General features: G+C 67.3%; 44 protein-coding genes, 1 tRNA gene, 1 other RNA gene and 1 pseudogene (1 of these 47 running past the window's edge). 17 read left to right on the forward strand and 30 right to left on the reverse strand.

What is annotated here, in order from left to right; translation table 11 throughout:
• Positions 1-737 precede the first annotated feature (737 nt).
• Positions 738-5,537, reverse strand: a complete 4,800-nt coding sequence (locus ACTOWK_RS15675; protein WP_441331054.1) for an RHS repeat-associated core domain-containing protein — start codon at positions 5,535-5,537, stop codon at positions 738-740.
• Between the two features lie 892 nt (positions 5,538-6,429).
• Here ACTOWK_RS15675 and ACTOWK_RS15680 point away from each other — a divergent pair.
• Positions 6,430-7,770: a glycosyl hydrolase family 28-related protein gene (locus ACTOWK_RS15680; protein WP_441331055.1), complete on the forward strand. Its 1,341-nt coding sequence runs from the start codon at positions 6,430-6,432 to the stop codon at positions 7,768-7,770.
• Between the two features lie 89 nt (positions 7,771-7,859).
• Here the strand turns inward: ACTOWK_RS15680 and ACTOWK_RS15685 are convergent, their stop codons facing one another.
• Entirely contained in the window at positions 7,860-8,594 is a 735-nt protein-coding gene (locus tag ACTOWK_RS15685) for a metallophosphoesterase family protein (protein WP_441331056.1), read from the reverse strand.
• Positions 8,595-8,823: 229 nt separating this feature from the next.
• Between ACTOWK_RS15685 and ffs the strand changes: the two genes are divergently transcribed.
• Positions 8,824-8,920, forward strand: an RNA gene (gene ffs / locus ACTOWK_RS15690) — signal recognition particle sRNA small type.
• Between the two features lie 143 nt (positions 8,921-9,063).
• Here ffs and ACTOWK_RS15695 read toward each other — a convergent pair.
• The 7 genes from ACTOWK_RS15695 to ACTOWK_RS15725 all read right to left on the reverse strand — a co-directional run bounded on the left by ACTOWK_RS15695 (position 9,064) and on the right by ACTOWK_RS15725 (position 14,145).
• Positions 9,064-10,074, reverse strand: coding sequence for a YncE family protein (locus ACTOWK_RS15695; RefSeq protein WP_441331057.1), 1,011 nt, complete (start codon positions 10,072-10,074; stop codon positions 9,064-9,066).
• 140 nt (positions 10,075-10,214) lie between these two features.
• Positions 10,215-10,640 (reverse strand): molybdenum cofactor biosynthesis protein MoaE, encoded by a 426-nt coding sequence (locus tag ACTOWK_RS15700; protein WP_441331058.1) that lies wholly within the window; start codon positions 10,638-10,640, stop codon positions 10,215-10,217.
• A 1-nt stretch (position 10,641) separates the two neighbouring features.
• Positions 10,642-10,884 (reverse strand): MoaD/ThiS family protein, encoded by a 243-nt coding sequence (locus ACTOWK_RS15705; RefSeq protein ID WP_441331059.1) that lies wholly within the window; start codon positions 10,882-10,884, stop codon positions 10,642-10,644.
• Positions 10,881-11,405 carry a cyclic pyranopterin monophosphate synthase MoaC gene (gene moaC, locus ACTOWK_RS15710; RefSeq protein WP_441331130.1) on the reverse strand — a complete coding sequence of 175 codons (525 nt, stop codon included), beginning with the start codon at positions 11,403-11,405 and terminating at the stop codon, positions 10,881-10,883. Before moaC ends, ACTOWK_RS15705 begins: the two co-directional genes overlap by 4 nt.
• Before the next feature lie 158 nt (positions 11,406-11,563).
• A complete protein-coding gene (gene moaA, locus ACTOWK_RS15715; RefSeq protein ID WP_441331131.1) occupies positions 11,564-12,562 on the reverse strand; it encodes a GTP 3',8-cyclase MoaA in 999 nt (332 codons plus the stop codon).
• A 47-nt stretch (positions 12,563-12,609) separates the two neighbouring features.
• Positions 12,610-13,365, reverse strand: coding sequence for an MBL fold metallo-hydrolase (locus ACTOWK_RS15720; protein ID WP_441331060.1), 756 nt, complete (start codon positions 13,363-13,365; stop codon positions 12,610-12,612).
• A gap of 30 nt (positions 13,366-13,395) precedes the next feature.
• Positions 13,396-14,145, reverse strand: a complete 750-nt coding sequence (locus ACTOWK_RS15725; RefSeq protein ID WP_441331061.1) for a 3-deoxy-D-manno-octulosonic acid kinase — start codon at positions 14,143-14,145, stop codon at positions 13,396-13,398.
• A 22-nt stretch (positions 14,146-14,167) separates the two neighbouring features.
• On the opposite strand from ACTOWK_RS15725, the gene ACTOWK_RS15730 reads away from it, so the two are divergent.
• The gene (locus ACTOWK_RS15730; RefSeq protein WP_441331062.1) at positions 14,168-15,244 is read left to right on the forward strand and encodes a glycosyltransferase family 9 protein; all 1,077 of its coding nucleotides are present in this window, start codon (positions 14,168-14,170) and stop codon (positions 15,242-15,244) included.
• Here the strand turns inward: ACTOWK_RS15730 and ACTOWK_RS15735 are convergent.
• Both ACTOWK_RS15735 and ACTOWK_RS15740 read right to left on the reverse strand, forming a co-directional pair.
• On the reverse strand, positions 15,241-15,894 hold the full coding sequence (locus tag ACTOWK_RS15735; RefSeq protein ID WP_441331063.1) for a hypothetical protein: 654 nt from the start codon (positions 15,892-15,894) through the stop codon (positions 15,241-15,243). The genes ACTOWK_RS15730 and ACTOWK_RS15735 overlap by 4 nt on opposite strands.
• Before the next feature lie 22 nt (positions 15,895-15,916).
• Positions 15,917-16,324 carry a DUF6165 family protein gene (locus tag ACTOWK_RS15740; protein WP_441331064.1) on the reverse strand — a complete coding sequence of 136 codons (408 nt, stop codon included), beginning with the start codon at positions 16,322-16,324 and terminating at the stop codon, positions 15,917-15,919.
• 140 nt (positions 16,325-16,464) lie between these two features.
• On the opposite strand from ACTOWK_RS15740, the gene ACTOWK_RS15745 reads away from it, so the two are divergent.
• Together ACTOWK_RS15745 and ACTOWK_RS15750 are read left to right on the forward strand one after the other, a co-directional pair.
• Positions 16,465-16,555, forward strand: a tRNA-Ser gene (locus ACTOWK_RS15745).
• 471 nt (positions 16,556-17,026) lie between these two features.
• Positions 17,027-17,731 (forward strand): PP2C family protein-serine/threonine phosphatase, encoded by a 705-nt coding sequence (locus tag ACTOWK_RS15750; protein ID WP_031373549.1) that lies wholly within the window; start codon positions 17,027-17,029, stop codon positions 17,729-17,731.
• A gap of 322 nt (positions 17,732-18,053) precedes the next feature.
• Here ACTOWK_RS15750 and dnaQ read toward each other — a convergent pair whose 3' ends face one another.
• The 3 genes from dnaQ to ACTOWK_RS15765 all read right to left on the reverse strand — a co-directional run bounded on the left by dnaQ (position 18,054) and on the right by ACTOWK_RS15765 (position 20,110).
• A complete protein-coding gene (gene dnaQ, locus ACTOWK_RS15755; protein WP_441331065.1) occupies positions 18,054-18,791 on the reverse strand; it encodes a DNA polymerase III subunit epsilon in 738 nt (245 codons plus the stop codon).
• 107 nt (positions 18,792-18,898) lie between these two features.
• Entirely contained in the window at positions 18,899-19,369 is a 471-nt protein-coding gene (rnhA, locus tag ACTOWK_RS15760; RefSeq protein WP_441331066.1) for a ribonuclease HI, read from the reverse strand.
• A 30-nt stretch (positions 19,370-19,399) separates the two neighbouring features.
• Complete coding sequence (locus tag ACTOWK_RS15765; protein ID WP_441331067.1) at positions 19,400-20,110, reverse strand: methyltransferase domain-containing protein; 711 nt, start codon at positions 20,108-20,110, stop codon at positions 19,400-19,402.
• Between the two features lie 197 nt (positions 20,111-20,307).
• Here ACTOWK_RS15765 and gloB point away from each other — a divergent pair, with 197 nt between their 5' ends.
• The 3 genes from gloB (at position 20,308) to ACTOWK_RS15780 (ending at position 23,169) form a co-directional block, all read left to right on the forward strand.
• Positions 20,308-21,093, forward strand: coding sequence for a hydroxyacylglutathione hydrolase (gene gloB, locus ACTOWK_RS15770; protein WP_441331068.1), 786 nt, complete (start codon positions 20,308-20,310; stop codon positions 21,091-21,093).
• Entirely contained in the window at positions 21,090-22,358 is a 1,269-nt protein-coding gene (locus tag ACTOWK_RS15775; RefSeq protein ID WP_441331069.1) for a transglycosylase SLT domain-containing protein, read from the forward strand. Before gloB ends, ACTOWK_RS15775 begins: the two co-directional genes overlap by 4 nt.
• 181 nt (positions 22,359-22,539) lie before the next feature.
• Positions 22,540-23,169 (forward strand): ECF-type sigma factor, encoded by a 630-nt coding sequence (locus ACTOWK_RS15780; RefSeq protein ID WP_441331070.1) that lies wholly within the window; start codon positions 22,540-22,542, stop codon positions 23,167-23,169.
• Positions 23,170-23,235: 66 nt separating this feature from the next.
• Here the strand turns inward: ACTOWK_RS15780 and ACTOWK_RS15785 are convergent, their stop codons facing one another.
• The 6 genes from ACTOWK_RS15785 to grxC form a co-directional block, all read right to left on the reverse strand.
• Positions 23,236-26,127, reverse strand: coding sequence for a protein kinase domain-containing protein (locus ACTOWK_RS15785; protein ID WP_441331071.1), 2,892 nt, complete (start codon positions 26,125-26,127; stop codon positions 23,236-23,238).
• Positions 26,128-26,515: 388 nt separating this feature from the next.
• The gene (locus ACTOWK_RS15790) at positions 26,516-28,237 is read right to left on the reverse strand and encodes a prealbumin-like fold domain-containing protein (protein ID WP_441331072.1); all 1,722 of its coding nucleotides are present in this window, start codon (positions 28,235-28,237) and stop codon (positions 26,516-26,518) included.
• Between the two features lie 500 nt (positions 28,238-28,737).
• The gene (locus tag ACTOWK_RS15795; RefSeq protein ID WP_441331073.1) at positions 28,738-30,087 is read right to left on the reverse strand and encodes a Na+/H+ antiporter NhaC family protein; all 1,350 of its coding nucleotides are present in this window, start codon (positions 30,085-30,087) and stop codon (positions 28,738-28,740) included.
• Between the two features lie 351 nt (positions 30,088-30,438).
• Positions 30,439-31,452, reverse strand: coding sequence for an isocitrate dehydrogenase (locus tag ACTOWK_RS15800; RefSeq protein ID WP_441331074.1), 1,014 nt, complete (start codon positions 31,450-31,452; stop codon positions 30,439-30,441).
• Positions 31,453-31,842: 390 nt separating this feature from the next.
• Positions 31,843-32,178, reverse strand: coding sequence for a carboxymuconolactone decarboxylase family protein (locus tag ACTOWK_RS15805; protein ID WP_441331132.1), 336 nt, complete (start codon positions 32,176-32,178; stop codon positions 31,843-31,845).
• Between the two features lie 199 nt (positions 32,179-32,377).
• Positions 32,378-32,668 carry a glutaredoxin 3 gene (grxC, locus tag ACTOWK_RS15810; protein WP_441331075.1) on the reverse strand — a complete coding sequence of 97 codons (291 nt, stop codon included), beginning with the start codon at positions 32,666-32,668 and terminating at the stop codon, positions 32,378-32,380.
• A 355-nt stretch (positions 32,669-33,023) separates the two neighbouring features.
• Between grxC and ACTOWK_RS15815 the strand changes: the two genes are divergently transcribed.
• The 5 genes from ACTOWK_RS15815 to ppx all read left to right on the forward strand — a co-directional run bounded on the left by ACTOWK_RS15815 (position 33,024) and on the right by ppx (position 40,976).
• Positions 33,024-34,661: a M48 family metalloprotease gene (locus ACTOWK_RS15815; RefSeq protein ID WP_441331076.1), complete on the forward strand. Its 1,638-nt coding sequence runs from the start codon at positions 33,024-33,026 to the stop codon at positions 34,659-34,661.
• A gap of 591 nt (positions 34,662-35,252) precedes the next feature.
• Complete coding sequence (gene phoB, locus ACTOWK_RS15820) at positions 35,253-35,960, forward strand: phosphate regulon transcriptional regulator PhoB (RefSeq protein ID WP_031373561.1); 708 nt, start codon at positions 35,253-35,255, stop codon at positions 35,958-35,960.
• Positions 35,961-35,969: 9 nt separating this feature from the next.
• Positions 35,970-37,328 carry a phosphate regulon sensor histidine kinase PhoR gene (gene phoR, locus ACTOWK_RS15825; RefSeq protein WP_441331077.1) on the forward strand — a complete coding sequence of 453 codons (1,359 nt, stop codon included), beginning with the start codon at positions 35,970-35,972 and terminating at the stop codon, positions 37,326-37,328.
• A gap of 18 nt (positions 37,329-37,346) precedes the next feature.
• Positions 37,347-39,431 (forward strand): polyphosphate kinase 1, encoded by a 2,085-nt coding sequence (gene ppk1, locus ACTOWK_RS15830; RefSeq protein ID WP_441331078.1) that lies wholly within the window; start codon positions 37,347-37,349, stop codon positions 39,429-39,431.
• Between the two features lie 15 nt (positions 39,432-39,446).
• Positions 39,447-40,976 (forward strand): exopolyphosphatase, encoded by a 1,530-nt coding sequence (ppx, locus tag ACTOWK_RS15835; protein ID WP_441331079.1) that lies wholly within the window; start codon positions 39,447-39,449, stop codon positions 40,974-40,976.
• A 1,164-nt stretch (positions 40,977-42,140) separates the two neighbouring features.
• Here ppx and mdoH read toward each other — a convergent pair.
• Positions 42,141-44,060, reverse strand: a complete 1,920-nt coding sequence (gene mdoH / locus ACTOWK_RS15840) for a glucans biosynthesis glucosyltransferase MdoH (protein WP_441331080.1) — start codon at positions 44,058-44,060, stop codon at positions 42,141-42,143.
• Entirely contained in the window at positions 44,057-45,580 is a 1,524-nt protein-coding gene (locus ACTOWK_RS15845; protein ID WP_441331081.1) for a glucan biosynthesis protein, read from the reverse strand. The genes mdoH and ACTOWK_RS15845 overlap by 4 nt, the downstream gene beginning before the upstream one ends.
• Before the next feature lie 234 nt (positions 45,581-45,814).
• Between ACTOWK_RS15845 and ACTOWK_RS15850 the strand changes: the two genes are divergently transcribed.
• Together ACTOWK_RS15850 and ACTOWK_RS15855 are read left to right on the forward strand one after the other, a co-directional pair.
• Positions 45,815-46,999 carry a glycosyltransferase family 4 protein gene (locus ACTOWK_RS15850; protein ID WP_441331082.1) on the forward strand — a complete coding sequence of 395 codons (1,185 nt, stop codon included), beginning with the start codon at positions 45,815-45,817 and terminating at the stop codon, positions 46,997-46,999.
• Positions 46,996-47,547, forward strand: a complete 552-nt coding sequence (locus ACTOWK_RS15855; protein WP_441331083.1) for a phosphatase PAP2 family protein — start codon at positions 46,996-46,998, stop codon at positions 47,545-47,547. The genes ACTOWK_RS15850 and ACTOWK_RS15855 overlap by 4 nt, the downstream gene beginning before the upstream one ends.
• A gap of 932 nt (positions 47,548-48,479) precedes the next feature.
• Here ACTOWK_RS15855 and ACTOWK_RS15860 read toward each other — a convergent pair.
• The 5 genes and pseudogenes from ACTOWK_RS15860 to creB form a co-directional block, all read right to left on the reverse strand.
• A complete protein-coding gene (locus tag ACTOWK_RS15860) occupies positions 48,480-49,367 on the reverse strand; it encodes a carbon-nitrogen hydrolase family protein (protein WP_441331084.1) in 888 nt (295 codons plus the stop codon).
• Positions 49,364-49,972, reverse strand: a complete 609-nt coding sequence (locus ACTOWK_RS15865; protein WP_441331085.1) for a GNAT family N-acetyltransferase — start codon at positions 49,970-49,972, stop codon at positions 49,364-49,366. Before ACTOWK_RS15865 ends, ACTOWK_RS15860 begins: the two co-directional genes overlap by 4 nt.
• Before the next feature lie 393 nt (positions 49,973-50,365).
• Positions 50,366-51,733: pseudogene (gene creD / locus ACTOWK_RS15870) on the reverse strand (cell envelope integrity protein CreD); the annotation flags it as partial.
• Between the two features lie 118 nt (positions 51,734-51,851).
• On the reverse strand, positions 51,852-53,294 hold the full coding sequence (creC, locus tag ACTOWK_RS15875) for a two-component system sensor histidine kinase CreC (protein WP_441331086.1): 1,443 nt from the start codon (positions 53,292-53,294) through the stop codon (positions 51,852-51,854).
• 12 nt (positions 53,295-53,306) lie between these two features.
• Positions 53,307-53,981 (reverse strand): two-component system response regulator CreB, encoded by a 675-nt coding sequence (gene creB / locus ACTOWK_RS15880; RefSeq protein ID WP_441331087.1) that lies wholly within the window; start codon positions 53,979-53,981, stop codon positions 53,307-53,309.
• Positions 53,982-54,203: 222 nt separating this feature from the next.
• Between creB and ACTOWK_RS15885 the strand changes: the two genes are divergently transcribed.
• A complete protein-coding gene (locus ACTOWK_RS15885; RefSeq protein ID WP_441331088.1) occupies positions 54,204-55,064 on the forward strand; it encodes a 23S rRNA (adenine(2030)-N(6))-methyltransferase RlmJ in 861 nt (286 codons plus the stop codon).
• Positions 55,065-55,357: 293 nt separating this feature from the next.
• Positions 55,358-55,564 (forward strand): hypothetical protein, encoded by a 207-nt coding sequence (locus ACTOWK_RS15890; protein ID WP_441331089.1) that lies wholly within the window; start codon positions 55,358-55,360, stop codon positions 55,562-55,564.
• Between the two features lie 55 nt (positions 55,565-55,619).
• On the opposite strand, the gene ACTOWK_RS15895 is transcribed toward ACTOWK_RS15890, so the two are convergent.
• From ACTOWK_RS15895 to ACTOWK_RS15905, 3 genes are all read right to left on the reverse strand, one after another.
• Positions 55,620-56,144 (reverse strand): GNAT family N-acetyltransferase, encoded by a 525-nt coding sequence (locus ACTOWK_RS15895; RefSeq protein ID WP_441331090.1) that lies wholly within the window; start codon positions 56,142-56,144, stop codon positions 55,620-55,622.
• The gene (locus ACTOWK_RS15900; RefSeq protein WP_441331091.1) at positions 56,141-57,148 is read right to left on the reverse strand and encodes a YwqG family protein; all 1,008 of its coding nucleotides are present in this window, start codon (positions 57,146-57,148) and stop codon (positions 56,141-56,143) included. Before ACTOWK_RS15900 ends, ACTOWK_RS15895 begins: the two co-directional genes overlap by 4 nt.
• Positions 57,149-57,295: 147 nt before the next feature.
• Positions 57,296-57,671 carry the final stretch of a cation diffusion facilitator family transporter gene (locus ACTOWK_RS15905; protein WP_031373315.1) on the reverse strand. It continues 539 nt past the right edge of the window, so 376 of the gene's 915 nt are visible here — the last part of the coding sequence; its start codon lies beyond the right edge, outside the window; its stop codon occupies positions 57,296-57,298.

Here is a 57,671-nt window from a genome sequence, read left to right on the forward strand (position 1 = left end):
GGCTTTGTGACTACAACGCCGAGATACCCCACGACAGCCTGGGCGGTTTAACGCCCAACGAGTTTCGGATCCAAAACGACCCGGCGACCTCTAGTTTTGTGTGGCACTGATTTATGGTGGGTCGACAAAGAGTGATGCACTTGTACCTTGAGAGTGCAAACCAAACAAAAGGGGCCAGGTTCATTTTCAGCAATGAACCTGGCCCCTCATTTTAGACTATCAGGCCAAGCCCCACCCTGCCCTGCCCTACCCGCACTCCAAAAGAGCAGATAAAGGTCGAGCTCATTCAACCCCTCCCTCTTCATTCAATCAGAGTCGATCTTCTCCAACCTTACAGGGTAAATACCCAGCTGCTTACATGCGGTCACTGAGATTGCCCCAGGGTCTCGTGCAGCATAAACAATTATTCCTTCGACCCTAACATCCGCCCCATGCATGGCCAACGCCCTTGCGCTCATCTCACTATTATCTCTATCTATAAGGACGGGCAAGCAGTTCATGTGATTGCGTCCCTCACTCAACGTCCCTAACGGATACAGAGATTTGTCTTCATTTTCCCAATACAGACGCCCAATGACAGATGCACGGCGAGCTATTAAGGGGGACGCGTCCCGAATAATTTGATTCGATGACCTTCGCTCGCTCAATTCCAAATCCGCACCACTGGCGCACAGCGGAGCGAAACACATCACCATAAGCACCAATAAATATTTCTTCATAGCGACCACCCAATATAATCAAGGTTTATTTTGAAACTTATTTAATTCGTACCTTATTAACTTATGGTACACAGGCTCCAATTTCCCTTTCAAAAGTCTATATTGATACTGGCCGCTATTAAGCTCCAGAACACCATACACCCCATCTCTAACTATGTAATTGGGACCTTGCACCCTAACGACTCGGTCATCCCCGTGCCCCGGGATCGGCGAATATCCGCTGTCTTTAGGATGCGAATGACATATCGCAGCCACTTTTGATGAATCGACATAAAACTCGCCTTCATACCCTTGCCCTGTCTCTTTACCTTTCCCCGGCACGGCCGTAAATGTGCCATCACTACCGATAATCCCGTAGAATTCATCCTTCATTGATTTATCGAGTGATTTTCCGTTGGCCAGGAAAATGTTATCGGTCGCTTCAGTACCCAAGACATTATCGACCCCGTGCTTATCCCGATCATAGTTACTCGACTCGAAGCACTTGCCGGCTTTCTTTAGATGCTGAGGACAAGCCAACCCATATGTATCTACAGCAGCTAGCGGGTTACCCCCGACGTAGAAATAGGTACTCGTTCCTCCTGCTAAACCAATCGGATCACTCTGCACATACCGACCAGTGACGGCATCGTAATCCCGGAAGTAGTTGTAACTCAGCCCCGTAGCCGCATCAAAGCGCTGCCCCGGAAACCGCATATCGAACACGAACGCGGTGCCGTCCTGATCCGGGTCCTGGTTCGGCGGGTTGTTGCCGAAGGCTTCGCCCTTGGCGTCCCAGGTCCAGACCGCGAGGTTGCGGCTCGGGTCGATCACCGCACGCGGGGTGCCCAGGTGGTCGGGTTGCACGTAACGCAGGGTCTGCGCCACGCCCGCACCGACGACCAGGCCGACCGGTGCATCGCCCAGCCAGATGGCCTGCTGCTTGGTCGCACCGTTGGCGTCGTAGTCGCCGAGCCAATGGCCGGCCTCGTCGTACAGCGTGTAGCCGGTGATCGCGCCGGTCGCGTTGTCGGCTCGGGAAACTCGCTCGCCCTTGCCGTTGTAGCGATAACTGGCCTTGACCACGCTGGCCTGCTTGACTTGGCTCATGCGGTCGTTGGCGTTGTAGACGAACTCCCTGGCCGTCCCGCCGATGCTGGTGGTGTTGCCGACTAGGTCGTAGCCGCGGCTGACTCCACCGACGTTGCTCAGGCGGTGACTCGTGCCCGGGTAGGTGTAGTTGGTGGTGATGCCGCCGTGCAGCAGGCTGTTGCGGTTGCCGGTGGCGTCGTAGCCGTAAGTCTCCAGCGGCGTGCCGGTCGGGCCGTCGCGGGTGATCTTGAGGCGACCGAGGGTGTCGTAGTCGTACTGGGCCAGTGCGGCGCTTTGCAGGCCGTCCTTGAGCTGGGTCAGTTCGCCGACTTCGTTGTAACCGTAAGCCAGCGACAGGCCGCCGCTGGCGCTGTCGAGAATCGTCTTGGCGCGGTAGTCCTGGTCGTAGGTGCGCGCCAGGCTGCGGCCGTTGCCGTAGGTCCAGCCGGTGGCCGGGCCGAACGGTTCATAAGCCGCATTGTTGAGCAGCACCGTGCGCACGCCGCCGGCCGGCTTGATGCCGACTTCGGTGACCTGGTCCAGGGTGTTGCGGACGTAGTCGACGAGGGCGTTGTCCGGGTAGGTGATGGTGCGCACCTGGCCCGAGCTGGTGTAGGCGTAGCGCAGGGTGAAGCTGCGGGTGCCGACCGTCTGCACCTTACGCACGAGTTGGCCCCAGCGGTCGTAGCAGTACTTCAGCTCGGTGCCGTCGGCGCGCATCGCGGTCACGCGTCCCAGGGCGAAGTTCTCGCCGGCGGCGCAGACCGAGTTAACCGTGTCGTAGTCGTACTCGACGTCGGCGGCGCCGCCGCTGTACGAGATCGTCTTCGGCCGGTTCAGGGCGTCGTAGGTGTAGGTGTGCGGGCTGGCGTCGTTGGCGTCCTGCTTGCTCGCGAGCAGGCCGGCGCTGTTGTAACCGTACGTAGTGACGCCGGTGTCCGGGCTCGACAGTTGCACCTGATCGCCGAAGCCGTTGTAGCCGTAGGCCGTGTCCAGACCCTTCGGGTCGGTGACCTGGGTGACCTGATCGAGCGCGTTGTATTCGAGCTTGGTCTCGACCGCGAGGCCGCCGACATCCTGCAGGGTGCGGCTCAGGCGATTGAGCGGGTCGTGGTCCTGATTGGTGACGCGGTTCAAGGCGTCGGTGGTCAGGTCCGGGTTGCCGTCGTTGTCGTAGCTAAAGGTGGTCGCATGCGCCAGCGAGTCCTTGACGGTCTGCAACTGGCCCAGGGTATTGAACACGCGCGACAGGGTGCGCCTCAGGGTGCCGGTCGCGGTCTGGGTGTCTTCCTGCTTGCGGTTGCCGGCCAGGTCGAGGGTGTACTGGATCTTGTTGCCGGCCTTGTCGGCCACGCTGGTCAGGCGCTGGGCGGTGTCGTAGGTATAGGTGATGTAGGCGCCGCCCGGCGGGGTGATGCGCTTGACCAAGCCGGTCGGCCAGTACTCGACCCGGGTGATGCGGTCGTCGGTCTCGACGCTGTTGTCGGCGCCGCGCACCTTGGTCGCGGTGAGCCAGCCGCGCGGGTGGTACTCATAGTCGGTGACGATGCCGTTGGCGTCGATGACCGACAGCGGACGCCCCTGCGGGTCGTAGCCGAAGGTCTCGGTGCTGCGTCCCAGCGCGTCGACGACCTTCCGCAGGTCGCCCTTGCGGTAGGTGCACAGCGCCGGCTGGGTCGCGCAGGTGCTGTCGTCGCTGCCGTAGTACTGGAACGTCGTGACGTCGTTGACGTCGGTACGCGGGCCGTCGACCGACTTGACCAGGCCCAGGATCGGGCAGGTGCTGTTGCTCGCGGCCACATCGGCGGCTTCGCAATAGGCATAGGTCGTCGTGCGGGTCTGGTTGCTGACCGTGTCGCGCACGGTGACCGTGAGCGGCTGCAGGCGCGCGTTGCGGACGATGCGGGTCTCGCGGTTGCCCACTTGGGTCAGCACGGTGCGGTTGCTGGCGAGGTCGCGGCGTTCCGCACTGGTGCGTTCCTGCGCCAACCCGACGGCTTCCTTGACCGTATGCGTGCGCGCCGGCTGCCCCGTCACCGGGTCGTTGGCTTCGGCATACGTGTGCTTGGTCTGGGTACCGTTGCGGTCGGTGACGGTGTCGAGGCGGCGACGGAAGTCGACGGTCTCGTCGTAGTAAGTCCTGCCGATGGTGCCGCGGGTGTCGGTCAGGTCGCTGACCTTACGCGGCGCACCGCTCGCCGGCGACGCCCTCAAGCCATAGGTGGTCTGCTGCCCCAGCACATCGGTGACGGTGGAACCGCCGGCCGTGGGATAGACCAACTCGACGCGTTCGGCGCCGCCCGAGAGCACGGTCGCCGCGATGCGGTTCTTGGCGTCGTAATTGTAAGTGCTGTAGCGCTGGGCGCCTTCGCTGCTGACGCCGGTCAGATTGTGCGGAAATCTCAAATCTTGATAGTGGTAGGTGCGCTGTTCGCTGCCGGGGTAAGTGACCGTCTCGACCTGTCCGTTCGCGCTATAGGCATACGTCGCCAAGGCCACGCCGGCCGAGCGGATCGCGGTGATCGGCGCGTCGTCGCCGAGAGCGGTGTACTCGAACGCCAGACTGCGACCACTGTTGTGAACGATCGCGGCCAGACGGCGCATGCCATCGTAGCTATAACTCAGGATCGAACCGTTCTCGGAACGCTGCTCCAGCAGGCGGCCGGCGGCGTCGAAACGCAGGACCCGGTCGCTGCGATGCATCAGCCACTGCGCGCCGTCGGCGACGATCCGGTCGCCGCTCTGGTTGTTCGCCTCATAGGCGCCACCGGCCTGGGTGAAGGCAACCTGGGTGCCGTCGGCTTCGATGAAGCCGATCCGCACCGTCGGGTCGGAAGGCGTGGTCGGATCGGGGCCGACCAGCAGCCGCAAATTATGCGAATGCGTCCAGCCATGGCCGAAGCCGCCGGCGACGGTCGAGGTCGAGGAATGGTAGTAGCGATCGAAGGCGACCCAACCGAGATCGAAGTCGCGTGCCTGCTCGGACTTGTCGCCGGTGGCGGGGTCGCAACGGGCGCCGACCGGGCACTCGTTGCTCGGCAGCGGCTCGCTGTAATACACCATGTCGAAGCTGGGTGCGGCGGCACAGGCATTCAGATCGGTTTTCCACGTCATGAGCCGGCCGGGGCAACTGGCCGCCCGATCCTTGACGATCCTGACCTGGGTGTTGGTGAGGTAACAGGTGCCGCCGCCACCGGGCGCCACCATGTACTTGACCTCGGTGGGAGTGGATTCGCGGACCGCGATCGGGCTGGTCGACCAGGTGAGATCCGTTGTCCAGACGGTCGGCGTGACCGTGCTGGCCGCCGCGCAGCCCTGAGTGACGCTCTGGGCGTCGTAGTCCTGCTTGATGCGGGCGACGATCGCGTCCAGCGAGGCCTGCGTCGGCGTACCCGACGGGTCGTTGAGCTCCTTGTAGGCCCAATCGGTCAAGGTCGGCGGCTTGGGCTCGATCGCGTACTTGTAGACGGTCTTGCTGTTGAGCGTGGCCTGGCTTTTGACGTACATGCTCATCGGCGGGCCGCCGAATTGAGCGAAGTGATTCCTGATGCCTTGCTGCATCGCGGCTTCGGTGGTCTGCGGCGCCAGCGCGAGGCTGTTGGTGCGCCATAGTTTTACGGTTTCCTGTGCCTGCGCGCCGGAGGCGAGCAGCAAGCCCAGCGAGGCCAGAGTCAGGTTCCAGCCGATACGGGTTCGAGCCGGCCGGCGTTCGGCCTCATTGTCGGCATCCGTTGCGACAACTGTCATCGGTCATTCCTTGTCTAATGAATTCTTATGGATCTTTGGAGAGGCCGTGCGCCCGGTCGGTGAGGGAGGACCGCCGGCGCCGGCATGGGGGATTCGACATCCGGCGGCGCGCCGCCGGGCATCGTGTGCAGCTTGATCGGTGCTTATGTCCGGGCGGCGACGCGCGGCCGCCGGTTCGAACCGGGGCATGGCCGCGCCGTCGCGTTTGCGACGACGAAAACAGGGGAAGTTTCGATCTCGGCGGCTGGCCGTATGACGGACGTAGAGGCTGCTGTGCGTGCGGGCAAATCCATCTGCGTTGCTCCCTTTCCTTAGGTCGGCAGGTCGATACTACGCCTGCGCATCTCAACGGCAGCGACGCAAGATGAGCGTCGACAACGGATGCATGCGAGGGTGCGTTCGGCGCTCACTTTAGGCGCAACGCGTTACCGAATGCCAGTACAAGGCGAGGCCTTTAGGCAAAATTAAAAACAGAGACGCCGCGCACAAAATTTCGCGGCTGCCGCGTGATTACCGCGATATATCCGAGGGGCTTTCGCAAGCCGTTTCGACGCAAGCTAAATACTCGATAACCGGCATCCATTCGCTGCGACTCGAACGCCGCGCCAAGACCTGCCCTCGCCCGACCTCCCTGCGTATCCACGCCACTGCCGCAGCGAGACGCGCGGGTCACGACGACCGCTGTCAGAGCGCGACCGCAGGCTCACTAAGACGGATCGTTACAAATGCCGCGGCCGCTGTGCAGGAGAACTGCGGTGCGCATCGCATCCGCAGCGGGCTGCGGCGCCTAGATTGCGCGCGACGTTCGCGACCGTACGTGCCCGGTGCGGCCCCCACCGCCGGTCGCGGCCGTCACGTCATGCCCGATCCGGGCACTTACCTAGGATGTCTAATGAGCAAGAAGATCACGAGTTCCGATGCAAGCGCCGACGCCAACCCCCATTCGCGCTCGCGCCGCAAACTGATCGGCGCAGCCGGCATGATCGCCGGCGCAGGCGCGGCCGCCGCGGCCACCACCGCCGCCTCGATCGGCGGTTCGATGTACCGCGAAGACGCCATCGGCGGCGCGCCGGCACCGCGCCGCGACGGCGCGCTCGCGTCCACCGCGCTGGTCGGCACCGAGCCGGGCCGCATCAACGTCAAGGACTACGGCGCGGTCGGCAACGGCAGCACCGACGACACCGCCGCGATCGAACGCGCGCGCGATGCGGTGTTCGCATCGAAGAACGGCAACGGCTGGCTGACCCATCACCTGTACTTCCCGGCTGGCATCTACCGCGTGACCAAGGCCGACGTGCTGCTGCCGAAGGGCCCGGACACCGGCAAGACCAAGATCAACGGCTATGTCATCGAAGGCCAGGGCAAGCGCAGCTCGGAGATTCTGTTCGATGCCGCCCCGAGCGGCGGCGACGCGTTCGCCAACAATCTGCTGACCGCCTACGGGCGCCTGCGCCAGTTGCGGGTGCGCGAGATCAGCTTCCGCGCCGCGCGTCCGGGGCTCAACTGGATCTATTGCTGGGCTTCGGTGGCCGGCGGAACCAACCAGGACTTCGCCTTCGACGACGTCGAATGGCGCGGCCCCTGGAACCGGGTCATCGGCCTGGACGGCCCGGCCGACTCCAATCTCAACTCGGAGTGGTCGTTCAACCGCTGCCATCTGGCCAACGATGTCGTGCTCGGCGACGCCTTCCTGCATTCCGGCATGACCCCCACCGTCAGCCAGCAGGACCAGTTCCTGAATTTCTGGTTCCGCGACTGCAAGTTCGAGTACCAGAGCGGCACCTTGCTGCGCTTCGCGCGCGGCGGCTACATCAACGTGTACGGCGGCTCCTGGATTCAGTGCAACGAGACCCAGGACATCCCGTCGGTGTTCTTCGACCTGCCGCCGGGCCCGCACAACAACACGGTCAAGACCTTGATCGTGATGGGCGTGCGCTTCGAGCTGCGCCACGCCAAGAGCAAGCTGATGGATTGCGGCTGGGATGCGGCGAACGCGAACCTGACCTTCATCGCCTGCACCGATGCGGCGCGCTCGTTCCAGAGCCACATCGGCCCGCCGTCGATCCCGGTCACCTATCGCCCGCGCGGTGGCGACATGCCCTATGTGAAGTGGCAGTCGTGCCAGCTCATGGGTCGCCATGAATCCTTCGCCACGGTCAATCGCGAGCGGCTGGTCTTCGAGCAGTGCCACACTTTCAACTATCCGATGGCGCAGTTCCTGGTGCAGAAATAAGCGATGCGGCGCGGGGCGGATGCGCCCCGCGCCGGTCTCGAAGCCGGCGGATGGATCGTTCGCTGCGAGCAGAACCGGACCGCACCCGGCTACACGTAGCCGGTCGCCAACGCGCGCGCCCAATCGGGCCGCTCGTTGCGCAGAGCCCGCTCGGCTTCCGCGTTCCAGTCGTAGTCCACCGCGAGCAGCTGCGCGTCCCATTCGCCATCGATCCGTTCGACGATGGCGTAGCGCGCCTGCGGCGAACCGGTCTCGACCCGGTGCGGATGCGGATGCTCGCCGGCGTAAGCCTGCAGGCCGACACTGCCGGGGTTGACGATCAGACGCCCGTCGTCGAGCCGCAGACTGCGCGGCACGTGGGTATGCCCACACAAGATCAGGCGAGCGTCGGCATCGCCGGCGCGTTGCGCGGCCTCGTCGAGGCTCGCCGGGCGCATGCCGTGCTCGTCGACCGTCTCGATGAAGCACTCCAGATCGCTGCGCGGCGTGCCGTGGACCAGCAACACGTCTTCATTCAAACGCCAGGTCGGCGGCAGGCTGCGCAGCCACTCGCGCTGGTCGGGACGGATCTGGGCGACGGCATGACGGTCGGAGGCGCTCATGCGCTCGGGCGGATCGGTCAGCACCTGGCGTTCGTGGTTGCCGGCGATGGTCGGCCAGCCCAGTGCGATCAGGCGGTCGGCGGTTTCGCGCGGCCGCAGCGGGCCGGACAGCAGGTCGCCGAGATTGACCGCAAGCTCGACGCCGCGCCGCTCGATATCGGCCAGGATCGCCTCAAGCGCCCCCAGGTTGCCGTGGACATCGGAAATGACTGCTATGCGCATGTGAGGATTCTAGCGCCGCGGCCGCCGGGCCTGGCTGGGCCCGCGAGCCAGGCGCCATGCGGCTCCAAGGCCGGTGTCTGCGGGCCGTGGCCGCCGAGATTGCGCCGCGACGGCGGCTTCAGGCAGAATACTGGGCTCTCCGGTCGACAACCGGGCCGTCCCACGGGCGTCCATGCTGTCCATCGGAGCCGCGAAAGCGCTACAGCGCCTTTGTTCTCTATGGTGGCCCCGTTGGCGCCTCCGCGACGATAAGTTGAAAATCCCGCCAGGGCCGGAAGGCAGCAACGGTATCGACCGATTCGGGCGCCGGAGTCACGCTTGCGGGGCCGCCGCCTTTTCGGGTCCCGGCATTTGCCAAAGCAGCCGCCTATTGCGTCCCTGCCCGCGGCCTCAAACGCGTCCTGGCGATCGCGCCGAGCGGTACGGCGCCCAAGCAGTGGCGTCGGGCAGGAACCCGAACGAGGCCGACTCAATTGCCCAGCAGCGACAGGGCCAGCGCATCGGGCTCGCGACCGGTCTTCCAGTAGGCGATCGGCTTCCAGGACTTGCGGTCGATCACTGCGACTTCGTCGCCGCCGCTGATCGCGACATAGACCCGCGGCCGCTTCGGGTCGGCGACCACACCGATCGGCAAGGCCGCGCGACCGAGCAAGGTGTCGCGGTACTCGGCCCCGTCGCGCGCGAGCGCGATCGTCGTCACCGCTTTCTTGCGCCGGGCATCGAACACCGACACGGTCGCCGCTCGTGCGTTGCTGACCAGGGCATGGCGGCCGTCGGCGGTGAACACGACGCGGATCGGAAAGCCCGGGCTCGGCAAGGTCCTGCGCAACGCGAGTGTGCGCGCATCGTGCACGGTCACCGTGCCGGCCTCGCGATTGCCGACCCAGACCTCGTCGCTGCCGGGTCGTACCGCGATGCCTTCGGCGCCCTCGCCCGCCGCGACTTCGGCGGTCTTGGCGTTGAGGTTCAATTCGACGCGGCTGATGGTGCCGCGGTCGATCTTGCTGACATAGGCGGTCTTGCCGTCGGCCGACACCGCGACCATGTGGCCGCGTCCCTCGCCCATCGCGATCTCGGCGACGATCTTGCCGCCGGCCAGGTCGATGCGCAGCAGATGACCCGAGGCCTCGGTGGTCGCCAGGGCTTCGCGGTCGCCGGGCAGGAAGCGCAAACCGTGCGGGCGGCCGTGGCGGCCGAGGTCGATGATGCGCGGCGGCTTGCCGCCACGCAGGTCGAGCACGCTCAAGGTATTGCCCGGGGTTTCCCGGCTGCCGTAGTTCGCCACCAGCGCGGTGTCGCCATCGTGGCTGACCGCGATTTCGTGCGGCGCCTGGCCGGTGGCGAATTCGCCGAGCTTGCGGCCATCCTCGAGCGACACCCGCCAGACGGTGTCGGCGGATTTGTTGCCGATCAACAGCTCGCCCGATAGTGCGGGTGTGGCGATGGCGAGCAGCAGGGACAGGCACAGGACACGGGACATGACGGCTCCGGTGGTTCGCTGCGGGAAATTGAAACTAGCTCAACACCATGCTTGGACTCATGCCGCTGAGCGGTTGCGTCCAGCGGAATGCGAAACCGGCGGATGGATCAGCCGCATCGATGTAGATCGCCGGCCCTGCCTCACGCGGGTCCGGTTGGATGCAACCAATCCGCATCCCCATCCGCATAGCGCTCGTGCTTCCAGATCGGCACCCGCGCCTTGGTCTCGTCGATGATGTAGCGGCAGGCGGCAAATGCGGCCTCGCGATGTGCGGCGCTGACGCCGACCCAGACCGCGAGTTCGCCGATCGCCAAGTCGCCGACGCGGTGCACGCAACGCGCATCGACGATGGCGAAGCGCTCGATGGCTTCTTCCAGCACCCGCTCGCCTTCGGCCAGGGCGAGCGCGGCATAGCTTTCGTAGCGCAGGCCGGCGACGGCGCGACCGCCGTGGTGGTCGCGCACCCACCCCTCGAAGCTGGCGAAAGCGCCGGCGCGATCGCTGAGCAGTTGCGCGCGCAAGGGCGCGATCTCGAAGGAATGCTCGGACAAGGCGAATCGTGCCATTTCAGCCTCCCGAGACCGGTGGAATGAAGGCCACTTCGCTGCCGGCGCGAGGCGCTTCGTCCCAGCGTGCGAATGCGCCGTCGACGGCCACGCGCAAGCGATCGACCGGCAGGACGAAGCCATGGCGCTGGCGCAGCGATTCGTACAGCCCGCGCAGATCGGCCGCATCGGCCTCGACCGATTCGCTGGCGACGCCGGCGGCGTCGCGCAAGCTGGCGAAATACAGCACGGTGAGCCGGCTCATCGTTCGTCTCCGCCGTCGCGCTGCGCCTTGCCGGCGGCGAAATCGCGCTTGCCGCCGCGCTTGCCGGTCAGCTTGGCCGGCCCGATCACGATGCGGTGCGACAAGGCTTTGCACATGTCGTAGACGGTCAGCGCCGCGACGGTCGCGCCGGTCAGCGCTTCCATCTCGACGCCGGTGCGGTGGGTGGTCTTGACCTCGCACTCGATCATCAGGCTGTTGTCGCCGTCCCAATCGATGCTGAAACGGCAGCCGTCGATCGGCAGCGGATGGCAGAACGGGATCAGCTCATGGGTGCGCTTGACCGCCATCGTCCCGGCGATGATGGCCGTGTCGATCACCGCGCCCTTCTTGCTCTTGAGCCCGCTCGCGCGCAATTGCAACGCGACCGCAGCGGGAAAACGCACGCGGCATTGTGCGACCGCCTCGCGGGCGGTCGCCGACTTGTCCGACACGTCGACCATGGCCGGGCGGCCGTCGCGGTCGACATGGGTAAGGGAAGGTTTCGATCTCAAGGATTGGATCTCAAGGTTGGGATCTCACTGCCGAACTCCATCGCAGTCCGGGATCGGACGACCGTACAGATTGGAAAGCGCGCCAGGCATGCTCGCATGATAAGCAGATCGCCCGCCCCGGCCCTGCATCGCGCCGGGACTGCGGCGCGGTTCAGGCCGGCACCAGCTCAACCACCGATCAAAAACATCTCGACGTGGCGCTTGGAGCGCGGCGCATCGAGAGCGCGCAGTTCGCTGTAGCGGTCGCCGCGGCGCGACCACAGCTCGGCCAGGCGCTCGGCGAAGGCGGTCTCGCCCAAAGCCAGCGACGGCCGCAGGTCGGTGCCTTCGGCGGCGAACAAACAGGTATACAGGCGGCCGTCGGCGGACACCCGCGATCGGTGGCAGTCGCCGCAGAACGGCGCGCTGATCGAAGACACGAAGCCGATCTCGCCCTGGCCGTCGGCGAAACCGTAGCGCGAGGCGACTTCGCCGCGGTAATTGGCGTCGAGCGCGCGCAGCGGCCAGCGCGCGTGGACGCGGTCGCGCAGGGTCTGCGAGCTGACCACGCCCTCGGCGCTCCAGTCGTTGCAGTTGCCCACGTCCATGTATTCGATGAAACGCAGCACATGGCCGCTGCCGCGGAAATGTTCCACCAGGGGCAATACCTGATCTTCGTTGATGCCGTGCTGGACTACGCAGTTGATCTTGATGGAATCGAAACCCACCGCGCGCGCCGCCTCGATGCCCGCGAGCACATCGGCGACCTCGCCGCGGCCGCCGGACAGACGCCGGAAGCGCTCGGGGTCGAGTGCGTCCAGGCTCACCGTGAGGCGGCGCAGGCCGGCCTCGCGCAGTGCCCGCGCATGGCGCGCGAGCAGCGAGCCGTTGGTGGTCAGGGCCAGGTCTTCGATGCCTTCGATCCGCGCCAGCCGCGCAATCAGCTCGGGCAGGCGCTTGCGCAGCAGCGGCTCGCCGCCGGTCAGGCGCAGTTTGCTGACGCCGACACGGACGAAACCGCGCACCAGGGTTTCGATTTCGTCGAAGCTCAGGCGCGAGGCCGCATCCAGGCCGTAGTCGTCGGGCACGCGCTCGGCCGGCATGCAATACGGGCAGCGGAAGTTGCAGGCCTCGATCACCGACAGGCGCAGGTCGCGCAGCCGCCGGCCGTGGAGATCCAACGGCATCGGCAGCGGCGGCAGACCGGGGGCGGCACTCACGAAGGCGGCATTCACTAGGACGGCAGTTGCGTAACGGCGGGCTCGGCCAGTTCGATCGCTTCGCCCGGCCTGCCGACACGATACCCCCGCGCCGCCAGCTCGTCGCCCTCTTCGCGGCTGCCGTAGTGGTAAAGCAGGCAGCGGTTCAGCAGTTCGCGCGAGTACTCGCGCTCCAGATCCTCGATGCCGCTGTGCGAGGGGTTGCCGTGCAGGGCGCAGTCGTGGGCGATCAGTTCGCCGGCATCGGCGTACTTGGCCAGCACCTCGGGGATCGGACGGGTGTCGCCGGTCCAGATCGCGCTGCCGCGCAGACGCAGGCCGAAGGCGCTGTCGGGCCAGTGGTGGCGGGTCGCGAACACCTCCAGGCGCAGGCCGCCGTGCCAGAAATGGCCGCTGACCGGCACCAACTGGAAGGCATCCCAGAAATTCACCCCGCCCTCGGCCAGCACGTTCGGGTAGTCGGCCACGCGCTGGTGCAGCAGCGGCACCACCGGCGCCGGCACGTACAGCCGCACTTTGCCGCGCCGCTGGGGGTCGAAATAGTGGGCCACGAACAGACGCTCGAACCCGGCGATGTGGTCCAGGTGGGTATGGGTGACGAACAGGGCCTCCGGCATCCGGCCGTAATGGGCCAGGAACGCGGTCAGGCCCTCGCCGCCGCAATCGATGGTGAGCCAGGGCTCGCCGTCGCGCTCCAGCGTGGCCATCGCCGACCCCAGCTCGACCGCCGACGCATTGCCGACGCCGTGCAAACGCAACCGCCAAGTCATGCCCGCCCCCTCGATTCGCTGACCACGTCTCTAGTAACCACGTTCCCAGGCGCGGTCATAGGCCGTGCGCAACCGGGCGAAATCGCGTTCGACCTCGGCTTCGCCGCGGTCGCCGCGCAATTTCAACAACGACCGCTTCAGCCGGGCCAGATTGCGCTCGCGCCAGGGCGTCGCCGGAATCCGGATCTGGCCGCGGTCCAGGTCGATCACCCAGCCGTGCCCGCCGCTGTCGAACAGCAGGTTGGTGGCGTTGAGGTCGGCATGGTCGAGACCGACCCGGTGGCAGCGTGCGATCAACCGCCCGGCCTCTTCCCAGGGCGCGCCGTCGCCGGCGACCGCGGCGCGGTCGGCCAGCGAGCGCACGTCGCCGAGACGTTCCAGCAGGATGGCGGCGTAGTAATACCAACCGTCGCGGCGGTACCAGGCGGCGACCGGCTTCGGCACCGGCAGGCCCTTGCCGGCCAGTTCGCGCAGCAGGCGGAACTCGGCGAAGCTGCGGGTCTGGTTGGCGCCGCTCCACCAATAGCGGTCGCGATTGAAGCGTGCGATCAGGCCGCCGCGCAGATAACGGCGCAGCACCACCCGGCCGAACGGCGCATCGACGAACCAGGCGCCGCCGCGGCCGCCGCTGTCGACCGGGCGCGCGTTGCCGCCCCAGTGCGCCGGCGAGAACCATTCCGGCGCGGCTTGCTGGACCTGCGCGCGGTCGAACAGAATCGCACCGTAACCGCTATCGTCGCGGTACGGCGTCAGTCCCTCGGCGGCGTCATAACCCGTCATCCGACCGAGTCTAACAAGTCACGTGACCACATCGCCTCTCAGTTCCCATCCTTCGATTTGCCTGCTGCGCCTGTCCGCGCTCGGCGATGTGACCCACGTCGTGCCGCTGGTGCGCACTTTGCGCGCGGCGCGCCCGCAAGCCTCGATCGCCTGGATCATCGGCAAGGGCGAACGGCGCCTGCTGGAAGGCCTGGAAGGCGTCGAATTTCTCGAGTACGACAAGAAAAGCGGCTTCGCCGGCATGCGCGCCCTACGCCGCAGCCTGCGCGAACGGCCCCTGCCCGGCGGCCGCTTCGACGTGCTGCTGCAGATGCAGGTGGCGGCGCGCGCCAACCTGCTGTCGGCCTTCCTGCCGGCGCAGCGCCGGGTCGGCTACGACCGCTCGCGTTCGAAGGATCTGCATGGGCTTTTCATCAACGAACGCATCCCCGACCGCCCGGGCATCCACGTGCTCGACGCGATCGGCAGCTTCTGCGAACCGCTCGGCCTGCGCCAGACCGAAGTGCGCTGGGACTTGCCGGTGCCGGACGAGGCGCGCGAATGGGCGCGGGCGCAATGGCCGCAGGACGACGTGCCGACCCTGCTGATCTCGCCGTGCTCGAGCCACACCGTGCGCAACTGGCGCAACGACCGCTACGCCGCGGTCGCCGACCACGCGGTCGAACGCGGCTGGCGGGTGGTGCTGTGCGGCGGCCGCAGCCAACTCGAACGCGACACCGCCGACGCGATCCTCGCGGCGATGCGCCGTCCGGCGCTGGACCTGGTCGGCAAGGACACCCTGAAGCAACTGCCGGCGCTGCTCGAACGCGGCCAGTTGTTGATGACCCCCGACTCCGGCCCGATGCACATCGCCAACGCCATGGGCACCAAGGTGCTCGGCCTGCATGCGGCGAGCAACCCTGCGCGCAGCGGCCCCTACAGCGACCGCCGCTACTGCGCCGACCGTTACGACGATGCGGCGCGCAAGTACCTGGGCAAGCCCGCAGCCGAAATCGCCTGGGGCACCAAGATCGAACACGAAGGGGTGATGGACCTGATCGCGGTCGAGGACGGCATCGCCGCGTTCGAGCGCTATCTCGCCGATCGCCCGGCGCGCTAAGGCGTTTCGTTCTCGATCTGCAACCGTCGCCAGATCGACAACTGGGTGCGCTGGCGGCGGCGCTCGCGATAGACCGCGGCGATCAGCGCCAGCGCGATCACCAACGCGGCGACCGCGATCTGGCCGCCGCTCCAATCGCGCCAGCCGCCGGTCAGCGCTTCCACGGCGACGAACACCAGGCAGGCCGCGGCGGCATTGCACGACAGGCTGCACAGCACCTTCATGCGGTTGAGGGCGTTGCGCGAGGACGGGTCGGCCGCCTCCAGATACTCGCGCATGCGCCGGTCGACGTCGTGGAACACCGAGGTCGACATGTGTGCGGCAACGGGCAGCACCAGCCCTTCGCTGCGCGCCAGCCGCTCCGACAGGAAGGCGATGGCCGGCGCCCAGGCCCGGCGCAGCCGCGGCCAGACGATGCCCTGGGCGACGCCGTAGACCAGCCGGCCGATCGGGCTCAGGGCCAGGCCCAGCGCATAGGCGCCGGCGAACCAGGTCGGCAGGGTCAATTCCGGGGCCTGCTCGCGCAGCAGGTGTAGGCCCGCCGGGTGGCGCAAGGCCAGCGCGGTCAGCAACAGCCCGCCCGGGCACAGCCAGGCGAGCAGATCGTCGTACAGCCAGGCGCCCGCGGCGCGCGGCTTGGGTTCGGCCACCGGCACCGCCGCAGCCGCCCGCTCAGCCGAGCAGGCCGGGGCCGTAGTCCTGGTAGGACTTTTCTTCGACGTAGGTCGAGCCCAGGGCCAGGTTGATCTCCTTCTTGACCCGCGCCCGCACGTCGTTCTCGATATAGACCGAGCGCGCCAGGCGGATGAACTCGGCGTCGAACTCCTGGCGCTTTTCCTTGATCCGGATGTCGTCCTCGATCACCCACAGGCGCTCGTTGACGGCCTTGAGTTCGGCGCGCAGGCGAACGATGTCGCCGCCGGCGGCCGGGTGCGCCATCCAGGTCTGCTCGAGCGCGCTGAGCTCGTTGCGGACGTTGGCCAGCTTGGCCTCGTCGGTCATGCGCTCGGACTTGATCTGCAGGATCGCGATCTTGTCGAGCAATTCGCCAAAGGACACCGGGACCAGGATTTCGGACATGTCGCGCAGCCGTTTCGTTGCGAAAGAAGGCCGCTAGTGTAGCCCCGGCCTCCCCGGCCCCGGGAGGCGTCGACCCGGCGATGGCGACAAGCCTTGTCGGCGGATGCTTCAGCCCGTATCATTCTCGGCTCACTGCACCCGGAGAGGTGGCAGAGTGGTTGAATGTACCTGACTCGAAATCAGGCGTACGTTTATAGCGTACCGGGGGTTCGAATCCCCCCCTCTCCGCCAGATACAGACAGAACGGGCTCTTCGGGGCCCGTTTTGTTTTTGGGCCCTGGCCCGGCCGACGCGGCGATGCCCGCGTGGCCCGGCAGCGGATGGACCCGTTCGAAATCGAAAGTTGCGCTCCGCCCCGTTTCGCATAACCGGTCGTCGGCACGACCACCTCCGCCCGCGACCCAGGGCGAGAGTTTTCACAACGGCCGTGCTCGGTCGTCCAGTGTGTGACGCGGGTGCTTCATGAGCCGTTTGGCCGACCTGGGCCACGCTCCAGCTTGTTTCGCCCACTCGCGCAGGAGTCACCGTCGATGCCTTGCGCCACCACCGCTTCCTCCGATCCGATCCACACGCGGCCTTCATCCATGCTCGTGCATGAAAGCCGAACACGGATCACGCTTTCTTGCTACGCGGCCGCTTGATCGCGATGATTGCGTTTTCAGCATTGGCAAACCCGACAACTGCGAGCGGCACGACCGACAGATGATCGAATTCGGACACCTCACGCATGTCGGCCTGCGCCGCGAACTCAACGAAGACACCTACTACGGTGACAGCGAACTCGGCCTATGGCTGGTCGCCGACGGCATGGGCGGGCACGAGTACGGCGAGGTCGCCAGCGCGCTCGCGCGCGAGGCCATCGTCCGCGAGGTCCGCAACGGCGCCCCGCTGGCGCAGGCGATCCGCATCGCCGACGAAGAGATCATCCGCACCTCGCGCCGGCGCAACGACGCCCTGCCGATGGGCACGACCGTGGTCGCGGCCCGCATCAACGGCAACCGCTTCGAAGTGGCCTGGGTCGGCGACAGCCGGGTCTACCTGTGGCGCGACGGCCATCTCGCCCAGCTCTCGCAGGACCACAGCTACGTCCAGGAGCTGATCGCCAACGGCGCGATCACCCACGAGCAGGCGCGCAGCCATCCGCACCGCAACGTGGTGACCCAGGCCCTGGGCGTGACCGACCCGCGCAACCTCAACGTCGAGACCATGAACGGCGAGCTGCGCCCGGGCATGCAGTTGCTGCTGTGCAGCGACGGCCTGACCGAAGAGGTCGACGACCGCAGCATCGCCCGGGTGCTGGCGCACAACGATTGCAGTGCGCAGGAATGCGTCGATTCGTTGGTCGCCGCGGCGCTCGACGGCGGCGGTTCGGACAACGTGACCGTGGTGTTGGTACGCAGTCACTGAGGTATAGCGGCTGATGGCGATGCGCATTTACGCATTGCCAAGCTCGTCTAATTATTTCCAGTTGCGCGGCCAGCAGCCGTCTGCGCGCCGGACGAGGTCATCGCCCAGCGAGAATCGGCCTGCCCTTTCCCGGCCAAGATCCGGAACCTGAGCGCTGAAGTCTCTGCGGCCCCGCCAGGGCGCCGCCCTGGCGTTCATGGCTGCGCGAGCCAATGGCTCGCAAGCGCACCACTCCCCCCGCCTTCGCGGGGATGACGGCCGAACGGTACGCACGATCGGACCGCGGCCGCGATTCGCGCGACCGCTGTGTGATCCGGCCCGATCAGGCCTCGACTGCCTGGGCGACCTCGACCGGCGGCATCGCCAGGTCCCAGATGCACGTGCCGGCTTTCTTGCGCAGCTTTTCCAGGCGCGCCTCGTGGGCGGCGAGTTCGGCCGGCAACACGATGACGCGCGGACGCGGGGCGCTGGTGTCGATCTGGAAGCTGGCCTGTTCGAGCCTGGCCGCGGCCGCGCCGGGGTCGCCGAAACCGATCTCTTCCTGGCCCGAGGTCAGGCCGATGTAGACCTCGCCCAGCAACTGGGCGTCGAGCAGCGCGCCGTGCAACTGGCGGTGCGAGTTGTCGACGCCGAGGCGTTTGCACAAGGCGTCGAGCGAGTTGCGCTGGCCGGGGAAACGCTGGCGCGCGAGCAGCAGCGAGTCTTCGATGGTGACGCGGTCGCGCAACTTGCCGTACTGCGGCCCGCAACGCGACAGCTCGTTGTCGAGGAAGCCGACGTCGAACGCGGCGTTGTGGATGATCACTTCGGCGCCTTCGATGAAGGCGAGGAACTCGTCGACGATCTGCTCGAACGGCGGCTTGTCGGCGAGGATCTCCAGGCTCAGGCCGGTGACTTCCTGGGCGCCGGCCTCGAAGTCGCAATCGGGCTTGATGTACTGGTGATAGGTGCGGCCGGTCGGACGGCGTTCGACGAACTCGACGCAGCCGATTTCGACCACGCGGTTGCCGCGTTCCCAGCTCAGGCCGGTGGTTTCGGTATCTAGGATGATTTGACGCATGGGGGGATTCTAATGAGGAGTGAGCGCAGAGGAGTGAGGAGTGAGCATGAACGAAGCGGTAGCTCGCTTTCGCTCACTCCTCACTCCTCTCCACTCACTCCTGTTCTTCAGGGCCGATAGGCCCGCAAACGCTCCGCCTGCACCCGCGCCAGCACGTCGACGCGCTCGTTGTCGGGGTTGCCGGAGTGGCCCTTGACCCATTTCCACTCGATCGCATGGCGCCGGCTCGCGACGTGCAGGCGCTCCCACAGGTCGCGGTTCTTGACCGGATCGCCGCCGGCGGTCTTCCAACCGCGCCGGACCCAGTTGCCGATCCATTCGGTGATGCCCTTGCGCACGTACTGCGAGTCGGTGGTCAGCACCACCTTGCACGGCTCGCTCAGCGCTTCCAGGCCCATGATCGCGCCCATCAGCTCCATGCGGTTGTTGGTGGTGTCGGGCTCGCCGCCGGCGAGTTCGCGCTCGCGGCCCTTGTAGCGTAGCAATGCGGCCCAGCCGCCCGGGCCGGGATTGCCGAGGCAGGCGCCGTCGGTGTGGATTTCTACGATCTTTTCGGCGTCTTGACTGGGTTCGCTCACGCAACGGCTTCTCTATACGGCAGCCGGGCATTATCGCCTTTGCGCGCCGCGAGCGGAGCCGCGATGCACGTCGCGCGGCACCAGGCCGGTCTGCCAACGCAGTTGCTGCACCCGCATCGGCCCGATCGCGGCATGCACGCGCTTGGTCAGGGTCAGCGCGACCCCGGCCCGCACCACGTCGGCGGCGCCGACGCCGGCCTCGCCATGGGCGACCCGCCAGCGGGGGCCCAGCCATTGCAGGCTGACCGCGTCGGCGCCGAAGCCCGAGCCGCGCAGCATCGCCTGCCAGTGGCCGGCGTCGCGCGCGCGCAGGCCGCTGCCGGCCCAGCGCAGGCGGTACGGGCTCCAGGGGTTCAAGGTGGCCAACCACAGCCGGCCGCCGGGGGCGAGGATCCGCGCGCACTCGCTGAGCAGCGGCTGCGGGTCGGCGCCGTCGTCGAACACGTGCTGCAGCAACACCGCGCCGAAGGCCTCGCTGGCCAGCGGCAGCGGCAGGCGGCAGCGCAGGGCGCCGTCGAAACCCTTGGGGCTACGGCGCAGCGCCACCCCACGCCGGCCGCCGGGCGGCGACGCCGCAGCGACGCCGAACCACGCCCAGGGCAAGGTCGGGCTGGCCGCGAGCACCCGCGCCATGGCCGCCGCCTCGACTTCGAGCAGCCCCTCCCCGGCCACTTCACCGAACCATTGCAGCGGGCACTCGGGATCGGGGTCGGGTTGACGGCCGTAGGACAGGGCGGGCATGGTCGCGGTTCTCGACAGAAGTCTCGGAAGGCGTCGGGCCAGGACGGCACGGGCTTGCGAAGAACCCGACTGTGCGCCCGCCGGCCGCGTCAGGCAAATCCCATTCCGGCCGCTCCGCTCGCACCCGGTACCTACCCCCGGGCCCCACCCAGCCCAGCGCAGCGGTTCGTCGCGACCGCGCCGCCAGGAGACCGACGATGCGGTTGCTCGCCCTGCCCGCCCTCAGCGACAACTACATCTGGGCCCTGTCGGGCGACGACGAATCGGCGCTGATCGTCGACCCCGGCGATGCCGCCCCGGTCATGGCCGCCGCCGCGCACGGACTGCGCCCGGTCGGGATCCTGCTGACCCACCACCATAACGACCACATCGGCGGCACCGCCGCGCTGCGCGAGCGCTGGCCGGAGATCCCGGTGTTCGCCCCCGACGATGAACGCATCCTCGGCGCGACCGCCCGGGTCGACGAGGGGGTGAAGCTGCACGTGGCCGGCTGGACCCTCGACGTGCTGGCCGTGCCCGGCCACACCCGCAGCCACATCGCCTATTACCTGGACCGCGGCGCGCACGGCGACGAGCGCCTGTTGTTCAGCGGCGACACCTTGTTCAGCCTGGGCTGTGGCCGCCTGTTCGAAGGTACCGCCGCGCAGATGCTGGTCTCGCTGACCCGGCTGGCGGCCCTGCCGGACGAGACCCGGGTCTGCTGCGGCCACGAATACACCCTGTCCAACGCCGCCTTCGCGAGCGTGGTAGAACCCGACAACCCGGCGCTGCGGCGCCGCATCGAACAGGCTCAGGCCATGCGCAACGCCGGACGTCCCACCGTTCCCAGCAGCCTCCTCGACGAGCGCGCGACCAACCCCTTCCTGCGCACCCGCGAAGCCGGCGTGCTGCGCGCGATCACCTCGCGCCTGGGCCATCCGCCGGAGGACGAGATCCAGACCTTCGCCGAGTTGCGGCGTTGGAAAGACGGGTTCCGCGCTTGAAACGGGCCGACGCCAGGCGGCGCGCACCGCTGCGTGCCGCCCTGCTCGCCGCGCTGTGGCTGAGCGCGGCCTGCGCCGCGCCGGTCGGGGCCGCCGGACCCCCCGCAGCCAAGCCCTCGCCCGCCAAGGCCGACACGCCTTCGGGGCCGACCCGCAACGGCCGCGACATCTACCAGCGCTTCCGCGACGGCCTGGCCGATCCGAGTTGCGAACCCGGCGCGAGCACGCGCTGGCGCCAACACTTCGCCACCGCACCCAAGCGCCTGGCCCGCTCCGACGACGACCTGCTGCCGCTGTTCGGCTACGTGGTCGATGCCTTGCGCGAAGCGCACCTGCCGACCGAATACGCGCTGATCCCCTTCGTCGAGAGCGGTTACCGCCCCGGCGCGCGCAGCGCCGCCGGCCCGGCCGGGCTGTGGCAGATGATCGCCCTGACCGCGCGCAACCATCGCGTGCCGATGCGCGAGGGTTACGACGGCCGCTTGTCGCCGGTCGATTCGACCCAGGCCGCGGTGCGTTATCTCAAGACCCTGCACGGCATGTTCGGCGGCGACTGGCGCCTGGCGGTGATGGCCTACAACGCCGGCGAGTACCGCATCCTCAATGCGCTCAAGCGCAACGGCCAGACCGCGGCCAATGCCCGCCCCGACCAGCTCGCCGGCCTGTCCGACATCACCCAGGCCTACGTGCGCAAACTGCATGCGCTGTCGTGCCTGATGGAACAAGCCGACGACCGCGAGGAATGGCTGCAGGCCCTGGATCGCCCGGTGCCGCATCTGCAGGCGGTGACGTTGCCGTCCGAAGTCGGCGACATCGACGGCTGGGCCGCGCGCACCGGCCAGGACGCAGCGCAACTGCGCCGTCTCAATCCGGTGTTCGCCAACGGCGCGATCGGCCGCTCCAGCACCCGCCGCGCGCCCTTGCTCGCGGTCGCCGCGAACGCAGTCGGCGCACCGGGGCCGGTCGCCGCCGACCTCGTCCTCGCCGGCGGCGAACTGCCGCCGAGCACTGCGTCGAAAACGCGCGACACCGGCACCGCGGTGACCACCGGTTCGGCCGAAGTCGCCGCGGCGAAAACCAGCGCACCCGCGGCGGATGCCAAGACCCGCCGCCACACCGTCGGCCGGGGCGACAACGCCTGGACCATCGCCAAGCGTTACCGCATCCGCGTCGCCGACCTGCTCGAACGCAACGGCTTGAACGCCAAGACCGTGCTCAAGCCCGGCCAGGCCTTGTTGATCGATGCACCGGTCGGCGTCGACTGATCGGCATCGGCGATAACGCGGTGCGAGGGTCTGCCAGGCCCGGAGCGGATAACAGTCGAATCCTCCCATACCGCTGCACCGGCAGCCCGCGCCTTGCCCCTGAACAGTCGACGGCCCCTCTCGATGTCGCGATACTAGAATTTCTTACGCATTCTAAAAATCGAAGGAGGGCGGAAACCGTATGTCGACCCAGCCGCCCTCCTCTCCGACCTGGTCGTTGTCCGACGAAGCGGTCGAATCGGTGACCACCTTGATTTCGCAGGCGCGCGATGGGCGCAGCGAAGCCTGGGACCGGGTGTACTCGTTGCTGTATCGCGAGTTGCACCAGATCGCTCGTTTCCAGTTGCGCCAGCGCCATCGCAGCGCGGCGGTGCAATCGCCGACCTCACTGATCAGCGCGGCCTGGCTCAAGCTCGCCGGCGCCGCCTCGACCGCCGAAAGCCGTTCGCAGTTGGTCTCGTTGATCGCTCACGCCATGCGCTTCGTGGTGCTGGACGAGGCCAAGAGCGTGCTCGCCGCGAAACGCGGCAGCGGTGTTGCCCCTGTCTCGCTCGCCGACAACAGCGACGAGGAACCTTCGGAAGCCGCACGAGCCGAACAACTGGTCCTGCTGAATCAGTCGCTGGAGTATCTGGCGCGCATCGACGCTCGATTGGTGAGGATCGTCGAGCTGCGCTACTTCGGCGGCCTCACCGACAAGGAAATCGGCACCTTGCTCGAGGTCAACGAGCGGACCGTGCGGCGCGACTGGCGCAGGGCGCGCGGTTTCCTGGTCGGCCATCTCGGTGGCGCCCTGGGTTCGATCGACTAGCGCTGCATAGCGACGCCGTCGTCGACTGCATCGACGTTCCCAGAATTGTCGGTTAGAAACGGCCGCTCAGAAGCGATCGGGATCGATCTTGCCGGTTTCGTCCAACTCTTCCAGCACCGACTTCGTCGTTATGGTCAGGAAGTGTTCCGGACCGAGTAAACGTTTCGACTCGGCCAGAGCCTCGTTCAACAATTGTCGCCCGGCTTCGCCCCGGCCCGCAGTCACCGCGATGATGCCGCGCGTCAACAAAACGTTGCAAAAGATGTAACGGGCCTTGGCCTTGGAAAACTGAGCCAGGATCTCAGGCTTGAGCTGCTGCAGGATCGCATCGGCCTCGACCGGATCACCTTGACGCATCTTCAGATAGGACTGGGTGAAGCGGGTGGACAGGTAAAGCGTGTGGCCACGCCCGTAGTAGCGCTCGACCTCGACCAGACACTCCTCGAGCAGATGCTCGGCGCGCTTCAAATCGTCGGGCCGTTTGCCATCGGTCAGGCGTCGTCCCAGCAGGATCTGCGCATAGGTCACTTGGAATTTTGCTTGGCGCGCGTCGGCGATCAAGGTTTCGAGCCGGACGATGCCTTCTTCGAGTAGCCGCGCGCGCTCTGCCTGGGGCAAGTTGCGTCCTGGGAACAACAAACGCTTGCTGAGGTCGGTGCGTACGCGCAATACCGCTTCGTGGGTCGGGCTATAAGCCCGGCTCAGGATCGCCTCGGCGCGCCGGATGTTCTTCAAACTGTTCTCGTACGTCCCGCCCTTGACGTCATAGACGAACGCAGCGATCTGCAGCGCTTCGGCGTATTCCGGATGTTGTTCGCCGTAGGTGTCGCGGATGATCCGCTCGCCGCGCGCGATCGAGGCCGCGCAAGCGTCGACCTGGGCCGCATTGCACTGGCTGTCCGCCAACACTACCCAGGCACGCCCGGTATCGGGATGGCGCTCGCCTAGCGTGCGGCGGCGGCTGTCGAGCAATTGCGCTGCCAGGCGCACCGACTCTTCGGTGCGTTCCAGTTGCACCAGCACTCGCACCAAAACCTGTCTGGCGTTGTTGGCCAGTTGCGGATGACGCGGCGCGGCCAACGCGATCGCCTTCTTCAGGTCGGCCTCGGCGGCGGCAAACAACGACAGGCGCAGGTTCCAGTAACCGCGGATCGTCAGCAGTTCCGCATGGGGTGCGGGGTCGCTATCGAGGTCGTGGCTCAGCAGCGCAAGCTCGCCGTCGAGTTCGCGCTTGGCTTGGTCGTACGAGCCCAGTTCCCAATGGCTGCGCGCGATTTCGGTCAGCAGGCGCAGACGCACTGGCGACTGTTCGTCGGCGCCTTCGAGCGTGCTCAGCGCCTCGCGCGCGACTTGCTGCGCTTCGTCATGGCGTGCCTGCAGGTTGAGCAGAGCGGCCAAGGTCGCCTGGGTATCGGCCGAGGGAGATTCGCCGCGATCGTGCAGGTCTGCGGCCTCGGAAACGAGCTCGAGGGCGTGGGGATATTCGCCGATCACTGCATAGCTTCGGGCCAGGGTCGAAAGCGCGCGCCCGAGCACCTTGGGCTGGTCTTGCAGCGATAGCGAACGCATCTGCTGCTCGGTGCGCTGCAGCAGCGCCTTCGAAGAAAACGTCGAATCGCTCAGACCCGACAAGGTGGCGTTACCGAGGGTTTCTTCGAACAACCGCGCGACCGCCTCGGTCGCCGCCGCTTCCTGGTCGGCGCGACGGTCCAGCCACGCGGCCGTGCCGATGCCGACCGCGCCCGACAGCAGCGCGACCGCCCCCAGGCTCGCCGCCATGCGATGCCGGCGCAGCAAGGTGAGGCTGCGATAGATCGCGCCGCCGGCGCGAGCCCGCACCGGACGTTGGTCCAGCCAACTGCTCAAGTCTTCGCGCAGGTCAGCGACACTGCGATAGCGCCGGCCGGGTTCTACCGCGACACAACGGGCGACGATCGCGTCGAGGTCGCCGGCCAGCCGCCGCGCCAGCGCCGCTTCGTTTTCCAAACCGCGTTTGCGGGCGGTGCCGGGCGCGGCGTTCAGCGCCATCGACTCCAGGTCCAGCGAACCGTCCGAATCGCCCGAACGCAACCCCGCCTGCGCCAACAGCGACACGAGGGGAACGCTGCCGCAGAGCAATCGACAGATCACCATGCCCAGCGAATAGATATCGGCGGCGACGCTCGGCGGCGCACCAGAAGCGATCAGCTCCGGTGCGGTATAGCCAGGCGAAATCGCGATCGCCGTGGTCCGTTCAGTGTCGCCCGCCAGTGCCGAGGACAGACCGAAATCGAGCAACTGCACCCGCCCTTCGTCGGTGACGAACAGATTCGAGGGCTTCAGGTCCTGATGCAGGATGCCGCGCTCGTGGGCATAGGCCAATGCGTCGCAGGCCTGCAAGGTCAACCGGATGCGTTTCTCCAGCGACGAACAGCGCGCGTCGCACCATTCGTCGATCGGCTCGCCTTCGACGTAGCGCATCGCGAACCACGGCTGCCCGCCCGGTTCGACGCCGCCGTCGAGCAAGGCGCCGATGCCGGGATGCTCCAGTTGCGCGAGGTTATGGCGCTCGGCCAGGAAGGCCTGCATCAACCCCGGCGAAGCCAGTTCGATGCGCGTGCACTTGAGCGCGACGCGCTGCTGGAACTGGCCGTCGTCGCGGTGCGCTTCGTAGACCGTGCCCATGCCGCCTTCGGCGATCCGGCGGTCGATCCGCGACGGCCCCAAGCGAGTGCCGATGCGCTCGTCGTTACGCAACGACGCGGCCGACGCTTCGTTCGGCTCCTGATCGAGAATCGCCGCCTGCAAAGGTTCGTCCAAGGGATGCCAGCCGGCGTCGGCCGCGATCAAGGCCAGCAACGCGGCATGGACTTCCGGATCGGTCCAGCGCAGTGTCTCCAAGGCGAGCGAGCGCCGTGCCGGAGGCATGTCGGCATATTCGTCGAACAGCGCCAAAGCACGGGCCAAAGTATGGCTCATGGCAGGCTTTCAGGAAGATGCGCGGACATCGTCGCCCCTTTACGAACGCACCAGTGCCGGCTGGCGCCCGTCACAGTCACTGTACGCCCAGGCCGGGGTCGGTTCGCCGGCGAATCCCGACGTTCCGCCGGCCAGGCCCCGATCGGCGCGAATCTGCGGGCGTCGGCGCGACGGAAGAGGGGAGCCCCCGCCCACGCGACATCCCGCAGCCGCAACTCTCGACCGGACCCGGCCGGCGCCCCCAGCACCGGACCGCCGCAGCGACAGAGGTCCGATGCTCCGCTTGGACGCTCCGCCACCGCGCTGCTCCGCCCTACCCTGACGCGCGAACGCACACGGCCCACCCGCTTCACTGTCGCGCATCGCCCGGCTTCGCCAGGCTTCGCGCTCATTGCACCGTGCAGTTCACGGTGGTGGTAACCGTGTCGCCGACCGCCATCGACCCCAGGGTTACGCCCATATCCAATTGCGCCAGGGTCAAACTCGACGCAGGACAGGCCGTGCCGGAGCACGCCGCCGGCGCGGAACAACTCAAGCGAGCGCGCGACGCGATCGGGTCGTGCAAGACCGCACCGGTCACTGCATCGGGCCCGCGATTGGTCACCACGACCGTGTAGGTCGTGGTCTGGCCGAGCGCGAGCGTGTCGTCGCTCTGATCATTCGGCCCAGCGACTGGCGTATTGGTCTTGCTGATGGTCAGGTCGGCCAGCGGCGCGCGGGTATTGCTGAACGTGCAAGTCAGGTCGTCGCCTGCGACCGGCGTTACGCTGAAACTCGTGCCGCTGCCGCTGGGCGTCTGTCCGCCAGCTCGCAGATTGGTGCAGGCGTAGCTGACCGTATAGTTGGCCAAGTCCGCGCCCGCAGCGCCGGTCTCCGACAAGGTGTAGGTCGCGCCGGACGTCGCCGGGTTCAACGACGCCTGGCCCGTCGCGGTCGTGTCGGTGCCGGTCGTCGTCGCCGTTGCCGGGCCACCGCTGCCGACGATGCTCAAGGCGAATTGATCGCCTGTCGCGAATCGCCCTTTGGGCAACGCCTTCTGCAGGCGCAGCACCGGCTGTCGGATGTTCGTGTAAGTGCAGACGATCGCTTTGCCGAGGTCGCCGTTGCCGATCAGTAAAGTGTTGCCCTGCTGTCCGTTCGTACCCGACAAGGCATTCGCGGTCGCTCCGCCGTTAGCCGTGCACGACAGCGTCGTGGTGTAACTCGCCAGGCTGCCGACCGACATGGTCTCGGCGGGCAAGCCGATGGTATTGCCCGGCATCACGCTGACCACGGCGCTGCTGGCCGCGGTCGGTGCGGTCGAGGAAAACGCTGCGGTGTTGTTGGTGCCGCCGGTCGTCGCACCGAGATTGGCGACATCGCCGGCAACGCTGCCGGCGCCCCAGCTCTTGGCGAGTTGCAAGGTCGGCGGCGGGGTGATGCCGATCATCATCGGTATGCCGTCGCCCGGATTTCCGTTGACGCTGGTTCCGGTGATCGCGAACGACAGGCTGCTGAGCAAACCGGCTCCGGTCACATCGACCGCCGCACAGCCGAAATTGGCGCCGCAACTGTTGAAATCGCTGCTGCCGCCCGACGCGGTCCACAGAACCGGGTTCGGCGCAACCAGGGTATTTCCGCCGGATATCGACGTATTGGTGGTGTGCGAGGTCGGCGTATCGAAGGCCAATCCGAAGCCGCCGTTGACCCGGAACGAATGCGAACTGCCGCTGGTGGTGCAGACCCCGTTGGTACAGCTGCTGGCGACCCCACCCATGTCGGTCAGATACAGAACCGGGGTCAACACCGGCCGGCTAAACGTGTAGGTCAAAGTACCGCAGGAACCGCTGGCGCAATTGATCGACAGGTCCCTCGCTGCGCCGTTCGGGATATACGAAGGCTGAGGGCCACCATAGATCGGCGTCGTGGTACTGCCCCAGGTCGGACCGCCGCTCAAGGTCGCCGTCACGACGATGCCGCTGGGCGTGGTGCCGCGTATCTGGGTGGCGCTGATCGTGGTCCACGAGGTCGGCATTTCCGAACCGACCGGGGTCGCAAACGCGGAGATCATGCCTGCCAGATAGATCGACACGACCGCGAAGAAAAACCGGGCCGGCGCAAGCGCGCACATGCCGGCCCACTGCGTCAGGCATCGACGCATTCCCGATAAGGCAGGGGCAAACGCCGGGCGCGATACGCCTCGTGCGCGACCGCCCTCGGCTTGAGCGATGACAGGCGAGCGCGATTGGGGGTAGATCGCGGCGACCGTTGTTTCGTCGTTGTTGCCTGCCATGCGTCGGAGTGCCTGAATGGATGGAAGAACCCGGTTGCCGCGACTGCCCTGTCGCAAGGCCGCGTTCGACCTGAAAGCCATCCACGCCCCTATCGAGGAAGTAGAAAATTGCCTGGCAAAGCGGACAGGCCGCAGCCAGCCGATTCACCGGGGATTCACCCTGGAGACAAGCCTCGTGCCTCACGGCACATTCGAATCGCCGCAGGATTGCGGTTCCGCAGGTCCGCGCTCGCTACGGTCGGCCGACCCGCAGGCGCCCAAACGCACAGAGCCCGGAATTCCGGGCTCTGTGCGTTTGGGCGCCTGCGTCGAAGGGCCGCGAGATGGCAACCGACCGATCAGGTCGCCGCAGTGACGTCGGCTTCGTTGCGGCGGCGCGACGGCCACAGCATGGTGATCAAGGTGATGCCGCCGAGCAGCCAGCTGTAGTGCACGTTGCCGACCAAAGCCAGCGGCGAGACCTGGCTCAAGGATGCGGCGAGCAAGATCTGCGCGCCGTACGGCAACACGCCCTGGGTCACGCAGGCAAAGATGTCGAGCACGCTCGCCGCGCGCGCCGGCGGTACGCCGTGCTGTTGGGCGACGTCGCGGGCGAGGCCGCCGCTGATCAGGATCGCGACCGTGTTGTTGGCGGTGAACACGTCGCTGGTCGCCGACAGCGCGGCGATGCTGATCTCGCCGGCGCGGCGGCTGCGATGGCCGCGCGCGAACTTGCCGATCACCTGCGCCAGCCAGGCCAGGCCGCCGGCGGCTTTCATCAACGCGCCCAGGCCGCCGACCAGCAACGACAGCAAGGTGATTTCAACCATGCTCTCGAAGCCGTCCCAGATGTGCGCGGTATAGGCGGCGAAGCCGAAGTCTTCGGCCAGGAATACGCCGAACAGACCGGCGATGACCAGGCCGATGCTGAGCACGATGATCACGTCGACGCCGGCGATGGCCAGGCCCAGCACCACCAGGTACGGCAGGATCAGCCACGGCGACACCGCATCGGGCGTGGTCACCGGCGCGGTTTCGCCGAGGAAGCCGAGCAGCACCAGGGTGCCGATCGCCGCCGGCAGCGCCAGCTTGAAGTTCTCGCGGAATTTCTCCCGCATCGTGCAGCCCTGGGTGCGGCTGGCGACGATCGCGGTGTCGGAAATCACCGACAGGTTGTCGCCGAAGGTCGCACCGCCGATCACCGCGCCGAGCACCAGCGCGCGATCCAGGCCGGAGGCGTCGGACACGCCGAGCGCGATCGGCGCGACCGCGGCGATCGTGCCCATCGAGGTGCCGAGCGACAGCGAAATGAAACCGGCGACCACGAACAGCGCCGGCAACAGCAGAGCCGGATGCACGTTGCCGACGCCGAGCGCGACGATCGCATCGACCGCGCCGATCGCCTTGGACACTTCGACGAAGCCGCCGGCGAGCAGGAAGATCAGGCACATCAGCACGACGTTGTGATCGCCCATGCCCGACAGCAGGGTCTCCAGCGGCTTGATCCCGCGGCGCCAGGCGATCAACGCCGCCAGCGCCAGCGCCGGCAGGATCGCGACCGGCGCATGCAGCTGGTAGAAGCCCATGGCGTCGCCGTGCGAGGTGAAATACAGCCCGGCCCCGAAGAACAGGGCCAGGAACACCAGCAGCGGCGTCAGCGCCCAGGCACTGGGGGACAGCGGAGCGCCGGGGCGGAGCGGTTGATTCATCGCTTCATCCGAATGGATTAGAAAACCTGGCGATTTTGCAGCGCAGCATCACGGATGTCGAGTGCTCGCGGTGGAATGCTGTGTCGGGGCCATGCTAGCGGGGATGCCGGGGGCCTGGCTTGCTCTTACCCGCTCTCCCGCAGGCACCCTGCGCTCACCCCGGCGCTCTCCTGCAAGCAGGAGAGGGAGAACAGCCCACGGAGGCTTCGTTCGCCGCGCTAATCCTGCGCTCCTGCACTGCGCTTGCCTTCTCCCGCTCGCGGGAGAAGGTGCCCGCAGGGCGGATGAGGGCGCCCCAAACGAAACGGGGCGCCCGAAGGCGCCCCGTTGGGTCTTGCGACGACCGGAGGCTCAGGCCGCGATGCGGCTCGCGATGGCCTTGGCGAACGACATCGTGTTGCCTTCGCCACCGAGGTCCGGGGTCAAGGAATCCTTGGCCTCGAGCGTGGCGATGATCGCCTCGCGCAGCGCGGTCGCCTTTTCCGGCTGGCCGAGGTGGTCGAGCATCTGCGCCGCGCCCAGCAGCAGGGCGCAGGGGTTGGCGATGCCTTTGCCGGCGATGTCCGGCGCCGAGCCGTGCACGGCTTCGAAGATCGCCGCGTCGGTGCCGATGTTGGCGCCCGGCGCGAGGCCGAGGCCGCCCACCAGACCGGCGCACAGGTCGGAGATGATGTCGCCGAACAGGTTGGTGGTGACGATGATGTCGAACTGCTCCGGACGCATCACCAACTGCATGCAGGTGTTGTCGACGATCATCTCGTTGCACTGGATGTCCGGATACTGCTGCGCCACTTCGCGCGCGGTCTTCAGGAACAGGCCCGAGGTCGACTTGAGGATGTTGGCCTTGTGCACGACCGTGACCTTCTTGCGGCCGGTGCGGCGCGCCAGGTCGAAGGCGTAGCGCACGATGCGATCGGAGCCGCGACGGGTGATCTTCTGGGTCAGCATCGCGGTCTCGCCGTCTTCCGACAGCGACTGGCCTTCGCCGATGTAGGCGCCTTCGGTGTTCTCGCGCACCGTGATCAGGTCCACGCCCGAGGGGAAACGCGACTTGGTGTTCGGGAACGACTTGGCCGGACGCACGTTGGCGTACAGGTCGAAGCGCTTGCGCAGCTCGACGTTGATCGAGCTGAAGCCCTCGCCGACCGGCGTGGTCAGCGGGCTCTTGAGGGCGATGCGGTTCTTGCGGATCGAGTCCATCGTCGCCGCCGGCAGCAGCTCGCCGTGCTTTTCCAGCGCGACCAGGCCGGCATCGGCGAATTCGTAGGACAGGCCCAGGTTCATCGTGTCGAGCACGTGCAGGGTGGCGTCCATGATCTCGGGGCCGATGCCGTCGCCACGGATGACCGTAATGGTTTGCGTCATGAGAATTTCCAGCTGTAGGGCGCGGCGCAAGCGGCGCGGCGCACGAGGTGTGAGCCCCGTAATTATGCCGGAAGCGGCTCCCCGCTGCATTCGGGGGAGTATTGGACCTTGGTCGGTGGCGGCGAGCGGCCCGATTCGGTGTGGCCGGCGGCACGACTCGGCGCAACGTTCCCGCGTTCAGCTACCGCCGCCCTGCCCCCTGGCCCCTTAGGGTAGGAGCGGCGCAAGCCGCGACCAACCGAAGAGGTGTACGCAAGCGCAGTTCCCCGAAGCCCAAAGCCCCGAGCGCTGTATACGAAAGACGGCCGCCGCCATCGCTGTGGTCGACCGCATGCCTCGTCCCAACGTCAGTCGCGGCTCACGCCGCTCCTACAGGGACAGCAACACCGATCAAGCGTGGTCGTGACCGGCCGGCGCCGCCGCTTCGCCCTGTTCGAGCTTGTCGAGGAAGTCGACCGCGCGGCGTAGGTGCGGGATCACGATCGAGCCGCCGACCACCAACCCGACCGAGAACGCTTCGAACATCTCGTCGCGATTGACCCCGGCTTGCTTGCACTGGGCGACGTGATAGCTGATGCAGTCGTCGCAACGCAGCACCATCGACGCGACCAGGCCGAGCAGTTCCTTGGTCTTCAGATCGAGCGCGCCGGGTTGGTAGGTCTGCGTGTCCAGGGCGAAGAAACGCCGCACGACCTGGTTCGGTTCGGCCAGGATGCGTTCGTTCATGCGCTTGCGGAAGGCAGTGAACTCGGCCACTCGGTCGCTTTCGCTGGGGGCGGCGGTGTCGTCGGTACGATCGTTACTCACACGAGCTCCTTCAAGGATGGGGTACGCGCTTGCCGTCCATGGCGATACTTTTCGGCTGCGGATCGTCCGGCCCGGCCATCCTTGGCCGGGCGTTCGCGATCGCAAGCGGCAGTGCCGCTTAAGCGCGCCCGCTCACCCCCGCGAGCAAGGGCTCCAGGCCGCCGGCGCGATGCAGGGCGATCATGTCGTCGTAGCCGCCGACGTGGGTCTGCCCGATGAAGATCTGCGGCACGCTGGTGCGCTTGGTCAGCGCCATCATCTTCTCGCGCTCGACCGGGTCCAGGTCGATGCGGACCTCGGTCCACTCCTGGCCCTTGCTCTTGAGGAAATTCTTCGCGGCGACGCAATACGGGCAAATCGCGGTGGTATAGATCACGATCGACGGCGGTTGGGGGGCGGTGTCGCTCAAAACGGTTCTCCTGCCTGAACTCTGGGGTGGTCCTGCGGTCGAATATGGATACGGCAGCGTGGAGTTTAAAGTTCGTCGATGGAACGCAGTCCCGTGCCGCCCAATACGCCAGCGTCGGGTTCAGCGCTCGACAACCTTGCCGCCCCATGGTCCCGGGGCGACCCCGAATGCGCCGATCGGGCGTTGAACCCTTGAGTTAACGACGCATTCACGCCGTCCCGCCGCCCGGGCGGCATCCTGCCATGCATCCGCCGCGAATGCCCCGCCCCCCGCTTCGTAACCCGCCGTCCGCAACCCGTCTTCCGCCCGCCTTCATCCGCCTGCCTTCATCCGCCTGGTTTCGAGGACTCACCGCTTGCGCCGCATCGCCCTGCTCACCGCCGCTGTCACCCTCGCCCTCGGCAGCGTCTGCGCGAGCGCGCAGGAATCCAAGCTGCCCGACATCGGCTCCTCGGCGGCGGAACTGCTGACGCCGGCCAAGCAACGCCAGTACGGCGCGATGATGCTGGCGCAGTTGCGCCACTACGACTATCTGCTCGAAGACCCGCTGATCGACAGCTGGCTCGACACCCTCGGCACCCGCCTCGCCGCCAACAGCGACAAGCCGACCCAGCCTTTCACCTTCTTCATGCTGCGCGAGCGCCAGATCAACGCCTTCGCCACTCTCGGCGGCTACATCGGCGTCAACTCCGGCCTGGTGCTGACCGCCGAACGCGAGGACGAGGTCGCCGCGGTGATCTCGCACGAAGTCGCCCACGTCACCCAGCAACACGTGCTGCGCGGGGTCGAGCGCGCCCAGCGCGATCAGTTGCCGATCCTGCTGGCGATGCTCGGCGCGATCGTCGCCGCGCAAAGCGCCGGCTCCAACTCGACCGACGACGCGACCATGGCCGCGATCACCTCGGGCCTGGGCCTGATGCAGCAGCGCCAGATCAACTACACCCGCTCCAACGAATCCGAGGCCGACCGCATCGGCATCCAGACCTTGTCGCGCAGTCACTACGACCCGACCGCGATGGCCGACTTCTTCGCCCGCATGCAGGTGGTGTCGCGCAGCAACGCCGCCAACTGGTACGGCGAGACACCCGACTATCTGATGACTCACCCGGTCACCACCACGCGCATCGGCGAAGCCAAGGAGCGCGCCGAACAGATCGCCGGCAAGAACAGCCTGACCGCGGTGACCTCGACACCGAACGCGACCCGGGTCGAACGCATCCCCAAGGCGCCGTTCACCCTGCCCGACAACGCCAGCGGCACCGACAACCCCTTGCTGCCGAGCGGGCTGAAGCTGCTCGACCAGTCGCTGACCTCGGGCAGCACCGGCGTGTTCGAATTCGCCCGCGAACGCCTGCGCGTGCTCAGCGCGGTCTCGCCGCGCGAAGCGGTGCGCGAGTACGAGCGCCTCGGCGGCGACAGCGACGCCCGCCGCTACGGCATGGCCCTGGCGCGGATGCGCGCCAACCAGCCCGGCGCGGCGGTGCCGGCGCTGACCGAATTGCTGCAGAAGCACCCCGGCCAGGTCTGGCTGACCCTGGCGCTGGCCGAGGCCGAGTCCCAGACCGGCAAGACCGCCGCCGCCGACGCCCGCTTCGAGGCCTTGTTGCGCCAGACCCCGAACAATCGCGCGATCGCCCTGGGCTATGCCAAGGTCCTGACCGACCGCAACACCCCGGCCGCCGGCCAGCGCGCCCAGGCGGTGCTGAGGCCGCTGTTCGGCCAGGGCGGCGACGACCCGTTGCTGCAACAGTTGTTCGCCCGCGCCTGCGAAATCGCCGGCGACTCGATCCGGGCCGGCGAGGCCTATGCCGAGGCCGCTTATCTGCGCGGCCGTCCGGAACAGGCGCTGGTCCAGCTGAACACGCTCAAGCGCAATCCGGACCTGGACTATTACGCCCGCGCCCGGATCGAGGCCCGCATCGCCGCGATCACCCCGACCGTGCTGGAACTCAAGCGCCAGGGCGTGCGCGATGAGGATCTGAAGCGGCGCTAGGGCGGGCTGCTGGGTCTGTGACAACGGCAAGAGCAAATCCCCCGCGCCGACAGTCGAGAACAGGCTTCGGGCCCTTCCGGGGCGCCGCCCCCTTTGTCAAAGGGGGCTAATTTCAGGGCCAGCCCGGACCGACTTCCGACCGCCATGGGCGTCGCCCCAGAGGCGGTGAACTCAGTGCCGCGCTGGGGATTTGGCCGGTCAGGCCGCCGCCCGCTTTGCCGAAGACAGCGAGTTTCAGTCCGCGCCGAAGGGCCGAGATCTCGGGGCGGCGCCGCCACGCCGCCGCCATCGCAGCGCCACGGCTCCGTCGCCGGGCCGCCATCTGCGGGGCGTCGATTTGCCGCTTGCCATCGCGATGTCATCTGAACGCCAAACTCCAGCGTCGTGCATTACGACGGTAACAGCGGCGAAAGCGCCGTCATTCCGAGCTAAGCGCCGTCCCGCCGGGAGATCGCGAAAACGTGCCCGGGAAGCGCGCCGCATCACAAAGCCGGCAATGCCGCCGGGGCCTTGTCATGGAGTAGTCATAAAACGGTAGTGTACTGGCGCCGTTTCAAGGACGAGCCCCCCGCCCTCCCCCTCGGTGACCGTGTGCAGAAGCGCATCCTGATAGTCGAAGACGAACCCGCCATCCGCGACATGGTGTCCTTTGCCCTGCGCAAGGGCGAATACGACCCTGTCCACGCCGGCGATGCCCGCGAGGCGCAAGCGGCGATCGCCGACCGCGTGCCCGACCTGATCCTGCTCGACTGGATGCTCCCGGGCACCAGCGGCCTGGAACTGGCCCGGCGCTGGCGCAAGGAATCGCTGACCCGCGAGATCCCGATCATCATGCTGACCGCGCGCGGCGAAGAGAATGACCGCGTCGGCGGCCTCGAAGCCGGGGTCGACGATTACGTGGTCAAACCCTTTTCGGCGCGCGAACTGCTGGCCCGCATCCGTGCGGTGCTGCGCCGCTCGCGCGAGGACGACGAGGACGGCAGCGTCGGCGTCGGTCCGCTGCGCATCGACGGCGCCGCCCACCGCGTGTTCGCCCACGGCGAAGGCGGCGACCAGCCGGTGCAGATCGGCCCGACCGAGTACCGATTGCTGCATTTCTTCATGACCCACCCCGAACGCGTGTACTCGCGCACCCAATTGCTCGATCACGTCTGGGGCGGCAGCGTCTATGTCGAGGAGCGCACCGTCGACGTGCACATCCGCCGCCTGCGCAAGACCCTCGAGCCGCATCACCTCGACGGCATGGTCCAGACCGTACGCGGCGCGGGGTATCGTTTTTCCGCCTCGCTCGCCGCGTAAGCTGGAGGTATGCCTCCCCGCGCACGCTCCGCCTGGTTCCGCACCCTCGGTCAGCTCGCCCTGATCCTGGTCGGCGCCGCCGTGCTCGGGGTGCTGATCGGCTATCCCTGGCCGGTCGTCACCTTCGCCGCGCTCGGCGTGGTCGCCTGGCATTACTGGCGGCTGCGCCGGGTGCTGATCCGCCTGACCGCGCGCCAGCGCCTCACCCCGCCGCTCGGCGAAGGCATCTGGAACGAACTCGACCGCCTGCTGCACCGCAGCCAGGCCGAAATGCGCGGGCGCAAACGCCGCCTGATCGAGATGCTGCGCGCCTATCGCGCCGCCGCGGCAGCGATGCCCGACGCGATCGTCGTGGTCGAACGCAACAGCCAGCGCATCCAGTGGTTCAACGAAGCCGCCAACGGCCTGTTCGGCCTGCGCTATCCGCGCGATATCGGTGCGCCGGTGGTGCAACGCCTGCAGCCGTTGCAGCTTGCGCATTGGCTGGCCTCGGGCCGCAACGCCGAGCCGCTCGAAGCGGCCTCGCCGTGGAACCCGGCGATCACCCTGAGCCTGCGCCTGATCCCGTACTCGGAAAACCTCTGGCTGCTGGTCGCGCGCGACGTCAGCCGCCTGCTGCAACTCGAACAGATGCGCCGCGACTTCGTCGCCAACGTCTCGCACGAACTGCGCACGCCGCTGACCGTGGTGCACGGCTATCTGGACTTACTCGACCCGGAAGAACACCCCGACTGGGCGCCGATGCTGGCCGAGATGCAGCGCCAGTCCCAGCGCATGACCCAATTGGTCGAAGACCTGCTGACCCTGTCGCGGCTGGAATCGCAGGACAGCCTGCCGGCCGCGGAAATCGTCGCGATGGCCTCGATGCTGTCCACGCTCAAGCGCGAAGCCAATGCGCTGAGCCAGGGCCGGCACGAGATCGCGATGGACGATCTGGCCGGGGTCGACCTGTTCGGTTCCAACAAGGAACTGCACAGCGCGTTCTCCAACCTGGTCAGCAATGCGATCCGCTACACCCCGGCCGGCGGCACCATCCGCATCCGCTTCCGCCCGGAAAGCACCGGCATCGCCAGCGGCGCCGTACTGGAAGTGGTCGACAGCGGCTACGGCATCCCGGCCGCGCACCTGCCGCGCATCACCGAGCGTTTCTACCGCGTCTCGACCAGCCGCTCGCGCGAAAGCGGCGGCACCGGCCTGGGCCTGTCGATCGTCAAGCACGTGCTGCACCTGCACCAGGCCCGGCTGGAGATCGCCAGCGAAGTCGGGCGCGGCAGCACGTTCGCCTGCCACTTCGGCGTCGACCGCATCCGCCGCCGCGACGCCTATAACGATGCATTCGCCGATACTCTCCCCGACGTACTGCCTTAGGAAATCTGCAGCAGCGCCATGAATGCGATGACGGAAACCCCGCTCGACACCGATCCGCTGCGCGACAGCGCCCTGTACTTCAACCGCGAACTGTCCCAGCTGGACTTCAATTTCCGCGTCCTGGCGCAAGCGCAGGACGCGCAGGTGCCGTTGCTGGAGCGCCTGAAGTATCTGTGCATCTCCTGCACCAACCTCGACGAATTCTTCGAGATCCGCGCCGGCACCATGCGTCATGCCCAGGACCTCGGCCTGGCGCCGGGCCCCGACGGCCTGGCGCCCGCCACGGTGCTCGCGCGCATCCACGACCGCGCCGCCGAACTGGTCAAGTCGCAATACGAATGCTGGAACGATGTGCTGCGCCCGGCGCTCAGCGATGCCGGGGTGCGCGTGCTCGGGCGCAACTCCTGGAATGCGCGCCAGACCCGCTGGCTGCGCGCCTACTTCCGCGACGAGATCATGCCGGTGCTGTCGCCGCTCGGGCTGGACCCGGCGCACCCGTTCCCGAAGATCCTCAACAAGTCGCTCAACATCGTCGTCGTGCTGAAGGGCAAGGACGCGTTCGGCCGCGCCGGCAACCTGGCCATCGTGCGCGCACCGCGCTCGCTGCCGCGCATCATCCAACTGCCCGAAAACGTCTCCGGCGGCAAGCACGACTTCGTGTTCCTGTCCTCGGTGCTGTCGACCTTCGTCGACGAGCTGTTCCCGGGCATGGAGGTCAAGGGCGCCTATCAATTCCGCGTGACCCGCAATTCCGAACTGCTGGTCGACGAGGAAGAAGTCGACAACATCGCCCTGGCCCTGCGCGACGAACTGATCGGCCGCGGCTACCTGCGCGCGGTGCGGCTGGAGATCGCCGAGCAGTGCCCGAAGCCGATCGTGCGCACCCTGCTGGAGAATTTCGACCTGCCCGAAAATGCGGTCTACCGCATCAACGGCCCGGTCAACCTCAACCGGGTGATCCAGGTGTACGACCTGGTCCACCGCCCCGAGCTGAAGTTCCCGGCTTACCAGCAGCGCGTGCTGCCGGGCGTGGACAGCATGTTCGACACCGTCGCCGACGGCGACGTGCTGCTGCACCACCCCTTCGATGCGTTCTCGCCGGTGCTGGAGCTGATTCGCCAGGCCGCCGAAGACCCGCACGTGTTGGCGATCAAGCAGACCCTGTACCGCGCCGGCAAGGATTCGCCGATCGTCGAGCAACTGGTCCAGGCCGCGCGCAACGGCAAGGACGTGACCGTGGTGGTCGAGCTGCGCGCGCGCTTCGACGAGGAAGCCAATCTCGGCCTCGCCGACCGCCTGCAGGAGGCCGGGGTGCAGGTCGTGTACGGTGTGGTCGGCTACAAGACCCACGCCAAGATGCTGCTGATCGTGCGTCGCGAGGGCCGTAAGCTGCGCCGCTACGTGCACCTGGGCACCGGCAATTACCACAGCGGCACCGCACGCGCCTACACCGACTTCGGCCTGATCACCGCCGATCCCGACATCGGCAACGACGTCCACCTGATCTTCCAGCAGCTGTCCGGGCTGGCGCCGTCGCTCAAGCTCAAGTGCCTGCTGCAGTCGCCGTTCACCCTCCACGCCGGCGTGCTCAAGCGCATCGACCGCGAAACCAAGCACGCCCGCGCCGGCAAACCGGCGCGCATCGTCGCCAAGATGAACGCCTTGAACGAACCGCAGGTGATCCGCGCGCTGTACCAGGCCTCGCAGGCCGGCGTGCAGATCGAGCTGATCGTGCGCGGCGCCTGCACCCTGCGTCCGGGCGTCGAAGGCATCTCCAACAACATCCGCGTGCGCTCGATCGTCGGCCGCTTCCTCGAGCACCATCGCGTCTACTGGTTCGCCAACGACGGTGCCCCGGACCTGTTCTGCTCCAGCGCCGACTGGCTCGAACGCAACCTGCTGCGCCGGGTCGAGACCGGTTTTCCGATCCTCGACCACGACCTGCGCGGCCGTGTTTTCGACGAGGCGCTGTCGAATTACCTCGCCGACAACCTCAACGCCTGGGAGCTGCAATCCGACGGTCGATATCTGCGTGTGGTGCCCGAGGAAGGCGCGATGCCCCACTCGGCACAGGCGACCCTGTTGGCCAAGTTGTGCGGATAAACGAAAATCCCGCACATGAACAATATTTTCCCGACCACCCGCCTGCCGCTCCAGGACGGCGACCTGCTCGCCGCCGTCGACCTGGGGTCGAACAGTTTCCACATGGTGGTCGCCCGCTACGTGCTCGGGCAGCTGCGCACCGTCGACCGGCTGCGCGAGACGGTACGCCTGGCCGAAGGCCTGGACCGCAAGGGCGGCCTCGCCCCTGAGGTTCGCCAGCGCGCCCTGGACTGCCTGTCGCGTTTCGGCCAGCGCATCCGCGACGTGCCGCCGCAACGCGTGCGCGCCCTCGCCACCAACACCGTGCGCCGGCTCGCCGCCCCGCAGGCCTTCCTGATGCCGGCCGAATCCGCGCTCGGCCACGCCATCGAAGTCGTGTCCGGCCGCGAAGAGGCCCGCCTGATCTACCTCGGCGTCGCCCACGCGCAGCCGTCCAAGCCCGGCGAACGCCGCCTGGTCATCGACATCGGCGGCGGCTCGACCGAATGCATCATCGGCAGCGGCTTCGAGGCGATCGAACGCGAAAGCCTGCAAGTCGGCTGCGTCGCCACCACCCGCCGCTTCTTCGAGAGCGGCAAGCTGTCGAAGAAGAAATGGCGCGATGCGCTGACCGAGGTCTCGGCCGAGTTCCAGCAATTCGCCGGTACCTACCGCTCGCTGGGCTGGCACGAGGCCCTGGGCGCGTCCGGCACCAACAAGGCCATCGGCGAGATCTGCGCGGCGATGAAACTGACCAAGGGTGCGGTGATCGCCGACGCCCTGCCGCACTTGCGCGACCGCCTGCTCGAGGCCGACCGCATCGACGAGATCGACCTGCCCGGCCTGTCGGCCGACCGCCGCCCGATCATCGCCGGCGGCATCCTGATCCTGGAAGCCGCGTTCAACGTGCTCGGTCTGCAGCGCATGGCGATCAGCAAGGCGGCGATGCGCGAAGGCGTGCTCTACGACATGCTCGGCCGCGGCGGCGCCGACGACCCGCGCGATGCCGCGGTCAAGGCCATGGTTAACCGCTACGGCATCGACGAGCAGCAGTCCGCGCGCGTCGAAGCGACCCTGCTGCGTCTGTTCGACCAGGTCGCCGAAAGCTGGCGCCTGGACGCCGACGACCGCCTGATGCTGCAGCGCGCCACACGCCTGCACGAACTCGGCCTGGCCATCGCCCACAGCCAATACCACGTGCACAGCTCCTACGTCATCGAGAACTCCGACATCTCCGGTTTCTCGCGCCAGCAGCAGCAATTCCTCGCCGCCCTCGTACGCACCCACCGCCGCGGCATCCCCAAGTCCGCCTTCGACGCTCTGCCCGACCGCCTGCTGTCGGCGGTGCGCCGCAGCTCGGCCCTGTTGCGCCTGGCGGTGCTGCTGCATCGCGCCCACGAATCCGATCCGATTCCCCAGCTCGACGCCCATGGCGACGGCAACACCCTGACCCTGACCGTCTCGCGTCGCTGGCTCGAATCCCGGCCGCTGATCCACGCCGACCTCGAAGGCGAGCCGCAGGATATGGCGGGGTTGGGGATTTCGTTGAAGTTGTTGGCGGCTTGAGGGGGTCGCGCGGCAGCGTAGCTGCGCTGTCGCCTTGCTGCTCCTATGACGCTGCCGCTCCCAGTCGCTTGCGTACCAGGGGTAGGAGCGGCGCGAGCCGCGACCAAGGGCCGCGCAAAGGCGACAACGCCGATGTCCATCATCGAAGCGGCGTACTTCCGCGGGGGTAGGAGCGGCACAAGCCGCGACCGCGCCGTAACGGGCTTGCGACGCATGGCTCACGCAAGATCTAGATCTAGATCAAACGCCAAAAGCTTCCGCCACTAAAGCGGCGGGTTACTTTCTTTTGTCTAAAGCAACAAAAGAAAGATAACCAAAGAAAAATGCTTCTCTTTGGATCACAAGCCCGCGCGCTCGTTGCCGACGCAGAGATTTTTCATACGGGACCTCCCTGTCCCGATGAAAAACGGCCTGCATCCCTGCAGGCCGCCCTTCGGGTCTTCGATGGCCTTCGCGAGTGCGAAGCGGCGCACGGCAACCTCAATGGCATAGCAACAGCAAGTCGTCGGAAATCGCAACCTCAACGGTTCGATCACGGTTGGAGCGGCGTTAGCCGCGACCACGGGACACGCAGAGACTGCATCGCCGCCGCCAATGATCGAGGCGGCGTCCCATCGCAGGGTAGGAGCGGCGCGAGCCGCGACCGTGAATTTCGGGCGGCGATGATCCGCAGATAGCGTCGGCCTAGCTGCCTTGACGTCAGCCTTGGCTCTGGCTTTGGCTTTGGCTTTGGCTTTGGCTTGGCGCGGCTATGAACTGGCGAGATCGTTGTAGACCCGGAGGGCGGCGCGCAGGGATGCGCGCCGTTTTTCATCGGGACAGGGATGTCCCGTATGAAAAATCCCCGCGGATGCACTGATCGTGCGGGCCCTTGACTCAAAGAGAAGCATTTTTCTTTGGTTACCTTTCTTTTGTTGCTTTAGACAAAAGAAAGTAACCCGCCGCTTTAGTGGCGGAAGCTTTTGGCGTTTGATCTTGATCTTGCTTGAGCGTCGCGCCGCAAGATCGAAACGGCGCGGTCGCGGCTTGCGCCGCTCCTACCCTGCGACAGTACGCCGCCCCGATCATTGGCGACGGCGTAAGTTTCTCTGCGCATCCCGCGGTCGCGGCTCACGTCGCTCCTACATAGGCGCCACGCAAGAAACGAACACAAAGCAGAGCCCCTCACCCCGCCGACCGCTGCGCCGCCTCGACCCGCAATTGCTTCGCCCTCACCAACACCGGCGGCGGGGTGATCTCCTCGGGAATGCGGAAGATCCCGATGCGCCGCAGCCACAGGCCGGGCCCGCGCGCCGAGGTCAGCGCCACCACCGGGATCGACACCAGCAGGCCGATGATCACCGGCGACATCCACGCCGCCAGCGGCGGCGACACCACATAGGCCATCGAGCCGATCAGCAGACCGAACAAGGTCAGGCCGCCGTAGCTGCGGATCAGCCCCGACAACGGCAGGCTGCCGTCGTCGCGACGCTGCGATTCCCAGCCCGAGTCCTTGCCCGACAACACCTCGGCGACGCCGCGCGACTGCACGTACATGGTGATCGGCGCCATCAACGCCGCCAGCAGGGTCTCCAGGATCATGCTGAAGAACGCACGGATCGCGCCGCCGCAGCCGCGCCGGGTGTTGCCGTCAAGCAACATGGTGATGAAACCCATCACTTTCGGCGTCAGCAATACCGCCATCGTCGCCACGAACACCCACAGCGCCCGCTCGGGGTCCTGGTCGCGCCAGTACGCGCTCGGCGAAAAGCCCGGCAGGCGCGCGCTTTCCCAATTGAAGAAGCCGGCCTTGTCGAGCGGAATCGCCAGGCCGATCAACATCATCACCGCCCACATCGGCGCGGTGAAGTAATGGCCGATGCCCATCAGCAGGTGCATGCGGCTGATCCAGTGCAGGCCCTTGGCCGGCAACACCGCGGTGTGCTGCAGGTTGCCCTGGCACCAGCGGCGGTCGCGCACCAGCATGTCGGTCAACGAGGGCGGGCCTTCCTCGTAGCTGCCGATCAGGCCCGGCAGCATATGCAGGGCCCAGCCGCCGCGACGCATCAGCGCCGCCTCGACGAAGTCGTGGCTCAACACCGTGCCGCCGAACGGCTTGCGGCCGCGCAGCTCCGGCAGGCCGGCGTGCTCGGCGAAGGCGCGAGTGCGGATGATGGCGTTGTGGCCCCAGTAGTTGCTCTCGGCGCCATGCCACCAGGCGATGCCGTAGGCGATCACCGGGCCGTATACGCGGCCGGCGAACTGCTGCATGCGCGCGAACAGGGTCTGGCCGTTGACGATCATCGGCAGGGTCTGGATCAGCGCCACGTCGGGATGGCGTTCCATCGCGCTCGACAGTTTCACGATGACCTCGCCGGTCATCAGGCTGTCGGCGTCGAGGATCAGCATCTGCGGATAGGCCGCGCCGAAGCGGCGCACCCACTCGGCGATATTGCCGGCCTTGCGTTCGGCGTTGTTCTTGCGCCGGCGATAGAAAATACGCTGCTGGCCGCCGGTGCGTTCGCGCAACGAATGGAAGGCGCGGATCTCGGCCTGGCGGATCGGTTCCTTGGTGGTGTCGCTGAGGATGAAGAAATCGAAGCGGTCGAGTTGGCCGGTGGCGGCCACCGATTCGTAGATCGCCTGCAAACCGGCCATCAGCCGCTCGGGGTCTTCGTTATAGGTCGGCACCAGCAAGGCAGTGCGCTGGCCCAGCGCCGGCAATTCGCCGCCCTGTTTCAAGCCCAGGCGCCAGCGCCGCCGCGACAGAATCAGGGCGAACCCGGCCAGCGAGCTGGTGAAAGCCAATGCGATCCAGGCGAACAAGGCCACGAACAGCAACAGCAGCACGCTTTCGAGCAGGTTCAATCCGCCGACGTAGAGCACGCGCAGGATGTGGTAAGCCGCTACCAGGGTCAGCAGCGCGGCGCCGCCGATCACGTACAGGCGGCGCAGGGCCATGCCCTTCGGCTCGCTCGGCAAGGTGTTGCCGGAACGTTCGCCGCTGCTCAGCGACTGCACCGGCATCGCCAGCGGCGATTCCGGGGGCAGCGCTTCGAACGGCACGGAGAGGGGTCGTTGCGGGGGAGCGACGGTTGAGTTCATGCAGTCCAACGATAAAGCCAGGTTTCGGAAAGGGGGCCGTCGCCGTCTTCGAGCACCGCGCGCAACTCGACCGAGCGGGCAGTGCCCGGTTCGAGTTCGAACGACATTCGCCAGCCGCCGGTGCCGGTGTTGGGATGGGCGATCGCATTGACGATGCGCCCGGCCGAGGCCCAGACCACTGCGCGCGGCTTGGCGTCGGCGGCGAGCTGGGCCAGGCGCCCGCCGTCGAGGTCGATGACGATCCGCCGCGCCGCGCCGTTGCCGGCGCCGATGCGGGTACGGCTCACCGTCGCCTGCGCCGGCTTCCAGGCGTGTTTCGCACACCAGTGCAGGCGGTAGGCGTAGCGGTGTTCGCGCCCGGCCGCGAGCGGCGCGCGCGGCCGCCAGAAGGCGACGATGTTGTCGTGGTATTCGTCGCCGGTCGGGATCTCGATCAGGTGCACCGCGCCCTCGCCCCAGTCGCCGACCGGCTCGACCCACAGGCTCGGGCGGCGCTCGTAATGCGCCTCGCTGTCGGCGTAATCGGCGAAGCCGCGCTTGCGCTGCATCAGGCCGAACGCGCGCGGGCGACGGTCCTGGAAGGCGCTTTCCTGCAAGGTCTTCGGATTGCGCAAGGGGCGCCAAATCTGTTCGCCAGCGCCGTTGTGCAGGGCCAGACCATCGGAGTCGTGCACCGCCGGGCGGAAGTCGTCGACGCCGACCCGGTCGGTGGCGTCGAAGTGGTACATGCTGGTCAGCGGCGCGATGCCGACCCGGTCGAGGGCGACGCGCGGGTAGAGGCGCAACTGCGTGTCGAACACCGTTTCGGTGCCGGGCGTGATCGCGAAGCGCATCGCCCCGGCCACGCTCGGGCTGTCCATCAGCGCGTGCACGACGATCTGCTTGGCGCCGGCGGTGGGCTGCTCGATCCAGAAGCCGGTGAACACTGGGAACTCTTCGCTGTTGCCGGCGCCGGTGTTCAGCGCCAGGCCGCGCGCCGACAGTCCGTACAGCAGGTCCTTGGCGACCGCGCGGAAATAGCTCGCACCGAGGAAGGCGCAGACCTCGTCGAAGTAATCGCCGTGGTTGATCGGCGCGTGCACGCGGAAGCCGGCGAAACCCAGGTCGTCCTGGGTCGGCTTCGGCGCGCTGCCGAAACTGAACATCTGCGGCCGGTACACCACCGGCGTGGCGATGCCGCCATGCACGCGGTGAATGTCCACCCGATGCTTGAACAAGAACGCACGATGGAAAAACTGCAACTGAAACGGCAGGCCCTCGGCTTTCCATAAGGCCTGCTTGGGGTCGAAACGAATATCGCGGAAGCTGTCGTACTTGATCCGCGCCAACGCCTCGGGCAAGTCGGCATCGGCCGGCCGATAGGGCTTGGCCGCCAGCGCGCGCGCCAGGCCCGGCACGGTGGCGGCATCGAAGGCCCGCCCGGGACCGGTCGCAGCCAGCGCCGACCACGGCAGCCCGCCCCCGGCCAGGCCGGCCAGCGGCAGGGACAGCCCGGCCTTGATCAATTCGCGTCGGTGCACACGCCACCTTCGGAGAGGGTAAACCGGGCGATTGTAGGGATCGGGTTGTTAACACTCCGGAACATGGCCGCTGCATGACGGCATTGACTCGTGGGTTTCAAGCGCCGAAGGCACGGCAAAATGCCGATTCGGTCACATGAACGCGGCCGCTGCTCCGACGTCACCGCCCTGTCATCGCCCCGCCACGGCCGGGACATGGATCGCGCCCAGGCTTGCCCAAACCGGGAGCCGCGCATGCGCTACGCGATCGTCACCGAGACCTATCCGCCGGAAATCAACGGTGTCGCCCTGACCGTGCAGGGTCTGGAGCAGGGTCTGCGTGCGCGTGGCCACGAGGTCGGGCTGGTGCGCCCGCGCCAGCACGGCGAAGCCCAGGACGGCGCCGCCCACGAATTGCTGGTCAAGGGCCTGCCGCTGCCGCGCTACCCGGGCCTGCGCTTCGGCCTGCCCTGCGTCGCACGCCTGAGCGAGGCCTGGAGCGCCCACCGCCCCGATGCGATCTACGTCGCCACCGAAGGCCCGCTCGGCTGGTCGGCGCTGCGCGCTGCGCGGCGCCTGCGCATCCCGGCGGCCACCGGCTTCCACACCCGCTTCGACGAGTACATGCGCGACTACGGCGCACCGTTCCTGGTCGGCACCGCCCTGCGCTGGATGCGCCGCTTCCATAACGGCGCCGACGCCACCCTGGTGCCCACGCGCGAACTCGCCGAGTTCCTGCGCGGCCAGGGCTTCGAGGACGTGGTGCGGCTGCCGCGCGCGGTCGACACGGTGTTGTTCGACCCCAGCCGCCGTCGCGCCGAACTGCGCCGCGAATGGGGCCTGGACGAGAACGGCCTGGCCGCGATCTACGTCGGTCGCATCGCCGCCGAAAAGAACCTCGAACTGGCCGTGCGCGCGTTCCGCTCCCTGCAGCATTTGCGCCCTGAAGCGCGCTTCGTCTGGGTCGGCGACGGCCCGGCGCGCGAGAAGCTGCAGCGCGACAACCCGGACTTCATCTTCTGCGGGCTCAAGCGCGGCGAGACCTTGGCCGAGCATTTCGCCAGCGGCGACCTGTTCCTGTTTCCGAGCCACAGCGAGACCTTCGGCAACGTCACCCTGGAAGCCATGGCCAGCGGCGTGCCCACGATCGCCTTCGATTACGGCGCCGCCCACGAACACCTGCGCGACGGCGTCCACGGCGCGGCGATCGCCGACGGCGACGACGCCGGATTCGTCGCCGCGACGGTGCGCATCGGCAGCGAGGACGCCTTGCGCGCGGGAATGTCCCGCGCAGGCCGCGAAGCGATCAGCGGCCTGCGCCCGGAACAGGTCGCGGCCGACTTCGACGCCTTGTTGCATGGCCTGGCCGATCGCAACCCGCACAACCGCACGACCCGCCGCATCAACGACGAAAGCAAACCGACCCAGGAGGTCGTATGAACCGGCTGCCGTTGCGCAAACGTTTGATCGCCGGCGAGTCCGGCTGGTGCCTGCGCGCCAATCGCCTCGGCGAACGCAGCGGTTCGCGCGCCTACTTCGCCGCGGTCAGCCGCCTCGGCGACGGCGTGTTCTGGTACGCGCTGATGGCCGCGTTGATCCTGGTCGACGGCTACGACGGCCTGCGCGCCTCGGCGCATTTGGCCGCAACCGGGGTAATCGCGTTGGCGCTGTACAAGTTGCTCAAGCGCTGGACCCGCCGCCCACGCCCGTTTGCCTCCGACCAACGCATCCACGCCTGGGTGGCGCCGCTGGACGAGTTCAGCTTCCCGTCCGGCCACACCTTGCACGCGGTCGCCTTCAGCCTGGTGGCGATGGCGCATTACCCGATGCTGACGTGGTTGCTGATCCCGTTCACCGCGAGCGTCGCCGCATCGCGCGTGGTGCTGGGCCTGCACTATCCCAGCGACGTACTGGCCGCGACGGTGATCGGATCGAGCCTGGCCGGAGTTTCGCTATGGCTGGTGCCGGGGGTTTCGTTGTTCGGTTGAGGGTGGCGACCTGATCGGTTGCATCGACAGCGACAGCGCGCTGGTCTCGCCCGTAGCCTGCGCACCAAGGGTAGGAGCGGCGCAAGCCGCGACCGCGTTCGTTCGGCGGCCGGCGCCGGTTACGGAATCATCCGACAGATGGTGCTGTCTTGCGTTGCCGTTGCCGTTGCCGTTGCCGTTGCCGTTGCCGTTGCCGTTGCCGTTGCCGTTGCCGTTGCCGTTGCCGTTGCCGTTGCCGAGATTTTGATCTACTTGGCTTTGTAGCTTTTCCGGTCAATTGAAGACCCGTAGGGCGGCCCGCATGGATGCGGGCCGTGCGCAAGCAGGCCATGGATGGCCTGTCTGGAGCATCCCTGCGTCGGCAACGATCGCGCGGGCTTGTGCCCTTGCAAGGAGAGCCCTTTTCTTTGGTTACCTTTGACCGAAGGAACTCCCTGTGGGACTTTTGGGCTTAGCAAAAGAAAGTAACCCGGCCGCGTCAGCGGGCGGAAGCTTTGCACTTGCTTGATCGAAACGCCGGAGGCCGTCAGAACGTGGTCGCGACTTGCGTCGCTCCTACTCTAGAAGCGGCGACCACGGCGCCTCAACCTCGCGCCGCTCCCGGCTGGAGCCAGGGTAGGAGCGGCGCAAGCCGCGACATCGTTGTTGCGGTCTCGCTTCGGATCGACCGAGCAAGATCAGGATCAGGATCAAACGCTAAGAATCACAGGCCCGCACGAGCGGTGCCGACGCAGGGATCTACATACGGGACCTCCCTGTCCCGATGAAAAACGGCCCGCATCCATGCGGGCCGCCCTCCGGGTCTTCTATTGCCTTCGCGAGTTCGATACGACGCACAGCAAAATCCGAAGCACAAAAGCAAAAGCTGAAGCTACTGGCTAGTGGTTAAGAGCCAAGGGCCGAGAGCGAAAACCGGACTACGGCCCCCCACCCTACCCTCCCCATCCCTCCACCCGCGCCCGCGCAATCGCCGGCGCGCCCTGCGCCATCCAATCGCGATCGTTCGCGACCTGCGCCCGCGCGCGGCTCGCTTCGAGGGCAGCGAAATCCAGGTCGGCATAGGCCCAGCGCTGGCCTGCACGGGTCTGCGCCAGGATGCCGTCGGCCGGCAGGCCCACGTCCATCGGCGCGTAGATCGCCGCCTCGCCGGTGTTGGTGTCCAGGGCCGGGCTCCACAAGGCTTCGCCGGCGGTCACCGCCTTGGCGACGAAGCTGCGGTTCTCCAACGCGCGCGCCAGGCAGCCCACCCGCACTCGGGTCGCGCCGGCTTCGGTGTCAGTGCAGCTTGGGGCCAACAACAGGCGCGCGCCGGCTTCGCATTGCGCACGCACCGGCAACGGGAATTCGATGTCGTAGCAAACTGCGATGCCGGCGCGCTGCGTACCGATCTCGAAGGTCTTGAGCGCATCGCCGGCTTCGATCACCCCGGCCTGTTTCTCGAAACCGGTCAGTTGCAGCTTGTCCTGCCACAAGCGTCCACCGTCGGGGGCGAAGGCGTCGCTGCGGTTGCGGTACCGCCCCTGCCCCAGGTCGAGCAGGAAGCTGCCGGCGACCACGTGCAGGCGCAGCTCGCGCGCGAGCAGGCCGAACAGGTCCATCCAGGCCTGGCGATAGGCCTGGATGGCGACCAGGGAGGCATGCAGGTCGCCCTGGGTCGCCGCACCGAAGGTCGCGCCGAGTTCCAGCGCCAGATATTCCGGCAGCACCGCGATCTCGGCACCGCTGGCGCGCGCTTCGCTGAGCCACTTGGCCTGCTTGTCGGCGAAATCGGCGAAGCTGCGCGGCGCGCCGATGGTGTATTTCGCGACCGCAACCCTCATTGCACGCGTTCCAGCGGACGCAACCAGAAGCTCAAGGTATGCGGGCATTCGCCGCGTCCGAGCTCCCGCCATGGCAGTGAGACCTGCAGTTCGGGGCGATGGACGTAACCGCGTTTTCTCCAGAATTCCTCGTTGCCGCGATGGAACGCCGGTTTGCGGCCGTCGGTTGCGTCGCGCTCGACCGCGCAGAACGCGGTCCAGTGGAATCCGTCGAGCCCGCGCGCGTGCGCTTGGCGTTCATCGAAGAATCGATGGCCGATGCCGCGCCCGCGGTACTCGGGCAGCAACACCGATTCACCGCAATAGAACACCTGCTCGATGTCGATCGGACCGCCTTCGAAACCGGCGCGCAGCTCGGCGGTCTCGTCGGCCATCGGTAAGCCGGTCGAAGCGCCGACGATGCGGCCGCCGTCGAAAGCCAACACCGCGATGCTGCGCCAGGACTCGCGGTAGGTCCGCAGATAGTTCGCCTCGTAGGCGACGTCGCCGTCGTAGAGATACGGCCAGCCGCGGAACACGCTCATGCGCAAGGCGGCGATGGCGTCCAGATAAGGCGTGATCTCGGCACCGCTGTAGGTGCGGACCTCGGGCATGGGAGTCTTCATGTGGGTATCTTAGTGAAGCAAGAGGCTTCAGAGTCATGTCGCGCTGAAGCGCTGGGTATTCGGCTCCGCCGAAGTAAAGCGGAGCCCGCCTTCGCGGGAACGACGGCAGGAAGCAGCGCTACGACTCCTCAATCGTCAGCCCTGCAAAAGCGGGAGCCCAGAGTCTCGACGCAAGCGTCCGAATTCCCTGTGTGATTGCAGTGTGCGCCAACCAAGGTTATCCCGATGGTAAAACAACGCGGCGGCGGGCTTGCCTGCCCGCCGCCGCGCCGCATCGCTGGCTTACGCGCCCCGCTGGGGCGGCAGGTCCGGCGGGCCACCCGCGACCGGCGCCACCGGCGTACGCAGGGCCTCGGCCTTCGGCGGATCCGGTGCGCGCTTGGGCGCCGGCCCGCCGAGCTGATACCAGTCGACCTTGCGGGTCACCATCATCAACGCCGCCAGGATCAGGAACAGCAGGCCGGCACCGAGCACCAGGGCGTTGTCTTCCGAGATCAGCAGGCCGTACAGCGCACCGTAAAGCGTGGTCAACATGGCACCGAACCCCAAGGCGCGCACCAGGCTGCGCAGAACCGCGCTCAGATAGAACACCAGCAGGCCGATGCAGGCCACGCTCGCGGCCAGATAGGCCAGGCCGAAGGCGAAGTGTTCGCTCAGGCTGACCAACAGCAGGAAGAAGATCGCCAGGGCCAGGCCGACCAGGCCGTACTGGATCGGGTGGATGCGCAGTTGCTTGATCAACTCGAACATGAAGAAACCGACGAAGGTCAGCAACACGAACAGCAGGCCGTACTTGGTCGCGCGATCGGCCTGCGAATAGACGTTGACCGGGTCCTTCAAGGTCACCTGGATCGCGTTGATGTCGCCGCCGGGCTCATTGCCGCTTTCCTCGTCGCCGGCCACCGACACGGTCGGCAGGATCGAACCGGCCAAATATTGGCGCTGGGCGTTGGTCGCCACCGACGAGACCTGCCATTCGGCGCGGAAGCCCTGGTCGCTGATGTCGTCCGAATGCGGCGGGAAGCTGCCGCCGTAATTCGGATGCGGCCAGGTCGAGCTCAGCGTAAAGCGGTTGTTCTTGCCCAGGGGCACCAGCGCCAGCGATTCGGTGCCGCCCAGGGCGAAGTCGAGGTCGGTCTGCAGGCGCAGCGAGCTGCCGGGCGCCGGCGCCGCCAGACGCGCATGAATGCCGCCGCCGTCGCGCGCGCCAAGACCGTCCTCGATCGTGGTCTCGGCGCCGTCCAGGCGCAGTTTCGGATTACGCAGGCCGCGCACGTCGGCGAAGCCATAGCTCAGCCAAGGCCGGCCGATCGTGCGGCGGCGGCCCGATTCGGCCTGGCCGGCCTGGTCCGCGCTCAGCACCGGGTCGGCGGGTATGGTCGCGGCGAAATCGGCCTTGGCCTTGCCCTTCCATTCGTAGACCCGGACCTGGTGCAGGCCGAGCTTGCGCACCTTCGGGACGATCTCGCCTTCGACGTCGAGCTTGTTCGGGAAGAAGGTCCAACGGCCCTGCTCGCGGCGCTGCACGCGCTTGACCGTGCCGTCGAGGTCCTTCTGCTCCTCGACCCAGAAATCCTCGTACGGCACCACCAACGCCGGACCCGAGAACGCCTGCGCGCCGGCATAGCTGCGCGCGATGCGGGCCACCGCCTGGGCGCGGTAGCTCTGTCTCTCGTCGATGACCCCGCCGATCATCAACAGCGGAATCAGTATCGCCAGGGTCATCCCCAGCACCATCAGCATCTTCAACCACACACGCATGTCCTGCTCCTGTCCGCGACGTTGGGCGGCAGGTTGCGCCGCCTGTGCGGGGGCGCGATGGCGCAGGCGTGTGTTATCGGTGAAGCAATGGTGAAGCGCGACGGCGCCGCGGCGAGGCTCAGCCGCGCACGATCAGGCTGGCGCGGGCGCCGCCCTCTTCGCGGTTGACCAGTTCGGTTTCGCCGCCGTGCAAGGACGCCACCTCGGCGACGAAACACAGGCCCAGGCCGCTGCTGCGGCTGCCGCCGGACGGGCGCGGCAGCGAATAGAAGCGCTCGAATACGCGGCTCAGGGCGTAGTCGGGGATGCCGGGGCCGCGGTCGCTGATGTCGACGCGCTGGTATTCGCCGTCGCGTTGCAGGCGCAGCACGATCTCGCCGCCGCGCGGCGAGAAGTCGGCGGCATTGTCGATCAGGTTGATCAGGGCCTGGCGCAGCAGGAAGGCATCGCCACGCACCGGCGGCAGGTTCGGCTCAAGATCGAGCAGCAGCTTGGCGCCGGAACGGTCCAGGCGCTGGGTGCATTGCTCGAGCGCCTCGCGCACGATCGCCGCCAGCGCGACCGGCTCGGGCCGCTCCAGGCGCTGGCGATGCTCGACCGCGGCCAGCGCCAGCAGCTTGTCGATCATCTGCGCCAGGCGCTCGGCCTGGCCGCGGATGCTGGCGGCGAAGCGGGCGCGGTCGGCGTCCGGCATCGGCGCATCGCCGGGCGGCGATTCGAGCAATTCGGCGCTGCCGCGGATCGCCGCGAGCGGGCTCTTCATCTCGTGGGTCAGGGTGTGCACGTACTGCTCGACGTATTGCTTGCCCTCCAGGCGCGTGCGCATCGTCTCCAACGCGCGTCCCAGTTCGCCGAATTCGCCGGCCGCGCGCGGCGGCGTGGCGCGGTCGCCGGCGGTGACCGCATGCGCATAGCGCCGCAACAGGCCGATCTGGCGCGACAGCCACCACGACACACCCAGGCCGATCGCCAATGCCGCGCCCATCAGCACGAAGCCCCAACGCGTCACCACCGTCTGGCTGCGGGCGATGAAGGGCGCGATCGCGCTGTTCGGCTTGGCCACCGTCAGCGAACCGATGACCTGGCCGTTATCGGCGCGGATCGGCGCGGCCACGTGCATGATCGTGGTTTCCGGATGGCCCGGGTCGGTCGCGCTGGAACGCGCGCCGTAGCGCCCGCGCAAGGTCAGATACACGTCGTTCCAGCGCGAGTAGTCCTGGCCGACGTCCTGGCCGCTGCTGTCGAACACGACGATGCCGCGCGCGTCGGTGATGTAGACGCGGTAGTTCGCTGCGCGCTTGCGGAAGCCCCAGATCGCCGCGCCGACGTCGCGCTGGCCGAGCGCGCGCACGCGCTTGGCGAAATCGCCCTGGTTGATGCGGCCGGCGACGAAATCGTCGGTCGCCAGCTCGGCCAGTACATTGGCAGTGTCGACCAGGGTGTCTTCCATGGCCTGACGCACGCCCGGCTTGACCTCGGCGACGAACACCCGTGCCAGCAGCAACGCGGCCACCGCCACGATCAGGAAATACCCCAGGAAGATCCGCAGGCCGATCCGCATCGGGGCGCCCGCTTACGAGGCTTCGAGCGAATAGCCCAGGCCGCGATGGGTGCGGATGGGGTCGCGGTCGGCGGCGACGTCGCGCAGCTTGGCGCGCAAGGTCTTGATGTGGGTGTCGACGGTGCGGTCGCCGCTGTCGAGGGCGTCGCCCCAGACCCGGTCCATCAGCTGCGCACGCGACAACACCGCGCCGGGGCGCTGCAGCAGCGCCGCGAGCAGGCCGTATTCGTAGCGGGTGAGGTCCAGGGCCTGGCCGCGGTAGCGGATGCGCTTGCCTTCCAGGTCGTGGACGAAACCGTCCTCGACCACCGCCGTCTCGGCCGCACCGCCGCGTGCGCGCCGCAGCACCACCCGCACGCGGGTGGCCAGCTCGCGCGGCGAGAACGGCTTGGTGACGTAGTCGTCGGCACCGATCTCCAGGCCGAGGATGCGGTCGGCCTCGGCGTTCTGCGCGGTCAGGAAGATCACCGGCAGGTCGCGGCCGCGGCGCAGTTCGCGGCACAGGGCGAAGCCGCCGATGTCGGGCAGGCCGATGTCGAGCACGGCCAGGTCGAAGGCGACCCGCGCGGCCTCGCGCAGGGCCTCGCCTCCGGTCAGGCAGTGCACCGCCTCGAACCCTTCGGCGCGCAGCGCATAGAGCACGGTATCGGCAATGGCGGATTCGTCTTCGACGAGCAGGATGCGCATACGGCAGAGATTCGGGGATTCGGGAGAGGGGGACGGGCTTGGGGAGCAGGAACCGCGGTTATGCCGCCCATGATGCCTTGCCGGGCCTCCGACTGCCGCCCCGGAAAACGCCGCGGCGGCTATGGCCCCATAATGCCCGTCGGTGTCACGCCCCTCGGTGCCCTGCGCCGGCCCGTTTTCTTGTCCGAATCCCTTCTCCCGAATCCCCAATCCCGGCCCTTAATGAACTATCGCCACGCCTTCCATGCCGGCAATCACGCCGATGTGCTCAAGCACGTCGCCTTGCTGGCCCTGTGCGATGCCCTGACCGTCAAGCCGGCGCCGCTGTTCGCCCTGGATACCCATGCCGGACGCGGCCTGTATCCGCTCGACGGCAATTCGGCGCTGCGCACCGGCGAAGCCGAGGGCGGCATCGGCCGCTTGCTGGCCGAGGCGCCCAAGCAGGCCGCGATCACCCGCTACCTGGCCGCGGTGCGCGCCTGCCGCAACGAGCACGGCCCTTCGGCCTATCCCGGCTCGCCTTGGCTGCTCGCGCACGCCTTACGCGAGGACGACCGCATCGCCGCCTGCGAGCTGCAACCGGAAGAAGCGACTCAGTTGCAGCACCACTTCAAGGCCGATCCGCGCATCGCCGTGCACGCGCGCGACGGCTATGCGGCGATGAAGGCCATGTTGCCGCCGAAGATCGGCGCGGCCCGCTACAACCGCGGCCTGGTCCTGATCGATCCGCCCTACGAGGCCCAGCTCGAAGAGTTCGACACCGCCCTCGGCGCGCTGCGCGACGCCCTCGCCCGCTGGCCGCAGGGCTGCTACGTGCTGTGGTACCCGATCAAGCGCCGTCGCGCCCTGCAACCGTTCTACCGCCGTGCCGCGACCCTGCCGGCCAAGTCGATCCTGACCGCCGAGCTGCTGGTACGCGCCGACGATTCGCCGCTGCGCATGAACGGCAGCGGCCTGCTGCTGCTCAATCCGCCGTGGCAGTTGGACCAGACCCTGGCCCCGGCGCTGTCGGTGCTCGCCCGCACCCTGGCCGAGACGCCGGACGCCGCAGCCGCGATCAACTGGCTCAAGCAGGCCGACTGAGCCGCATCGAAGCATCGCGCCTCGTTGCAATGGCTCGCTGCAATGCAGCGAGACGCCGAGGCGCGCTGGCTTTCGATGACCACCTGCGATTGCATTCGCCGCGTCGCCGCCCGCCGAACGTGGGTGGCGAGCCTCGGCCGGCAAGCGCCGAAACCTCGGAAAAACCCGCTCGAATCGACCGCGGCGACACTCGCCGTCGTGCCCGCATGGCCGCGATTGGCCGCTTGCGAGGCGCTTCGATCCAGGCGTATCACTCCCGGGCCCACTGAAGGGCGAATGGAGAGGGAGTTCGAATGTCCAGGAAGAAAATTTCGTTCCTTGCGATCTGCGCGTTTGCGTTCGGCATCGGCATGGCGTCGACCGCCGGCGCCGTCGGCTGCAACAACACCTGCCGGCTCGGCTGCGAGACCGCACTGACCAACTGCGAGAACAACGGCGGCACCCAGTGCTACGTGACCTACTCGCAGTGCTATCGCCGCTGCGGCTGCATCCTGCCCTGATCGATCGCGATCGCGGCTCGACCGGGGAGAGCCCGTTCTCTCCGGTCGTCGCGCCTCAGAACACGAACGGCGACCGGACCGCGACAGCCCAGCCCGCGCCATCCGGTTGGGCGCCGAGCCGGGGCCGGCGCATGTCGACCAGGTCCAAGCCCAACGCAATGCCGTTGCGCTGTTCGCGCACCGCCTGGAAGCCGTGGCGGGCGTAGAAGGCGCGGCTGTGCTGGGTGGTCTCGATCACGGTCGAGGCGAACGCCGGGTCGGCATCGATGCGGCGCAGGCGCTCCAGCAACAAGCGCTCGCCGAGCCCGCGCCGGTGCAGGTCGCGACGGACCATGCCCCAAAACAGCTCCGCGATGCTGGCGTCGCCATCGGTGGCCGCATAACCGCCGCAGGCGACGATGCCCTCGCCTTCGAGCTCGATCACCCAATAACCAACGATCCCGTCGTCGATCTCGTCGAGGGTCTCGATGAATTCCGCGCGTTCGTTCGCGGCGAAGTACTCCGGCATGTTGCCGTCGAACACGGCCAGGCAGGCGGCGCGATCCTCGGCCCGATAGCGGCGCAGGCCCGGCCCGCTCAATAGCAGTCCCAGTGATAGGACACGCGGCTGAAATCGGCACGGGCGAGGTCGTCGGGGTCGATGAAGAAATTGGCGATGCCCGAATCGCCCCACATCAGCGTGTCGTCGCTGTCGAGCTGGAACAGCAGCAGACGCCGGTCCGAAGGCTCGCGCGGGTCGCTCTGGGTGAAGTCCGGATAACCGCCGAGCTTGTGGCCGGAACGCGCGAGGTAATCGCTCAGCGCGTCCTGCAGATCCTCCTCGGTGGCGCCGGGGTGCTCGCCGCGGTAACGCTCGATCAACGGCTCGACCCCGCCTTCCAGCGCCTGCCCGAAATGCGCATCGTTGGCGCCGATGCTCTCGTGATCGGCGGTGAAGCGCATGCGCTGCGGTTTCGTCGGGTCGAACGGCAGCGAATCGGCGCCGGCCGTCGCCTTCGGAGGCGCGATCGCCGCAGCCGACAGCTCCGGCCAGTAGACCACGCGGAAACCGGTCTGCTTGGCCAGCGCGTCCATGCGGCCCTTGCCGTGCGCGTCGTCGAGCGCAGCGCCGTAGTAATCGTCGCCGGAGATGAAGAACTGCAGCATGCCGCGCCCGGGGTAACCCGGCATCTTCGGCACCTCGGCCAGATTGACCTGGGCCAGCAGGAACAAAGGCTGGCCCTTGCCATCGCGCGGGTAATCGCGCCCGGCCGCCCAATAGGCCTGGCCGCCGACCTTGCTGACGCCGGCATCGTCGCGCGCCAACGCGCTCAACTCGATCCGCGCGACCGGCCGTTGCGTCTTGCGCAAGGCCTCGTCGGCCGGCGCGAGCACCGCCTTGGCCTGTGCGTCATCGTCGGCCTTGGCGCAGCCCGGCGCTTCCGCGCCGCTGTCCGGCAGGCCGGCGTCGGCCCTGGCCTGCGCGGCGTTCTTCTCGATCTGGCCTTCGATATTGCGATACACGGCATAGCCCACGCCGGCGGTCGCGGCGATGCCCGCGATCACGATCGCCATCGACAACAACACCGCGGTTCCCGTCTTCATCGCCTGCCGTCCCTAGACTGCGTCGCACTGCGCAGTAGTATCGCCGAGAACGACCAGGGCGAAGATCGCGGCCAAGAAAAAGCCGGAAGCGCGAACGCTTCCGGCTTGATCGCAGTCGTCGGGGCCGGCGCCGATCGCGCCGCCGGCTCAGTCGCCGGACTTCGAGTCCGGTTCGAAGAAGCTCCAGCGCACTTCCGGGAAGGCCTGCTTCATCGCCCGCTCGACCGTGTTGATCTGGTCGGTGAGTGCCGCCACGCTCTGCTCTTCGCGCATCTGCGCCTGCACCGAGACCATCACCTCGTTGCCGAGCTGCAGGGTGATCAGGCTGATCACGCGGGCGATTTCCGGGCGGCCGTCGAGGAACTCGCGGATCTGCTGCTGGCGCTGCGGATCGACGCTCTGGCCGATCAGCATCGCCTTGACCTCGATCGCCACGAACACCGCGACGATGATCAACAGCGCGCCGATGCAGATGGTGCCGATGGCGTCCCAGATCGGGTTGCCGGTCGCCACCGCGAGCAGC

The sequence above is a fragment of the Lysobacter sp. CA196 genome (assembly GCF_052078695.1).
GTDB lineage: Bacteria > Pseudomonadota > Gammaproteobacteria > Xanthomonadales > Xanthomonadaceae > Lysobacter.

Excerpts from the sequence above, each read along its gene's own strand:
- ACTOWK_RS15675 (WP_441331054.1), bottom strand. The coding sequence starts at position 5,537 with ATGACAGTTGTCGCAACGGATGCCGACAATGAGGCCGAACGCCGGCCG.
- ACTOWK_RS15680 (WP_441331055.1), top strand. The coding sequence starts at position 6,430 with ATGAGCAAGAAGATCACGAGTTCCGATGCAAGCGCCGACGCCAACCCC.
- ACTOWK_RS15685 (WP_441331056.1), bottom strand. The coding sequence starts at position 8,594 with ATGCGCATAGCAGTCATTTCCGATGTCCACGGCAACCTGGGGGCGCTT.
- ACTOWK_RS15695 (WP_441331057.1), bottom strand. The coding sequence starts at position 10,074 with ATGTCCCGTGTCCTGTGCCTGTCCCTGCTGCTCGCCATCGCCACACCC.
- ACTOWK_RS15700 (WP_441331058.1), bottom strand. The coding sequence starts at position 10,640 with ATGGCACGATTCGCCTTGTCCGAGCATTCCTTCGAGATCGCGCCCTTG.
- ACTOWK_RS15705 (WP_441331059.1), bottom strand. The coding sequence starts at position 10,884 with ATGAGCCGGCTCACCGTGCTGTATTTCGCCAGCTTGCGCGACGCCGCC.
- moaA (WP_441331131.1), bottom strand. The coding sequence starts at position 12,562 with ATGCCGTTGGATCTCCACGGCCGGCGGCTGCGCGACCTGCGCCTGTCG.
- ACTOWK_RS15720 (WP_441331060.1), bottom strand. The coding sequence starts at position 13,365 with ATGACTTGGCGGTTGCGTTTGCACGGCGTCGGCAATGCGTCGGCGGTC.
- ACTOWK_RS15725 (WP_441331061.1), bottom strand. The coding sequence starts at position 14,145 with ATGACGGGTTATGACGCCGCCGAGGGACTGACGCCGTACCGCGACGAT.
- ACTOWK_RS15740 (WP_441331064.1), bottom strand. The coding sequence starts at position 16,324 with ATGTCCGAAATCCTGGTCCCGGTGTCCTTTGGCGAATTGCTCGACAAG.
- ACTOWK_RS15750 (WP_031373549.1), top strand. The coding sequence starts at position 17,027 with ATGATCGAATTCGGACACCTCACGCATGTCGGCCTGCGCCGCGAACTC.
- dnaQ (WP_441331065.1), bottom strand. The coding sequence starts at position 18,791 with ATGCGTCAAATCATCCTAGATACCGAAACCACCGGCCTGAGCTGGGAA.
- ACTOWK_RS15765 (WP_441331067.1), bottom strand. The coding sequence starts at position 20,110 with ATGCCCGCCCTGTCCTACGGCCGTCAACCCGACCCCGATCCCGAGTGC.
- gloB (WP_441331068.1), top strand. The coding sequence starts at position 20,308 with ATGCGGTTGCTCGCCCTGCCCGCCCTCAGCGACAACTACATCTGGGCC.
- ACTOWK_RS15780 (WP_441331070.1), top strand. The coding sequence starts at position 22,540 with ATGTCGACCCAGCCGCCCTCCTCTCCGACCTGGTCGTTGTCCGACGAA.
- ACTOWK_RS15785 (WP_441331071.1), bottom strand. The coding sequence starts at position 26,127 with ATGAGCCATACTTTGGCCCGTGCTTTGGCGCTGTTCGACGAATATGCC.
- ACTOWK_RS15790 (WP_441331072.1), bottom strand. The coding sequence starts at position 28,237 with ATGTGCGCGCTTGCGCCGGCCCGGTTTTTCTTCGCGGTCGTGTCGATC.
- ACTOWK_RS15795 (WP_441331073.1), bottom strand. The coding sequence starts at position 30,087 with ATGAATCAACCGCTCCGCCCCGGCGCTCCGCTGTCCCCCAGTGCCTGG.
- ACTOWK_RS15800 (WP_441331074.1), bottom strand. The coding sequence starts at position 31,452 with ATGACGCAAACCATTACGGTCATCCGTGGCGACGGCATCGGCCCCGAG.
- ACTOWK_RS15805 (WP_441331132.1), bottom strand. The coding sequence starts at position 32,178 with ATGAACGAACGCATCCTGGCCGAACCGAACCAGGTCGTGCGGCGTTTC.
- phoR (WP_441331077.1), top strand. The coding sequence starts at position 35,970 with ATGCCTCCCCGCGCACGCTCCGCCTGGTTCCGCACCCTCGGTCAGCTC.
- ppk1 (WP_441331078.1), top strand. The coding sequence starts at position 37,347 with ATGAATGCGATGACGGAAACCCCGCTCGACACCGATCCGCTGCGCGAC.
- ppx (WP_441331079.1), top strand. The coding sequence starts at position 39,447 with ATGAACAATATTTTCCCGACCACCCGCCTGCCGCTCCAGGACGGCGAC.
- mdoH (WP_441331080.1), bottom strand. The coding sequence starts at position 44,060 with ATGAACTCAACCGTCGCTCCCCCGCAACGACCCCTCTCCGTGCCGTTC.
- ACTOWK_RS15850 (WP_441331082.1), top strand. The coding sequence starts at position 45,815 with ATGCGCTACGCGATCGTCACCGAGACCTATCCGCCGGAAATCAACGGT.
- ACTOWK_RS15855 (WP_441331083.1), top strand. The coding sequence starts at position 46,996 with ATGAACCGGCTGCCGTTGCGCAAACGTTTGATCGCCGGCGAGTCCGGC.
- ACTOWK_RS15860 (WP_441331084.1), bottom strand. The coding sequence starts at position 49,367 with ATGAGGGTTGCGGTCGCGAAATACACCATCGGCGCGCCGCGCAGCTTC.
- ACTOWK_RS15865 (WP_441331085.1), bottom strand. The coding sequence starts at position 49,972 with ATGAAGACTCCCATGCCCGAGGTCCGCACCTACAGCGGTGCCGAGATC.
- creC (WP_441331086.1), bottom strand. The coding sequence starts at position 53,294 with ATGCGGATCGGCCTGCGGATCTTCCTGGGGTATTTCCTGATCGTGGCG.
- creB (WP_441331087.1), bottom strand. The coding sequence starts at position 53,981 with ATGCGCATCCTGCTCGTCGAAGACGAATCCGCCATTGCCGATACCGTG.
- ACTOWK_RS15885 (WP_441331088.1), top strand. The coding sequence starts at position 54,204 with ATGAACTATCGCCACGCCTTCCATGCCGGCAATCACGCCGATGTGCTC.
- ACTOWK_RS15890 (WP_441331089.1), top strand. The coding sequence starts at position 55,358 with ATGTCCAGGAAGAAAATTTCGTTCCTTGCGATCTGCGCGTTTGCGTTC.
- ACTOWK_RS15900 (WP_441331091.1), bottom strand. The coding sequence starts at position 57,148 with ATGAAGACGGGAACCGCGGTGTTGTTGTCGATGGCGATCGTGATCGCG.